The organism is Clostridium magnum DSM 2767, from assembly GCF_001623875.1.
In the GTDB taxonomy this organism is placed as follows: domain Bacteria; phylum Bacillota; class Clostridia; order Clostridiales; family Clostridiaceae; genus Clostridium_AM; species Clostridium_AM magnum.
The window spans coordinates 57,672-115,342 of the sequence record NZ_LWAE01000006.1 but is presented as its reverse complement, the minus strand read 5'-3'; the positions used below and the strand labels follow the sequence as shown (position 1 = coordinate 115,342).

General features: G+C 31.3%; 47 protein-coding genes, 1 tRNA gene and 2 other annotated features (1 of these 50 only partly in view). Of the genes, 10 read left to right on the top strand and 38 right to left on the bottom strand.

Annotated features, from left to right (window positions below; all coding sequences use genetic code 11):
- Positions 1 to 34 precede the first annotated feature (34 nt).
- Positions 35 to 1,309, top strand: coding sequence for an IS110 family RNA-guided transposase (locus CLMAG_RS21490; RefSeq protein ID WP_066616512.1), 1,275 nt, complete (start codon positions 35 to 37; stop codon positions 1,307 to 1,309).
- A gap of 357 nt (positions 1,310 to 1,666) precedes the next feature.
- Here CLMAG_RS21490 and CLMAG_RS21485 read toward each other — a convergent pair whose 3' ends face one another.
- The 19 genes from CLMAG_RS21485 to CLMAG_RS21395 all read right to left on the bottom strand — a co-directional run bounded on the left by CLMAG_RS21485 (position 1,667) and on the right by CLMAG_RS21395 (position 30,552).
- Positions 1,667 to 2,548 (bottom strand): sulfite exporter TauE/SafE family protein, encoded by an 882-nt coding sequence (locus tag CLMAG_RS21485; RefSeq protein ID WP_066627323.1) that lies wholly within the window; start codon positions 2,546 to 2,548, stop codon positions 1,667 to 1,669.
- Between the two features lie 117 nt (positions 2,549 to 2,665).
- On the bottom strand, positions 2,666 to 3,673 hold the full coding sequence (locus CLMAG_RS21480; protein ID WP_066627320.1) for a proline racemase: 1,008 nt from the start codon (positions 3,671 to 3,673) through the stop codon (positions 2,666 to 2,668).
- Positions 3,673 to 4,146, bottom strand: a complete 474-nt coding sequence (locus tag CLMAG_RS21475; protein WP_066627317.1) for a glycine/sarcosine/betaine reductase component B subunit — start codon at positions 4,144 to 4,146, stop codon at positions 3,673 to 3,675. Before CLMAG_RS21475 ends, CLMAG_RS21480 begins: the two co-directional genes overlap by 1 nt.
- Before the next feature lie 11 nt (positions 4,147 to 4,157).
- Positions 4,158 to 4,919, bottom strand: coding sequence for a proline reductase cluster protein PrdD (gene prdD, locus CLMAG_RS21470; protein WP_066627314.1), 762 nt, complete (start codon positions 4,917 to 4,919; stop codon positions 4,158 to 4,160).
- A 152-nt stretch (positions 4,920 to 5,071) separates the two neighbouring features.
- Positions 5,072 to 5,797: a D-proline reductase (dithiol) protein PrdB gene (gene prdB, locus CLMAG_RS31075; RefSeq protein WP_082832038.1), complete on the bottom strand. Its 726-nt coding sequence runs from the start codon at positions 5,795 to 5,797 to the stop codon at positions 5,072 to 5,074.
- Entirely contained in the window at positions 5,797 to 6,057 is a 261-nt protein-coding gene (locus CLMAG_RS21455; protein ID WP_066627309.1) for a CBO2463/CBO2479 domain-containing protein, read from the bottom strand. Before CLMAG_RS21455 ends, prdB begins: the two co-directional genes overlap by 1 nt.
- Before the next feature lie 10 nt (positions 6,058 to 6,067).
- Positions 6,068 to 8,179: a D-proline reductase (dithiol) proprotein PrdA gene (gene prdA, locus CLMAG_RS21450; RefSeq protein WP_066627307.1), complete on the bottom strand. Its 2,112-nt coding sequence runs from the start codon at positions 8,177 to 8,179 to the stop codon at positions 6,068 to 6,070.
- A gap of 14 nt (positions 8,180 to 8,193) precedes the next feature.
- Positions 8,194 to 9,489 (bottom strand): proline reductase-associated electron transfer protein PrdC, encoded by a 1,296-nt coding sequence (gene prdC, locus CLMAG_RS21445; protein WP_066627304.1) that lies wholly within the window; start codon positions 9,487 to 9,489, stop codon positions 8,194 to 8,196.
- 454 nt (positions 9,490 to 9,943) lie between these two features.
- A tRNA-Sec gene (locus tag CLMAG_RS31940) sits at positions 9,944 to 10,040 on the bottom strand.
- A gap of 132 nt (positions 10,041 to 10,172) precedes the next feature.
- Entirely contained in the window at positions 10,173 to 12,080 is a 1,908-nt protein-coding gene (gene selB / locus CLMAG_RS21440) for a selenocysteine-specific translation elongation factor (RefSeq protein ID WP_066627301.1), read from the bottom strand.
- A gap of 45 nt (positions 12,081 to 12,125) precedes the next feature.
- Complete coding sequence (selA, locus tag CLMAG_RS21435; RefSeq protein WP_066627298.1) at positions 12,126 to 13,517, bottom strand: L-seryl-tRNA(Sec) selenium transferase; 1,392 nt, start codon at positions 13,515 to 13,517, stop codon at positions 12,126 to 12,128.
- A gap of 79 nt (positions 13,518 to 13,596) precedes the next feature.
- Positions 13,597 to 14,631: a selenide, water dikinase SelD gene (gene selD / locus CLMAG_RS21430; RefSeq protein ID WP_082832037.1), complete on the bottom strand. Its 1,035-nt coding sequence runs from the start codon at positions 14,629 to 14,631 to the stop codon at positions 13,597 to 13,599.
- A 168-nt stretch (positions 14,632 to 14,799) separates the two neighbouring features.
- On the bottom strand, positions 14,800 to 16,548 hold the full coding sequence (gene prdR / locus CLMAG_RS21425) for a sigma-54 dependent transcriptional regulator PrdR (RefSeq protein ID WP_066627293.1): 1,749 nt from the start codon (positions 16,546 to 16,548) through the stop codon (positions 14,800 to 14,802).
- A 28-nt stretch (positions 16,549 to 16,576) separates the two neighbouring features.
- On the bottom strand, positions 16,577 to 18,760 hold the full coding sequence (locus CLMAG_RS21420) for a DUF1156 domain-containing protein (RefSeq protein WP_066627290.1): 2,184 nt from the start codon (positions 18,758 to 18,760) through the stop codon (positions 16,577 to 16,579).
- Positions 18,761 to 18,831: 71 nt separating this feature from the next.
- The gene (locus CLMAG_RS21415; protein ID WP_066627287.1) at positions 18,832 to 22,908 is read right to left on the bottom strand and encodes an AAA domain-containing protein; all 4,077 of its coding nucleotides are present in this window, start codon (positions 22,906 to 22,908) and stop codon (positions 18,832 to 18,834) included.
- A 316-nt stretch (positions 22,909 to 23,224) separates the two neighbouring features.
- The gene (locus CLMAG_RS21410; protein WP_066627285.1) at positions 23,225 to 23,833 is read right to left on the bottom strand and encodes a DedA family protein; all 609 of its coding nucleotides are present in this window, start codon (positions 23,831 to 23,833) and stop codon (positions 23,225 to 23,227) included.
- Between the two features lie 116 nt (positions 23,834 to 23,949).
- Positions 23,950 to 24,948: a LacI family DNA-binding transcriptional regulator gene (locus CLMAG_RS21405; protein ID WP_066627281.1), complete on the bottom strand. Its 999-nt coding sequence runs from the start codon at positions 24,946 to 24,948 to the stop codon at positions 23,950 to 23,952.
- A gap of 250 nt (positions 24,949 to 25,198) precedes the next feature.
- On the bottom strand, positions 25,199 to 28,309 hold the full coding sequence (gene ileS, locus CLMAG_RS21400) for an isoleucine--tRNA ligase (protein ID WP_066627278.1): 3,111 nt from the start codon (positions 28,307 to 28,309) through the stop codon (positions 25,199 to 25,201).
- Positions 28,310 to 28,415: 106 nt separating this feature from the next.
- Positions 28,416 to 28,643 (bottom strand) — a binding site (T-box leader).
- A gap of 118 nt (positions 28,644 to 28,761) precedes the next feature.
- Complete coding sequence (locus tag CLMAG_RS21395) at positions 28,762 to 30,552, bottom strand: N-acetylmuramoyl-L-alanine amidase (RefSeq protein ID WP_242873107.1); 1,791 nt, start codon at positions 30,550 to 30,552, stop codon at positions 28,762 to 28,764.
- Between the two features lie 153 nt (positions 30,553 to 30,705).
- On the opposite strand from CLMAG_RS21395, the gene CLMAG_RS21390 reads away from it, so the two are divergent.
- Positions 30,706 to 31,338 carry an MBL fold metallo-hydrolase gene (locus CLMAG_RS21390; protein ID WP_066627275.1) on the top strand — a complete coding sequence of 211 codons (633 nt, stop codon included), beginning with the start codon at positions 30,706 to 30,708 and terminating at the stop codon, positions 31,336 to 31,338.
- Positions 31,339 to 31,622: 284 nt separating this feature from the next.
- Here CLMAG_RS21390 and nrdG read toward each other — a convergent pair whose 3' ends face one another.
- Positions 31,623 to 32,132: an anaerobic ribonucleoside-triphosphate reductase activating protein gene (gene nrdG, locus CLMAG_RS21385; protein WP_066627270.1), complete on the bottom strand. Its 510-nt coding sequence runs from the start codon at positions 32,130 to 32,132 to the stop codon at positions 31,623 to 31,625.
- Between the two features lie 68 nt (positions 32,133 to 32,200).
- Positions 32,201 to 34,312, bottom strand: coding sequence for an anaerobic ribonucleoside-triphosphate reductase (gene nrdD / locus CLMAG_RS21380; protein ID WP_066627268.1), 2,112 nt, complete (start codon positions 34,310 to 34,312; stop codon positions 32,201 to 32,203).
- Between the two features lie 268 nt (positions 34,313 to 34,580).
- On the opposite strand from nrdD, the gene CLMAG_RS33065 reads away from it, so the two are divergent.
- Entirely contained in the window at positions 34,581 to 34,757 is a 177-nt protein-coding gene (locus CLMAG_RS33065) for a hypothetical protein (protein ID WP_169809811.1), read from the top strand.
- A 91-nt stretch (positions 34,758 to 34,848) separates the two neighbouring features.
- On the opposite strand, the gene CLMAG_RS21375 is transcribed toward CLMAG_RS33065, so the two are convergent.
- The 12 genes from CLMAG_RS21375 to CLMAG_RS21320 form a co-directional block, all read right to left on the bottom strand.
- Positions 34,849 to 35,037: a ferredoxin gene (locus CLMAG_RS21375; RefSeq protein ID WP_066627265.1), complete on the bottom strand. Its 189-nt coding sequence runs from the start codon at positions 35,035 to 35,037 to the stop codon at positions 34,849 to 34,851.
- A 112-nt stretch (positions 35,038 to 35,149) separates the two neighbouring features.
- Positions 35,150 to 35,983, bottom strand: a complete 834-nt coding sequence (locus tag CLMAG_RS21370; protein ID WP_082832036.1) for a YhfM domain-containing protein — start codon at positions 35,981 to 35,983, stop codon at positions 35,150 to 35,152.
- 232 nt (positions 35,984 to 36,215) lie between these two features.
- A complete protein-coding gene (locus CLMAG_RS21365) occupies positions 36,216 to 36,803 on the bottom strand; it encodes a hypothetical protein (protein ID WP_066627257.1) in 588 nt (195 codons plus the stop codon).
- 136 nt (positions 36,804 to 36,939) lie between these two features.
- Positions 36,940 to 38,190 carry a DUF7922 domain-containing protein gene (locus tag CLMAG_RS21360; RefSeq protein WP_066627254.1) on the bottom strand — a complete coding sequence of 417 codons (1,251 nt, stop codon included), beginning with the start codon at positions 38,188 to 38,190 and terminating at the stop codon, positions 36,940 to 36,942.
- A gap of 89 nt (positions 38,191 to 38,279) precedes the next feature.
- Entirely contained in the window at positions 38,280 to 39,116 is an 837-nt protein-coding gene (rsmA, locus tag CLMAG_RS21355; RefSeq protein ID WP_066627251.1) for a 16S rRNA (adenine(1518)-N(6)/adenine(1519)-N(6))-dimethyltransferase RsmA, read from the bottom strand.
- 2 nt (positions 39,117 to 39,118) lie between these two features.
- Positions 39,119 to 39,661 (bottom strand): ribonuclease M5, encoded by a 543-nt coding sequence (gene rnmV / locus CLMAG_RS21350; protein WP_066627244.1) that lies wholly within the window; start codon positions 39,659 to 39,661, stop codon positions 39,119 to 39,121.
- 136 nt (positions 39,662 to 39,797) lie between these two features.
- Positions 39,798 to 40,841, bottom strand: a complete 1,044-nt coding sequence (locus tag CLMAG_RS21345) for a 3D domain-containing protein (RefSeq protein ID WP_066627242.1) — start codon at positions 40,839 to 40,841, stop codon at positions 39,798 to 39,800.
- Positions 40,842 to 41,135: 294 nt separating this feature from the next.
- The gene (locus CLMAG_RS21340; protein ID WP_242873106.1) at positions 41,136 to 41,936 is read right to left on the bottom strand and encodes a TatD family hydrolase; all 801 of its coding nucleotides are present in this window, start codon (positions 41,934 to 41,936) and stop codon (positions 41,136 to 41,138) included.
- 521 nt (positions 41,937 to 42,457) lie between these two features.
- A complete protein-coding gene (metG, locus tag CLMAG_RS21335; protein WP_066627238.1) occupies positions 42,458 to 44,392 on the bottom strand; it encodes a methionine--tRNA ligase in 1,935 nt (644 codons plus the stop codon).
- A 99-nt stretch (positions 44,393 to 44,491) separates the two neighbouring features.
- Positions 44,492 to 44,748 (bottom strand) — a binding site (T-box leader).
- A gap of 259 nt (positions 44,749 to 45,007) precedes the next feature.
- A complete protein-coding gene (locus tag CLMAG_RS21330) occupies positions 45,008 to 45,565 on the bottom strand; it encodes a uracil-DNA glycosylase (RefSeq protein ID WP_066627231.1) in 558 nt (185 codons plus the stop codon).
- 126 nt (positions 45,566 to 45,691) lie between these two features.
- Positions 45,692 to 46,210 carry a spore maturation protein gene (locus tag CLMAG_RS21325; RefSeq protein WP_066627228.1) on the bottom strand — a complete coding sequence of 173 codons (519 nt, stop codon included), beginning with the start codon at positions 46,208 to 46,210 and terminating at the stop codon, positions 45,692 to 45,694.
- 25 nt (positions 46,211 to 46,235) lie between these two features.
- On the bottom strand, positions 46,236 to 46,811 hold the full coding sequence (locus tag CLMAG_RS21320) for a nucleoside recognition domain-containing protein (protein ID WP_066627226.1): 576 nt from the start codon (positions 46,809 to 46,811) through the stop codon (positions 46,236 to 46,238).
- Positions 46,812 to 46,996: 185 nt separating this feature from the next.
- On the opposite strand from CLMAG_RS21320, the gene CLMAG_RS21315 reads away from it, so the two are divergent.
- Together CLMAG_RS21315 and CLMAG_RS21310 are read left to right on the top strand one after the other, a co-directional pair.
- Positions 46,997 to 47,239 (top strand): metal-binding protein, encoded by a 243-nt coding sequence (locus tag CLMAG_RS21315; protein ID WP_066627224.1) that lies wholly within the window; start codon positions 46,997 to 46,999, stop codon positions 47,237 to 47,239.
- A 13-nt stretch (positions 47,240 to 47,252) separates the two neighbouring features.
- A complete protein-coding gene (locus CLMAG_RS21310) occupies positions 47,253 to 47,441 on the top strand; it encodes a hypothetical protein (protein ID WP_066627222.1) in 189 nt (62 codons plus the stop codon).
- Positions 47,442 to 47,622: 181 nt separating this feature from the next.
- Here the strand turns inward: CLMAG_RS21310 and CLMAG_RS21305 are convergent, their stop codons facing one another.
- On the bottom strand, positions 47,623 to 49,116 hold the full coding sequence (locus tag CLMAG_RS21305; RefSeq protein WP_066627215.1) for an N-acetylglucosaminidase: 1,494 nt from the start codon (positions 49,114 to 49,116) through the stop codon (positions 47,623 to 47,625).
- Between the two features lie 267 nt (positions 49,117 to 49,383).
- On the opposite strand from CLMAG_RS21305, the gene rluF reads away from it, so the two are divergent.
- Positions 49,384 to 50,151: a 23S rRNA pseudouridine(2604) synthase RluF gene (gene rluF / locus CLMAG_RS21300; protein ID WP_423231093.1), complete on the top strand. Its 768-nt coding sequence runs from the start codon at positions 49,384 to 49,386 to the stop codon at positions 50,149 to 50,151.
- A gap of 5 nt (positions 50,152 to 50,156) precedes the next feature.
- Here the strand turns inward: rluF and CLMAG_RS21295 are convergent, their stop codons facing one another.
- On the bottom strand, positions 50,157 to 51,074 hold the full coding sequence (locus CLMAG_RS21295; protein ID WP_066627209.1) for a polysaccharide deacetylase family protein: 918 nt from the start codon (positions 51,072 to 51,074) through the stop codon (positions 50,157 to 50,159).
- A gap of 959 nt (positions 51,075 to 52,033) precedes the next feature.
- Between CLMAG_RS21295 and CLMAG_RS32630 the strand changes: the two genes are divergently transcribed.
- On the top strand, positions 52,034 to 52,210 hold the full coding sequence (locus CLMAG_RS32630; RefSeq protein WP_161487017.1) for a hypothetical protein: 177 nt from the start codon (positions 52,034 to 52,036) through the stop codon (positions 52,208 to 52,210).
- Between the two features lie 91 nt (positions 52,211 to 52,301).
- Positions 52,302 to 52,778: a 2-C-methyl-D-erythritol 2,4-cyclodiphosphate synthase gene (ispF, locus tag CLMAG_RS21290; protein WP_066627208.1), complete on the top strand. Its 477-nt coding sequence runs from the start codon at positions 52,302 to 52,304 to the stop codon at positions 52,776 to 52,778.
- An 83-nt stretch (positions 52,779 to 52,861) separates the two neighbouring features.
- Here ispF and CLMAG_RS21285 read toward each other — a convergent pair whose 3' ends face one another.
- A complete protein-coding gene (locus CLMAG_RS21285; RefSeq protein WP_066627789.1) occupies positions 52,862 to 53,437 on the bottom strand; it encodes a DUF1836 domain-containing protein in 576 nt (191 codons plus the stop codon).
- 478 nt (positions 53,438 to 53,915) lie between these two features.
- Here CLMAG_RS21285 and CLMAG_RS21280 point away from each other — a divergent pair, with 478 nt between their 5' ends.
- Positions 53,916 to 54,476, top strand: coding sequence for a hypothetical protein (locus CLMAG_RS21280; RefSeq protein WP_066627206.1), 561 nt, complete (start codon positions 53,916 to 53,918; stop codon positions 54,474 to 54,476).
- 490 nt (positions 54,477 to 54,966) lie between these two features.
- On the opposite strand, the gene fsa is transcribed toward CLMAG_RS21280, so the two are convergent.
- The gene (gene fsa / locus CLMAG_RS21275; RefSeq protein WP_066627204.1) at positions 54,967 to 55,611 is read right to left on the bottom strand and encodes a fructose-6-phosphate aldolase; all 645 of its coding nucleotides are present in this window, start codon (positions 55,609 to 55,611) and stop codon (positions 54,967 to 54,969) included.
- Positions 55,612 to 56,383: 772 nt separating this feature from the next.
- Here fsa and CLMAG_RS21270 point away from each other — a divergent pair.
- A complete protein-coding gene (locus tag CLMAG_RS21270; RefSeq protein ID WP_066627201.1) occupies positions 56,384 to 56,629 on the top strand; it encodes an AbrB/MazE/SpoVT family DNA-binding domain-containing protein in 246 nt (81 codons plus the stop codon).
- 173 nt (positions 56,630 to 56,802) lie between these two features.
- Here CLMAG_RS21270 and CLMAG_RS21265 read toward each other — a convergent pair whose 3' ends face one another.
- A protein-coding gene (locus CLMAG_RS21265) for a C40 family peptidase (protein ID WP_066627194.1) crosses the window boundary here: on the bottom strand, positions 56,803 to 57,671 show its 3' portion. Its footprint extends 199 nt past the window's final position; the window shows 869 of its 1,068 coding nt (coding positions 200-1,068); its start codon lies off the right edge, out of view; the stop codon is at positions 56,803 to 56,805.

The window sequence follows — 57,671 nt, the reverse complement described above, 5'->3', positions numbered from 1 at the left end:
AATTTCCTCATTATTTTTGAAAGGTGGTGATTTCATGAAGAAATTAGATTACTTATCAACTCTATTTGTTGGTATCGATATTGGTGCGAGACAAAATGTTGTCTCTGCTATTAATTTTGAACAGGAATTCTTGATTAAGATGAAACCTGTTCCTAATACGCAATTTGGTGCAGAGCAACTTGAATCCATGCTTGTTAAGGTTTTAGAAAACAATACTTTTAAAGCTGTTATAATCGGCTTAGAATCTACTTCCTTTTATGGAGTACATATAGCCAATTTTTTATCTGCTAGTGAAAAACTTATGACTTACAAACCTTATGTTTACTGCTTGAATCCTAAGGAAGTTGCTAACTACAAAGAATCCTTTAATTCTCTTGATAAAAATGATGGCATTGACTCTTTTGTTATTGCTGACTTTGCAAGAGTTGGCAGAATTCATATTGAACCTTGGCGTGGTTCTCAATATCTTGCTCTGCAAAGACTTACAAGGCACAGACTTCATATTGTTGAATGCTTAACTAGAGAAAAAACTTACATGTTATCCAATGTATTTCTTAAGTTCAGCGAATTTGCATTATTACAGGGAGAAGATCATCCTTTTTCTAATAAATACGGTGCTACCGCATCTTCAATACTTACTGAATTTCTATCTTCCGAAGATATTGCAAATACATCAATTGAAGAACTTGTTGACTTCGTCAATAGAAAAAGTCGGAAAAGGATTTCTAATCCTCAGATGACTGCTGAAATTTTGCAGCAAGCTGCACGTAATTCATACCGTCTTGATAAATGTTTGTATGAGCCATTAACAACCTCTATTGCTTGTTCTTTCAACTGTATTCAGGCTTTTGATAAAGAACTTAAAGGTATTAACAAAGCCATTGAAAAAGCTGTTATGGGAATGAATCCTGTGGAATACAAAATATTAATGTCTATTCCTGGTTTTGGCCCTGTTTACTCCAGTGGCATTCTTGCTGAATTAGGAAGTGTGCATGCATTTCCTAGTAATGATGCTATTGCTAAATACGCTGGCATCGTGTGGAAAGAAAATCAATCTGGAGGTTTTAAAGCTGAAAATACACCTATGAACAAAGCTGGTAACCGTTATTTACGCTATTATCTCATAGAAGCTGCAGGAAGTGTTGTTTGCCATATTCCTGAATATCAAGAGTTCTATCAGAAGAAATTTGCTGAAGTAACTACACATCAGCACAAACGAGCACTCGCGCTAACATCTCGTAAACTTATTCGTATGATTTTTGGATTGCTGGCTAAAAATCAGCTCTACTCTTCAAATAGAGTAGATTAATCTATATAAATTATACGAACATACTTTCTCATTGGACTGTATGTTTATTAAGGTTACCCATTTTTAAAGAAATCATTTGATTTTCTTTTCATTTTGTTCTTGACATATTACCAAATTGCTTTGTTAAAATAAGACTTAATTGTTGTGGAATTTCATAAACTTTATAATATCATATTATAATAAATATAAAAAAGCTTTTTTCTATTTTCCTACCTGTAAAATTACCATCACTTGCTTAGCAAGTGCCTTACTTTGTTACACAAATAAAACCGTCATCACTTTCGTGATAACGGTTCACATTATTAGTTTTTCAATGGTCTCTTTTACAAGTGATGTTTTTAAATTTTTGTTAATATTTTAACTTTGCTGTGCAACCTTTTTTCCTTTAGCAGCTGATTTAAACATCATAACGGACGTGTAAATTATAACTACTATTACTAACCATTTCAAAATATTAAGTGGTAATTCTTTAACTATATATGCTGCTATAAAAACACCTATAGTACCAAATATGGTTATTGCCATAGAAGCTTTTCTATCATATGCGCCTTCTTTAACAAATTTAGCTGCTGCAGCTGGCATCAAGAATGCACATGATCCCATCATTATCGGGAATGCTATTTTAGGGCTAAGTCCAAGTGCAAATACAAGTGCCATACATGGAGCATAAAGTCCTATTCCTAGTGTCATGAGTGCACCTAAGATAAAGTTCGCAACTACTGCTATTATAAGCTTGGCACCTGTAAGTCCAATTGCTTCCCCACCTTGTGGCATTAATTTTAATTGTTGTGCTAACATTATAAGTGCAACTACAACTAATGCTGTTCCCATTGCAACTTGTATCTTCTTCTCATCAAGTTTTGCAACAACTCCAGCTCCTACTATAGCCCCTATTGTTGCTGCTGCAAGCATGGCGAATAATGTTACTGGCTCAACCTTGATAACTGTTATAAAAATAAGTGCTTCAATTGCTACTGGTATTGTACATGAAGCATTAAGTGTTCCTGGTATTGTTCTATCCTCTGAAAGTTTAAAATTTTTTAATAGTGCAGTTGTTGGTGCAAAGCTTCCTATACCTAGCGTATCAAAAAAGTTTGTAACAAAGCCTACCAAACCTAGTGATAAAAAACTAGTTTTTTCTAGTCTACCTTCTTTAGCTGCTTTTACATAATCCACGAAGAATAGAAACGCGAAGTAAGCCACTAAAAGCAAGAGTAATGCGAATACTATTTTTACCATTACATAGCCTCCCTTATTTTTTTACAATTTTATGCACAGTACTGTTTTTTTGTTAATAATATGCTGTATTAGCTTTCTATAGTTTACTGACCTTTTATAGTGAATTGTTAATTCACACTATTTTAATACAAAACCATACTTAACAGGATCTTCAGGATCTATAAAGAACTGGTTGTGACCTGTTATATATGCAGCTCCTGTTATTTGTGGTATTATAGCATCAAATTCTCCAACCTTAGTTTCTCCAATTACTTTTCCTTTAAATTTTGTTTGTAGTATACTTTCATATATGAAATCTTCATTCATTTTTAATTGGCCTTTTGCATAAAGTGTAGCAAGCTTTGCACTTGTTCCAGTTCCACATGGTGATCTATCCAACTGACCTTGACCAAATACTACTGCATTTTGCATTGTTGCGTCTTCACTCTTAGCTGGTCCATAAATTTCGCATAAATCAACAGTCTTTATATGAGGAAGTGTCGGATGTTGGATTTCTATTTGTTCATTTACAGCCTTTAATACATCCATTCCTACTTTTATCAGTTTTTGTGCATTTTCTGACGATATCTCTACTCCTAATTTTTCTGCTTTAACTATTGCAAAGAAACTTCCACCAAAAGATATATCTATTGCTACTACACCAATACCTGGAACATCTACTTCAACATCTCGCTTATATAAAAATGATGGTACGTTAATTATTGAAACTTCTTTCGCTTTCCCATTCTGAACCTTTACTTCAGCCTTAACTAATCCTGCTGGAGCTTCTAAAGTAATACTTGTTATCGGTTCTACTACTTGTACCATTCCTGTCTCTACTGCCGCTGTTGCTGCTCCTATAGACCCATGGCCACACATATTTAAATATCCGCCACCATCCATAAATATTATTCCTAAGTCCGCATCTTCTTTAGTTGGTTGAGTTATTATTGACCCAAACATGTCATTATGACCTCTTGGCTCAAGCATTATTGCTGTTCTTACATAATCAAGGTTTTCTTCAAGATATGCCTTTTTCTCAGGCATTGTTTTTCCTGGAATATTCGGCACTCCTCCTACTACTATTCTTGTTGGTTCTCCCATTGTATGTGAATCCACTGCAAATATTGTTTTTACAACCTTCATTACTTTGCCTCCTTATTTCTCATTTTTAATTTTAGAAAAGCTAGAGCCTTTTTTGCATCAAGTTCTACTACATTGTTCTCTCCTACAACTTCTGTCTCAATTCCTTCTTTAGATTTATTAAAATCTACTATGGTATCCATGTATTCATTAGTAACTACAAATTGTGCCTGCGTACCTACAAAGCTCATCCCAACAACAGGAATTCCTCTTTTTCCAATTTCCTCAATAGCAGTGGCAAAATCAATATTACTATTTCCCCAACCATCAATTGAAACTATTGCTCCATCTGCTCTCATTGCTTCTACCCATGCAGCTACTCTTTGAGCAACAAAAACCTTATCCTGATTTTCTTGTGGGGTTCCTGCGACTATAACTCCTAAGAGATCTACATCTCCATCATTAGATACTACATTTAAAAGAGGATCCCTAAAATGATGCAGTGTTGTTTCTTTTGTAGAAGGTCCAATTCCCACACTAATCACCTCTAATTCATAGCCCTTAATGCACCATCTCTATATTCATTAGGACTTAATATCATAGGGACATTTCCTATATCAATAATGGATCTACATCCAAGAAACCCTCCAGGCTCATGAGCAAGTAGTCCCGTATCATACATAGCTCCTTGTCCTGCAACTTGTTTTACTATAACTACTTTTTTCTTTCCTTCTTTAATTTTATCTAAGAACTCATGTTTTTCATTACACAGTCTTCCATTAATCTTCTTTAAATAATTTCTTATCTGCTGAATTATTTTGTCACAAGCATCGTGTGCTGCCATTGGACCAGGTCTGCTTGTCCCTTTACCTGATAATAATTTAACATCAACATGGACTATTGTATCATTTATTGAAGGAGTCCCAGCTCTATTAAATATAACCTGTTCCTTTAGTATCCCTTCTGACGATCCAAACTCTGCTACCTGAACTCCATCTTCGTCGGCTCCAGTGAGCATAACGTTTACTCCAGTAAGAACATGAGTTATCCCTTCTCCCATTTTCCCTAAAACCTTAGTTGCTATAGGAGAAAAATCCATTATAGAATTTACAAATATGTCATGCTTGTTAGGCGAAATAATGCTTATTTTAATGTCTTTTATAAGCTTCTTATCTATCTCTATAGTATTTTCCACATCTTTTTCTATATATAGTACCCCATTTTCTATATAAGTCTTATCAGCAAACTCTACTTTCTCTATATGAAATACTTTTATAACAAGCCTTCTTATTATGGCCTCACTTTCCATATCAGAACACCACACTTACCATTTTTTATCCTATAGCCAACTGCCACCAATATCATTTTTCTATTAATAGGGAAATAAGTCACTGTTAACTATTGGATTCTTGCTTTATATAATAGCTACAAGTATTACTAAAAACTTGTAGCTATTATGAATTAAACTTTTGCTATATATTCATATGGTAATGGAACTATTGTTCCTGCAGTAGTAATTTTTATAAGTTCATCTAAACTGTCTTTTACTATTGCTGTTTGCATTTCAACATCATGTGGTGCACCTGCATTAGCACCCATTGGAACTCTTGGAGCAACTGCTCTTGGAGTACCAGCTTGTTTAACTACTGGAGGTAACGCTGCTATAACTATAGTAGGTATACCTGCTTCTTCGATTGCTCTCTGCACCAAAACTGCAGAGCGGTGGCAAGTTCCTCATCCAGCAGTCATTAAAACTGCATCTACACCTTCATCTTTTAATATCTTAGCAATAGCTGGACCAGTTTCATTTTTGAACTTTTCTTGGTTTCCGCCGCCACCCATAAATCCTATATGAGTTTCTGCAACTTCTTTTATATATCCTGCTGCTGCAAGCTCCTTTAATCGGTCTATTGGAAACATACAGTTTATATCTTTGTTAACATCTCCATTATCATATCCCCCATGAGATACCATAAGTTCGCTTGATGGAGCGTCTCCGGGCACTGTTCTGAATGTAAAGTCTCCAGCTAAATTAAATCTTTTATCTGACTTCAAGTGCACTCCTGCCGCAGTAGCTAAAGCTACTTTCATATCCTTTATTTCTTTTGTTACAGGAGTCCATACTGGTGGTGGAGTTATAGGAACAAATATCTCTGATTGTAATCCCTTAACAACTGTTAAATCCATTATACTTTTCCTTCCTTTCTGTTTCTTATATCAATATTACTAACATATTTTTCATTGGCTTCTTCTGATAAAACCTCTACAAAGCTCATCTTAAAACCAACTTCCTGACCTACTTTTAAAGGATAGTCTGTTATAAGCATTCTCATAGGTACTTTTAGATATCCCAGTCTTCCTTTAAGATCTACAGCAACACATCCATCGTGAACTTCAACAATTATGCCCTGCATTTCAATAATCTTATCACCATATTTTAAATCCATATTTCATCGCCTACTTTGTTGAGTATTTTTCAAGTCTCTTTTGACTTATTGGAACAGCAGTTTCATTTTCTACTCTTTCTATTGATACTCCAGTAGCTTTCTCAACTGATTCTAGATTATTTTCTTTTACATTTGCATTCCACTTTCTCTCTGATGCTTTAACATCTTCTCCAGCCATAGCTGCTTTAAGCATTGCTATACCTCTTATTGCGTCCTCTTCACATAATGTATTACATGATAGAACTTCATTTTCAATTCCAGCTTCTGACTTGTTGTTATCAACCATATATTTCATATACTTGTTACCAACAACTAATGCTCCCTGTACTGCACAGAATGAGAATCCTACACATGGAATTCCTCTCATACCGATTTGCTCAATATGGCTTGCGAAATCAATGTGGTTATTTCCGAAACCTTCTGTTGTAACAAATGCACCATCAACATCTAAAGCTTCTACTATCATACCCATTCTTTCTGATACATAGAATTTTTCACTGTTGATTTGTGGACTTCCTACAAAAAGCACTCCACAAAGGTCTAATTCTGGATCATTTAAAGCCTGATGAACAAGTGGTTCTCTCCAGTAATGTCTTGAACATTCCTTTGATGCAGGTCCTATACAAGTTAGAGCATGAATTCCCCCATCAGCAACTTCAAGTGGTGATAGCATTACAGGAACATTTCCTAAGTCAACATTTGGTTTTGCACCAAGTATTCCCACTGGCTCAACAGGTAGTATTAGGTTATCATGCATAGCACCTTGACCCATTATTTCTTTAACAATAACAACTTTTTTCTTTCCTGGTCTTCTCTTTTGTTCAAATACTTCTGTACTTGATACAAGAGATTCATCAGCCTTCTTTAAAGCATCTCTGATTTCTTGAGTTATAACATCTGTAGCTGTATGAGCAGCTAAAGGACCTGGTCTTTCCATGTTAGTTCCCGCAGCTATTGTTACCTGAGTCTTTATAAAGATTTCTCCCTTGTCAGGTGCTCCTGGTCTACCAAATTGAATGTTTTCTTCAAGTATACCTTCTGAGGAACCAAATTCTCCTATTTGAACTCCGTCTTCATCTGTTCCAGTAACCATTATTATAACGCCATCAATTACTCTAGTTACTCCTGAGCCTAGTTTATGATCTCCTTCTTTAGTAGCTATTGGTTGAACATCCATTATTGTTTCACTATAAGTGTTGTATTTGTCTGGAGTTATTATATCAACCTTTATTTCTTTAACTAAGTCGCTAATTTTTAAAGCATCTTCACAAACATTTTCTCTTATATATAGGGTTGTTCCTTCGATTTTTGTTTCTGGTCCAAACTTTACCGCTTCAATTTTAAAGTGTTTTCTTGTAAGACTTCTTATAACCTTTTCTTCAGCTTTAACTGTTGGAGCTTCTACTGCAGTTTCAACCTTAGTAGCCTTTTCTGATTTTACTGCTACTGGTACTTGTGGTGTAACTGATGCTGTTGTTTGAATTGCCCCAGTGTTTAGAGGTACTTCTATATCAATACCTTTACCTTCTGCAATCTTAATTCTAAGAACTCCGCCAGTTACACTTGTTATTGCTTTTGGTGCCTCTGTCATTGTTGTTTCCTCCTCGTATCCTTCTAACATATCAGGTGTTACAGGAGTTAATGCTGGTGCATCTACTCTTAATACAGATCCAATTACTTCTTCTCTTGTTAAAACTTTTTCATCCAATTTTATTAATAGAGAATCTTCAAGTTTTGCAAAATGAATTGGGTTTTCTAAATCTGAAACACTAATAGTTTCACCTGATTTTTTATTATACTTCAACACTGCTTTCGTGCTTCCATCTATTAGTTCTTCCTTAACTTCTACTTTTTCTCCAGCAGCCATTGGCTTAATTCCTTCTAGAATTTCTGGAGTTAGAGGTGTAAGTGAATCAACTGTTTTAAGTAATTTTGCACCTATTGCCTCACCTATTTTTACGCTGTTTGCTGGAATAGTTAAAAGACCTGAGTCCACCATATCTGGGAATATACCTGGATCTTCTAAATTATCTGCTGATATTATTGTTCCTTCTTCTGTTCTACAGCATACAACAGCAACTTCATTTTTAAGTTCCTGTGCATGTTCAGCACTCATTGACATATTATTATCCTCCTTTAATCTTCTAATCTTCTAGTTAATGTATGGTCAACTGTTCTAAACACATGATCTGTGTGATGATATACTGGTAGTCCAAGATTTGGCGCACAACACATTACTGTATTGGAGCAGTCACTGCAATTAGATATTAATACTCTTTTTGCTCCTTGTTTCTTTAAATACATAATACCTGCTGCTTGACCTGGACAGTCTCCTGGTGTTTTACACTTATTTGCGCCTTTTATTACTTCTACATTTTTGCATGTTGTAACGCCAACTACTTCTGATTTCATTTTTGCTGCTATATCCCTAAGTCTATTTTCATCAGCTCCACAAGCACAAACAAGAAGTCCTATTGGTTGCTTATATTCTGGTAATGGTATAGTTACAATTGTTCCACCAGAGGTTTTAGTAACTATGGCCTCTTCTAAATCTGCTGACTTTCCTGTATATGGCCCGCCTATTACAATTTCACCATATTCTCCGTCTATACCACCACATTTTTCTATAAGAATTTTTACACTCGTTCCTACTGGAACTTGGAAAAATACGTTTGCCTCTTTTCCACTCTTAAGTTTCCCTACTATAGTTATATCTTTGTCTATAACTGGCTTTCTATCTTCTACTGCTCTGGTTATGTTGGCAAGAGTTTCTCCATTTAGCACAACGCATTTAGCTTCTATTGGTAATTGAGTTGGCGTAAGCCACTTATCGAATATAGCATGGATAAGAGCTCTTTCTTCTCCCATGGGATAGATATCTTTAAGTTTCTTAACTTCAATATCCTCTGATCCTTTTATGCATTTTTCAATAGCCTCTATTGCTTTATCATTTTTAGCTTTAATACCTATATAAGCTTTTTTTGCTCCTGTTGCTTGCATTGCGTATCTCATACCTTTTACAACAAGCTCAGGACTTTTTTCCAGAAATTCTATGTTGTGGCGTAGGACTGGTTCACATTCAACACAGTTTGCAATTATATATCCATCTGAAATTTCTGCTTTAAGTTTTATATGAGTTGGAAATCCAGCCCCACCTGCGCCAACTACACCAGCTTCATATACAGTATCAACTATACTATCACATTCTTTAATTTTTACATATTCTTCTGTTTGAATATCATTTGCTTTAATAATGATTTCTGAATCTGTAACTTTAGAAACCTTCCCTGACACACTAGTATGAATTCTTGCTCCTAGACCATTTGGTTCAGCAATACATTCTCCTCTTTTAACTTCTTGTCCCTCTTTAACTAAAGAAACATTAGGTGCGCCTACATGCATTTTAAGAGGAAACCTATATAACATTTCCATACCACCCCTCCTATTCCTATCTACACATATTTTAATAAGCAAATTCTGTGCCAACACATATATTATTTATTAAACCACTATAAGATATACGAATAGACTGGTCTCTAGTGTATAACATTTTGTTATATGAGAGAGTATTACCATATAAATGTGTAGTTTTTTTTGACATCTACCGTCAAAAATATGACACACTGTTATCATTGTAATTGTATTCATTGATTTTACAAGGCATTCTATTATAGATATAGTCAAAAAACTGACAGTATTACTGAAAATATAGTTAGATATATTAGAATAGATATGTTTTTGAAAAAAATGAGAAAATTGAATTAATTATAAATTTATCAGCGAATCCCACATTATAGTTTTACATAACAATTTTGAAAAAAATAGAACTTACATGAGCTATTAAATTCATGTAAGTTCTCCATATACCAATATTTTTCAATCATTTTGGCGGGAATATGTGGGAATCGAACCCACCCGTCGTGGTCTTAGCACGGCAGAACGGTTTTGAAGACCGGCAGGCACACCAGCACCTATCTACTCCCAAATCTTAATTACATACTGTATTATAATCTATGGTACATAACATAGTCAACATTTTTAAACAATATTACTTATAATATTTATTATTTTTCCATATTACGAGTTGCAAAAATATATTTTCTAATTTTTAATCTTTAATAAAGAATTCTTTTATCTTCTGACCTCTTAGTTAACTTTATGCCATCGAAATTTTCCATTAATGCCATTGCATATTTTCTACTTGTATTTAATTCATCTCTAAATTGTGCCAGCGTCATACTTCCATTTTGTTTTATAAAACTTACTACCAAACTTTTAGCGTTCTCATAATCCTCTGATAAAAAATAGCAATCTTCAGATACTTTAACTAAAACGTCCTCATCTACAATAGAATCAAAGACCATTTTAAAGCTTTTTTTGTCATGACAAGAAGCTTCTAATTCAACATATCTGGGAGGTGTAAACTTGGCATTCTTAAAGGATCCGATAATACTTTTTCTTATATCCTTCTGTTCTTCAGTATACTTTATAGTAAAGCCTGATAATGATATAAAATGTCCATGTATATCTATTTTTTTATCATCTACAAAATATTTTAATAACTCATCATATATTTTTTGCTTTATATTTCTACCAAAAACCTTATTCCTTATCTCTGCTATAGACATCCCCCACTTCAAAGGGTTATGCCCATGAAAATTCTCTAATATATTTACCATTTGATCAATCTTTTCATCTAGAAAATCCTTATGTAAATATGCTGCTTTATCACCACTATCTAATTGTATTATTCTACCTCCCTGAACTAAAGTGGCAAGTTTATCTGCAATATCTTCTTCATTCTTCCCTAAAGACTTAAGAATATCTAAAACTTTAGGATAAGTATCACTTAAATTTTTAACAGCATTCTCTATTATATTTTCAGTCTTTCCACTTTCTTTTACTCTTAATTCTTCTATATATTCTTCATTAAATCTTTTAGCCTTTTGGCTAAGCGGCTCTATTATTGTTCCTCCACCGATAGTGTACATTGGAGAATAACTTCTTACTACAAATCTATCGTTTCTTTGTGCTGTTAGAGGCTTCTCTAATCTTAATTGAACATATGCTTCTTCCCCTTGCTTAACCTCATCTTTGTCCAGTATTGCTACTCTACATATTATTTCACTGGTTCCATGATAAAGTCTCACCCTCTGTCTATTCTCTAAAGGTCTAGCTGCGCTTTTTAAATAATAAAGCTTACAATCAACCATTAATGAGGGTTCCATTAAGTTTTCAACAGAAATTACATCTCCTCTTTTTACATCGCTAGTTTTTATATTAGATATATTAATAGCACACCTCTGACCAGCTTCTGCGGCTTTTACCGATTGGTCATGTACCTGTATGCCTCTTACCTTGGCTGTAACTTTTGAAGGGTAAATAGCTACTGTTTCTCCTTCACTAACTGATCCACTTATTACTGTTCCTGTTACCACAGTTCCAAAACCACTAACAGAAAAAACTCTGTCCACTGGAAGCCTAAAGTGTCCTTGAGTATCCTTAGCCTCTACCTCCTCTGTAAACTTATCTATCTCATTTACTAGTTCATCTAAACCTTCTTTAGTCCTAGATGAAACAGCATGGATGGGAGCATCTCTTAAAAAAGTATCTTTAAATTCCTTTCGGATATCATCTTTTATCATATCCATCCAATCTTCATCCACTAAATCGGCTTTTGTAAGGACAATTATCCCTTTTTTTACATTGAGTAGTTGAAGTATTTCAAAATGCTCTCTTGTTTGAGGCATTATTCCTTCATCTGCAGCAATTACTAGAAGGACTATATCTACGCCACTTACACCAGCTAGCATATTTTTTATGAACTTTTCATGCCCTGGTACATCTATGATTCCTGCTCTTCTACCTGATGGAAGGTCGAAAAATGTGAAACCAAGATTTATAGATATTCCTCTATCCTTTTCCTCTTTTAAGGTATCTGTTTCTCTACCAGTTAAAGCTTTTACAAGTGTAGTTTTTCCATGATCTATATGCCCCGCAGTTCCAATTACAATATGCTTCATTGTTATCACCTATTCCCTTTATATCTTGATATGTTCAGATAATGCTTATCTCTCACTTAATATTATAAAAGCATCAACTACATCGTCAAAATCTTTATCAAACATAGTTCTCAAATCCATAATAACTTCATCATTAGCTACTCTTATAATTATAGGAATTTTATTTTCTCTAAGTTCCTTCTCTAACTCCTTCGGTGAGAATTTATCATTCTTAACCCTTATCACATATGTTTCAATCTTTTCTACAGGCATTGAGCCTCCACCAACCATAGAATAGTCTTCTGCAATAATAAATTGAAATCCCTTAACTTTGCTTTGAAGCTTTCTCTTCAGCCTTTGAGCTCTCTTCTTATGTTCACTTTTATCACTTAATATTGCATAAAGAGTAGGGATGTTTTCCACTGCTTCTTTTTCATCTAGATAATATTTAAGGGTACCTTCTAAAGCTGCAAGTGTCATTTTATCTATTCTTAAAGCTCTTGTAAGTTGGTTTTTTTTCATCTTATTTATATATTCCTTTTTTCCCGCAATTATACCAGCCTGAGGTCCTCCAAGCATTTTATCTCCGCTGAAGGTTACTACATCTACACCTTTTTTAATGCTTTCCTGTACTGTAGGTTCATAGGTAAACCCATACTTTGAGAAATCCACCAAAGTTCCACTTCCTATATCCTCGACTACTGGTATATTACTCTTAGCTCCAAGTTCCACTAACTCCTCTAAAGATACATCTTCCGTAAATCCAAGAATCTTAAAATTAGAGGTATGTACTTTTAACAAAACGCCAGTGAATTCATTTATGTTGTTCTCATAATCATAAAGATGGGTTCTATTAGTTGTCCCTACTTCTACAAGTTTAGCTCCACTAAAGGTCATAACGTCTGGTACCCTAAAAGATCCTCCTATTTCAACTAGTTGACCTCGAGATACTACAGCTTCTTTATCCTTACACAGTGTGTTTAGAACTAACATAACTGCTGCAGCATTATTATTTACAACTACCGCTGCTTCAGCACCAGTTACTTTTCTGATAAGCTCCTCTACATGGCTATACCTTGAACCTCTTTGGCCCTTCTTTAAATCGTATTCAAGATTGTTATAGTTATCAGAAACATTTATAACATTCTCTAAAGCCTTTTTAGCTAACAGTGATCTTCCTAAGTTAGTATGTATAACTACACCTGCTGCATTTATAACCTTTTTAAAGTTAGAACCTTTGTTTTCTTCTATTATGTTCTTGAAGTCTTTTAGGATATCTTCCTTTTTAAAATTCTCTATACTGTCATTTAGTATAAGTACTCTATAGTTATCTATAGAGGTCCTTAAGGCATCTATTACTAAGGCCCTCGCAGTATTTTCCAGTTCACTTTTTATTTCTTCTTCTTTTAAAAGCTCATCTATCTTGGGAAGCTTTCTTAGTAATTTCTTTTTTTCCATGCTCAATTACACCTCTTTTGTATTAAAAATTATTACTATTTTCGCTATCTATCAATATTTAATATATTGTTCTTGCTAATTATTCCACTATTATGTACTTTTCTCCATATTGCTGTATTGCTTCACCAATCACTGCTGAAGGTAGTTCTAATTTAGAAAGTTCCAATATAATTTTTTCACTTTCTTCTTTAGAACATGTAACCATAAGCCCTCCAGAGGTCTGCGGATCAAATAAAATATCCTTCATCCACTCTGGTGTGTCAGTAAACCCATACTTCCCTTCTATGTAGTTTCTATTATTGTAAGACCCTGCAGGTACAAGTCCCATTTGTGCATATTCTTTAGCACTATGTATATAAGGTATTTTATCTTTAAATAACTTTAAAGTAACATGAGACGCAGCTGCCATTTCATATGCATGCCCCATAAGTCCGAAACCTGTTATATCAGTACATGCAGTAACTTCATAATTCACTATAATTTCACCAGCATATTTATTTAAAGTAGACATTACTTTAACAGCTTCATTATAAGCCTCTTTTGAAGCAATTTCCCCTTTTATAGCAGCATTTATTATTCCTGTCCCTAAGGGTTTAGTTATTATAACAACATCTCCAACCCTAGCGCCAAAATTCTTAAGAACCTTATCTGGATGCACAACCCCCATGACAGATAAACCATACTTAGGCTCATTATCATCAACGGTGTGTCCACCTATAACTACGGCTCCAGCTTCAATTACTTTATCAGCTCCACCCTTTAGTATTTCTCCAAGCACTTCTATAGACAAACATGACGGGAAACACACTATATTTAAAGCTACTGTAGGCTTTCCCCCCATGGCATATACATCACTCAAGGAGTTAGCTGCTGCAATCTGACCAAAAGTGTAAGGATCATCTACTACAGGTGTAAAAAAGTCTAAAGTTTGTATAATTGCTGTTTCATCATTTAATTTATAAACAGCTGCATCATCAGAGGTCTCTATTCCAACTATTAAGTTTTTATCCTCCATTTTAGGTAACTTACCTAATATTTTCGAAAGGGTCTCCGGCCCTATTTTAGCCGCTCATCCAGAAGTTCTTGATAACTCAGTTAGTCTTTTCTCTGCCATAACGACACCTCCAGTCAAAATTTTTCAATTTCATTATATAATACTTTGTTAGGTTTTAAAATAAATATGTAATTAGTGTATTTTAACATAATATCGCACTAGCTAACAACTTTTTACATAAAAAAACAACTGCAATAAATATTATCTGCAGTTGTTAGTGCATTATAACTATATCTCATATTTACTTAGCTTATAATATAACGTAGTTCTTTTAATATTTAATATCTTTGCTGCTTGTTGTTTGTTTCCGTTAACCATATTCATTACTTCTTTAATAGTCCTTCTTTCTATATCCTCTACCACTTTTTCTAAATCAAATTCATCAATCTTTTCATTTTCATCTAATTGTATGCCTTCTAAAATATATTCAGGAATAGCATCTATGGTTATCTTCCCGTCATTAGATAAGACAACCATCCTTTGTATAACATTCTTAAGTTCTCTTATATTACCATCCCACTTATAATTTGTTAGTATTTTATATACGCTTTGATCAATAGAACTTATTTTTATTCCTTCTTGTTTTGATACCTGCTCGAAAAACAAATTAGATAGATCCTTAATATCTTCTTTTCTCTCCTTAAGGGGTGGAAGTTCAATCTGAACTACTGCTAACCTATAGAATAAATCCTCTCTAAACTTATTCTCCTGTATAAGCTTTTTAAGATCCTTATTAGTAGCAGCAACTATCCTAGTATCTGTAGTTATAGCTTTTTCACTACCTAATCTATATATAATTCTATCTTGAAGTACTCTTAAAATTTTAACTTGCATCTCTAATGGCATGTCTCCTATTTCATCTAGAAATAATGTTCCCCCACTAGCAAATTCAAACTTACCGATTTTCCCTTTCTTTACAGCCCCGGTAAAAGCACCTTCTACATATCCGAATAATTCACTTTCAAATAGGTTTTCTGGTATAGCACTGCAATTAATTGCTACAAAGTTTCCGCTTCTTCCACTAGCCTCATGTATAGCTTTCGCAAAAACTTCCTTACCAGTACCACTCTTTCCGGTAATAAGAACACTTGCAGAAGTAGGTGCTACTTTTTGCACAACAGAAATTGCTTCAATTATTTTCTTATTTTTCCCTATTATCGAAGAAAAACTATAGTTGGCTGCAATCTCGTTTTTATAAGCACGCTCTAAGAATTCAACCTTTTTCTTTTCATACTCCAATTGATTTGTTAAATTTACCGCTTCTGTAATATCCCTATCAGTTGAAACTACTGCAGTTAACTCACCTCTAGAATTATATAAGGGTACAGCACTTAATGCGACAAGTTTTCCTTTTACTGGTTCATGACAAACATTATTAATTCTTTTTTTATTTTTTAAGACCTGCAAGTTTGCAGCATTAGGAAAAAATTTTCCTATATACTGGTCAACTATTGCTTCCCTTTTTACATTATATAAACTTTCAGCTCTTTTATTCCAGTACCTAACTATTCCTTCTTTATCACATATACAAACCGCCTCATGCAAATTATCAAAAACATTATTATAAAGATTAAAAAGTTCATCTATTTTTACATAAAATGTATCCCTTATATTGTTACCGGTCACTATACCTATAACTTTATCTTGTTGTACAACTGGAATCCTTCCTATATTTTTGCTAATCATAATATCTCTTGCTTCTCGTGCAGATGCATCAGAACTTATTGTAATTATATTTCTATTTAAAAATTGCCCTATAAATGATTTAAAGGATATGCCCTTATTTCTAATTTTAGTTACATCGCTTCTAGTAAATATTCCTCTTATTTTGTCATTTGCATCCATGATTAAAACTTCATCTCTGTAAGATTCTATCATCTTGTTAAATACATCTTCTATATTGTCATTTTCATAAACTTTTATAAAATCAGTAGTCATAATATCCTTAACTTTATATGTAAGTTCAGGTATATCCATTTGTTTCACCTACTTTAGCATTTTTTATCTAAAAAAATTTTATATTATTCACATTACAATTATAATCTTTATTATAAATACATTTCAATAATTCTTTCACAATATCTTTTCTTCTACCTTCATGTATACCATTACAATGATGAGAATAAACCTCAAGAACCTTTCCAACTTTAATTAGAAGTATATCTAAATTAGATAAATTTTTATCATTTAACTCACAATAAGTCTTTCCAAATTCAAGGTCTACCTTTCTAAGAAACTCATCTATATCTATTTCAGTGCTAGCAAAATTACTTTTTAGCCTTGCAACTATAACAAGATCGTAATTCATTTTTTCTCTTCTATTATCTATAAGTCCTGCTCTCAACTCTGTATGGATAGGATATGTTTTTTCAACATAAAATCCTGCATTAATTAAAGATTCAGCAAGAACAAACCAACCTTCTGCTGAACTATTGTTATAAGTAAGTATTAATGGTGAGTCATCCTTTAATACTCTTCCAATTTCCTTAAAGCATGTAGATAATTTATTTACAAACTCCTCCTTACTTATACCTTTAATGTCATTGACAGTTACCTCGTCGTCACATAAGATATGTTCAGATTGAAAATATGAATACTTGTCTCTAAGAATTTCTTTCGTCCACACATAAAAGAACTCACTTATCTCTCCATAGTTTATAGCATAATAATAAGGTGGATCAGTAACTACTGCATCTACTGATTTTGATGGCAAAAATGATAAGTTCTCTGCTGTATCACATTTCAAAATTGTATTTTTATCACTATTGACCATTTCTTCAAAATTTTCAGCAAATTCCGAATAAAATTTTTCATCCTTTAAAATGATGTTTTTATTCTTTCCATTAAAAGTTACTCTCTCATAAGGGCTCAGATTAAATCTTTTACTTTGTATAAAGCCTCTAAAATATTTAGTAAAGCTACCTCTTCCCCATTTTGTTCCCCATATATTATTTTCCACGGGATTTATTACAGGAGCCATATGATGATCTCCAAATAATGGTTCTATCTTTGCACACTGTGAATTATAAATACAAAACATGTTGTTGGCATTAACTGTATTAGAAAATATACATAAAAATAATTCTTTTATTTTTTCATTCGATATTTTACTTATTTCTTCTAATAATCTAGATAAGTAATAAAGTTGTCTATCATTGAACATTTGTCTCCAATATTTATAGTTATGATTCTGTATTTGTTTTGTATTATACCCCCCCGGTATCTTAGTTTTTGGAATGAACATGCTCATTGATCCACTTAAGCTTTTTATTCTTTTCTTAATATCATTATACTTATCTAAATCTTCCTTATCAGGAACCTTAAATCCTTTCTTTCCGGTTTTGCTATCATAATATTGAATTGCATACATCTCCACTGAAAGAGGATTGTTCTTCCTCTTCATTACCTGTTTTATTAAATTTATCTTTTCATTGCAGTTAGTGCATAGGACATTTCTCCCTTTATAAATGCCCTCATCTCTATCAAAGCTAGTATGACACTTATTACAAGATAAATTTCTTTCATTGCCTTTTACAATATCTCCGCATTTTGGACATATATTATAATTTTCAAATCCCTCCTTCTTTAATTTTGTAATTTGATAGGAAGAAAATAATTTAATATTTTTTCCGCACTTTGGACATCTAACTTTCTTAACCCATAGTACATACATTATATCTACTTTTCTTTTTATATTTTCATTACAATCGTATATACTTGTTGTATAAGCTTCTTTTATTTCCTTTGCCACATTTTTTTCTAGTTTATCAAACTCACTGGTTAATATATTTATTATTTCTTCTTCATCTTCAATATCTTTATTGGTATTTACCTCAGGAAGTTGTAATTCGTTTTTTGTGATAAACCATGCTACAGGATTAACATCTATTCCTACAGCCTTTCCGCCTAATCTAAGAGTATTTATTAAAGTCACTCCTCCTCCCATAAAAGGATCTAATATTATTTTTCCTTGTAAAAGTTTACTATTCTCTTTATAGTATATTTCTTTAAATTTAACAGACTCTTCTCCTTCTAATTCTAATGCTAAAAGTATGCTCCTAAATATAGCATCAGTTTTTCTTCCAAACCACTTATGAATTTGGTATATTGGTTTTCTACTATTTGCTTCTTTTTTAGATATTTGTGATATAAATTCTATAGGAATACCTTCATATATCATTTTTGCCATCAAAATCACCCTTGCTTAAAAATAACACTTAATTACAATTATAAATGTATTTAGTATTATTTTAAACATCTTTACACTACTTTAAGGTTGTTCATTATTGATTTTTCATTTTTATATACCTCATCACCGATCTCCCCAAGGTTATCCCATAACTTTTCCATAGCTTTTTCTTTATTATAATAAAATTCACTTCCTCTTATCCTGCAAAATATCCATCCTAACTGCTCTAGTTCTAATTTTCTTTCTATACCTTCTTTCCAATTATGTTCATCAATATTAGTATCTGTGTCACATATTACTGCAACTCTGTTTTTTATTCCATCTATTACAAAGTCTATTTTGTATTGTCCTAGCTTTATATCCGCCTCAACGGAATATCCCTTACTTTTTATTAATTCATAAACATCTCTTTGGAATTTTGTCATAAATGAAAGTTCAACTTTTTTATGCCTACTATTTCTCTTTTTATAATTCAAACAGTATTTAAGTAATGAATATCTTATGCATTCCGGACTTATATCATTAGTATCTATGGAATAAAATACCCACATCTGATTTCTTGCTCTGCTAGTTGCTACATTAAATCTTCTTACATCACAGTCCCTGGTAATTGGCGCAAACTGTACATTTTTTGAAACAACCATAGATAAAAACATTATATCCCTTTCGTCCCCCTGAAAAGCGTAAACATCACCACAGACAATTTTTCTCTTTACTAGTTCCTCTTCTGCTAATCTTTCTCTTATCATACTTTTTATTAACTGGCTTTGCTGCTCACCTAAAAGTGATATAACTCCCATAGTCATTCCTAAATACCTTTTATCTTTGCAGCAATCTACTATTTTATTTACTAAAAACTCAGCTTCAGGAATATTTATCCCCTTATGCTCTTCTGTATATACCCCAGTTACTCTTACTGGTACTATTGTCGGATAAAAATCTTCATAAGAATTAGGGTACCTTAATTGCTTAATTTCATTACAATAAAATCTTTCATTACCAAATCCGATTATCTCAGGTAAACATCTAAAGTGTTCTTTAAAAATCAACCTATTCGGGAACACCCTAAGAGCAGTATCATAAAGACTTATTTGAAGATCAAACCATTCTCGTTGAGGTACATTTTTTAAATACTTATTAATTAGACTATGAATAAACTCTTGGTCTATATCTACCGGATCAAAACTTATTTGTTTATCATCTCCTACTATTACAGCCTTCTTAGCCCTCATTAATGCACATATTGAAAATATATCACTTTGATTACTCTCATCAAAAATAACTACATCAAATAAATTTTCCGATATTGTTACATTTTCAATAACTCTATTTAATGGCATAATCCAAACAGGAATAGCTTCTCTACACTTTTCCATTTCATTTTGAGCTATCTTTCTATATTCTGATAGCATTTTACCACTACTTTCCCCTATCCTTTTTACAGCTTGCATCCAAGAAAAAAGGCTTCTCTTCTCACTTTCTGACGTTTTTATAATCTGGCTATACCATGCTTTCTTAGATATAATTTTCTCTATAAGTATTTTCTCCCTTCTTTTTTCTTCTTCCATTGAACCCTCTATTAAATCAGGATTTAAATCACAAATATACTTTAACAAACTATTACACTTAGCCCATTTCCATGCCTTTTTCCAGTCGCTAGAATTATACTTACACCCTTCCCATTCATTAGTTATTTTTTCTGCAGTAGCCGGACATACTGTTTTTAATTTATTTATAAGCTTGTCTAGCTCTAAAGCCTTATTTTTTATTCTATTAAAGCTTTCTATTTTATTTAAAGCTATTTTTATTTTATTAATATCAAGTTCTTCTACAGCTTCCTTTAGTTCTATGGCCTTATCTGTGGTGAAGAGCACCTTTTTCAAAATCTCAATATAGGCCTTTAGATTGTTGTATTCCTCCAATTTTTTTATACATAGTATAGATTTTATTAAATAGTCATAAGTATCCTTCCTATACCAATCTATACCTTCTGGAACTGAAATTTTACCCAACATTAATGTTATTTGACTCTTATAGTTGTTGTCCCAATTAACTACGGTGTTTAATTTTTTCACATATTCCTCAATAACTATTAGTCCCAATTCCTTTCCTTCAGACAATATTAAATTACCACCATATTCTTTCATTATGTTGTTCCATAGATTTTTTAGCTCTTTAAAAATAGACTTTTTTTGTAAATACAGCTTGACAATTGAAGCTTGCTGTAGATTTTCCAATGGATTCCCATCAACCTTGCACTCATTTGTAATATACGTATATTCCCGGTGAATAAATTTGAACAGCCACCCTATTCTTCCTCTTAAACTTAAACGCTCATACAAATAACCAAAATCCTTGTTAAATTTAATATTATTTGGAATTTCTACTTTGTGATTTCTTAATTCTATTTTTATCTTTTCCAACATTAGCATGTAATCATTGCACTTACGCTCCACATCATTAAGTGATTCTCGTATTATTTTGCTGCTATAATATTTTTCTAATATATTTAAAAACGAATCCTTATCCAACTCCTCCATCTTAAACTTACATTCCTCTAATAAGTTTAGTAGCTCATCATAATTACATCTATTATTATCAGGAATGCGCCACCCATCTAACGCCTCTATATAGTTTTCTTGATTTTCCTCTAGCTCTTTAAATCTATATACAGAATTGCATATTTCATTACTAGAAGGTAACTTTTGAAGCATTATATTTATAGCTCTGAAATTTTCTTTATAATCTCTGCTTACTTCTTTTAACAAACCTATTAATCTATCAAACTCACTTTCAGTTAAAGGCATATCTTCTTCCAATGAGATTTGATCTTGAATCCATGAACATTTATATTCATTTTCTTTAACCCACTTTGCTATGTCAATAATCTTGCATTCCCCGTTACCAAATTTTACATTTTGATTTTCTATCCTTTGAACTTCTTTAAACTTCATACATAATAAATTTTGGTTTCTTCTACAGAGCTGTAGTTCCCTTTTTAGATTTTCAACCTCATCATACAATCTATTTGGATCTGCAGACATGTTATCTATTATTTTCTTTACTGATTCATTAAGATCTTCTAAAGAGTTAGCATCATTTCCCAAAACACTTAGACAAAGTGGCTTTATTTGCTCTGGTATTTTATCAGTTAAAACTTTCAAGGTATTCTCACTTTGACTAGTTACAAGCACTCGCTTACCATGTGCAAGAAGATGACACATCAAATTCACTATTGTATGGCTTTTACCTGTTCCAGCCGCTCCCTGCACTACAACCCCATAATTGTCTGATATTCTTTTAATAAGTTCCTTCTGCTCATAGTTTGCAGACAGAGGAAAAAATACATCTCTTCTAACATCCTTCCACTCCTCTAAATCCTTTTCATTTTTTTCTATTTTCGTATCTTCTACTAAGGCTCTAATTGTTTCAGGTATTCGGCAGCCTTTATCTATTTCGCTAATGATATTGCTTATTTCTCCTTGCCATAATCTCATATTATTTTTTCTTATCAAAATTACAGGGGTGTCATAAATTATAGGACTCTCTAATAGACTCAATACTTTATCTGTATTAATACTTTCTTTTTCAACTCTTCCGTCAGCACTTAAGTATGCTGCAACTTCCCTTAGGATTCTTTCAGTATAAGCTATATTTCTTGGATCTAATGTAAGATCTTTTAATCTATTTTCTACTTGAAGTATTCCAGTTAAGTTTGGTATATCCAAGCCTTCAAAAATACCTGTTTCCATTATAGTTTTACTATTTGGAACTAGGGTAAATGCTTCATTTTTATCATCGAAATTCAGCTTCATTTTTGTTGTAAGAATTGGATGCACTATTTTATGTCCATGAAACTTCCAAACAATAAGCCCATGTCCCCAAACAATTTCTAGATTTTTTTCTGTTTTTTTTAACTCTAAATACAACTTTAAAAACTGATCATATAATCTTCTACATTTCTTATTTACTTTTAGCCACCATTCCTTACTGCTATTTTTATTTACACTACATCCAATTGCTTTTAAAAGTTCATTTTCCCAATATAAGTTCTCATAATCCCATACATTTCTTATTATCTTCTCATTTAAGTTTTTTACATTTAACAAATAAAAAAATAGTTGTTTTACTTTATCTCTATAATTCATGTTTTCCCCTCCACAATATCAAATTATAAGTATATTTACTTTTATGTTAAATTATACCATTAGCATTGATATTATTCAAAAATTTCGTTAAACATAATTCAAATTTAAATGACAGAGTTTTTCGATAAAATTTTTTATACAGGTGAAGCGGAAACTTGAATCAATTGGAGTTTCAAACTCCAATTGATTCTTAGTTGAACGAATCCAGGGACGTACCCGCTATTTCCTCCCGCTTTGATAAGTGGGAGGATTAGAGCGGGTATTCATCGGATAAAATAAAACCTCAATGAATTAAAAATTCATTGAGGTTTTTATATTAAGCATTAACATTTTCATTTTTTTTTCTCACAAACTTATATATTATAAATCCAACTACAAATACAACAAATAGTATATCTGCTACATGGAACCAAGGACGCATTGCTGTCCAATTTTCTCCCATTTTATACCCAGCATATCCTAACAATACACTCCATATTAAAGATCCTAAGAATGTGTATATAGTGAATTTTTTAAAATCCATCTTACTTATACCTGCTGGTAATGATATAAATGTTCTTATTATTGGTAACAACCTTGAATAGAAAACTATTTTTTCTCCATATTTATTAAAATACTCATCACTTTTCTCTAAATGTGACTTAGAGAGTCTAAGTTTATCCGCATATTTTTCAACTAACGGTCTTCCTCCAACCTTACCTAAATAATATGCTCCTATTGATCCTACAGTTCCACCTAATGTACCCATCATTATCATCCAAAATAAATTTAATCTTCCAGTGTAGGCTAAGTAACCTCCAAAGGGAAGTATAGCCTCGCTAGGAATAGGAATACATGCACTTTCAAGAGCCATCCCCATAAAGGTTCCAAAATAACCTAGTTTATCTAAGACAAAAATTACTCCATCTATTAAATGTTCTATCATTTTACTTTCCTCTCTCTAATACATATCAATAGGTATATTATATACTACCTTACCAGAGTTTTGTGTTAAATTTATATTAAAAAGATGCACATAAAAGATGCACACCTTTTTAATAATTATTTTTTACAAGAATCTCTCTCTATAAGTTCATGGTCAAGTATGTAATTTTTACTTTCTACTTCTTGCTTATTAATAATTTTTATAAGCATTCTCATACCTACTGATCCCATATCATACATTGGCTGAGCAATAGTGGTAATCTTTGGATAGAAAATAGAAGCTGAATATATATTATCAAATCCTATAATATCTATATCTTCAGGCACTCTGAATCCATTGTCTCTTAATGCATTTATTGCTCCCATAGCTATTTCATCACTGGCACAAAATACTGCATCAATTTTTCCATGTTTCAAAATTTCAACAATACCTTCATATCCATCCTGTGCCTTAAGTCCTCCAAAATAAGTAATGTTCTCATTTAATTTCAATCCATTTTCCTCAAGGGTATGCTTATAGCCCTTATATCTTAAGGCGCTAGCATTCACTTCATCTTCATGTGTTCCTACATATGCTATGTTCTTATTTCCCCTTTTAATTAGATAGTTAACTGCGTCAAAAGCTGCTTTTTCATTGTCTATAGTTACGCTTGGAATATTGCCTTCTCTATTTGTTGTCTCTACTAAAACCATAGGAAGTTGAAGTTTATCTATAAGATCTACTATATTAGGTTCTAGGGAAGTACTCATATAAAGAACTCCATCAACCATTTTTTCCTTCAACACTCTCAAATATTCCATTTCCTTTTCTGGATCTAAATCAGTATTGCATAGCATTATATTATAATCATATATGTTTGCTACATCTTCAGCTCCCCTTACAATCTCAGGGTAAAATTGACTTGATATATCTGGTATTATTATACCTATAGTCTTTGTTCTTTGTGTTTTTAAACTTCTTGCAACTATATTAGGTCTGTAACCTAATTTATTTATAGCCTCTACAACCTTTTTTTTAGTTTCCTCATTAACAACGTCTACGTCATTTAAAACTCTTGAAACAGTTGCAATTGATACTCCTGCTTCTTTTGCTACATCCTTGATTGATGCTGGCATATTATCAACTCCCGATCATGTTCTTTTAAATTATTATACTTATAAAAGTATATTATTACAAGTAAGTATGTTTATTCACCTATTAAAATTATAACATAAAACTTATAATTTAATATTTTAATAGCATTCTTACTTAATTAGTATATGCTTATTTTACATTATATACTTAACTTGCAGATATAATCAACTAATTATATGAATTAAAAATGTGTATAGGATGTTAAATATTATCCTATACACATTTTTTTCATTATTTGACTACTTCTACTGCTATATTAAAATCTTCTCCATTAATTTTTGAACTGTTATATTCTCTCTCAGCATTATATATAATATCTACAGTAAGAGTTTCTTTCTTTACTATATCTTCAAACTTTTTAATTACACTTTCAAGCATTTCGTTTCCTGAAACATAAAGTTTGATCTTATCAGCAACTTGGAAACCACTTTCTTTTCTCATATTCTGAACTTTACTTAGTATTTCTCTAAGGTGTCCCTCTTCTCTCAATTCTTCAGTAATATGAGTATCTAAAACTACACCAACTGATCCTTCCCCAGCAAATGCAAAACCTTCTAATCCCTGCATTGTCACTAGTAAACTTTCACTTGTTAGTGCTATATCTTCCTCATTTATTGTTATATAAACAATTTCTCCAGCCATTATTCTTTGAGCTAAATCCATTTGATTCATTGCTGAGATTTCTTTTCTTATAACTGGTATTAACTTACCATAGGTTTTTCCTATTACAGGTAAATTGGGTTTTATATCAAAGTTAACATATTTTGAGAGGTCTGCTCCAAACTGAACCTCTTTTATGTTAAGCTCTTCCCTTATTATATCACCATAATATTCAGGAAGTGACTTAGTACTTACAAGCATTTCTGAAAGCGGCTGTCTATTTTTTATATTAGCTGAATTTCTTGCACTTCTTCCTAGTTTTACTATTCTGTAAGCATCATCCATATGCTCTTCTAGTTCTTCGTTAACTAAAGCTTCATTGTATTGTGGCCATTTGCATAAATGGATACTTTCTGGCGCTGATGAATCAAGTCCTACAACTAAATTTTGATAAATCTCCTCTGTCATAAATGGTACAAATGGAGCTGATATTAGGCATAGAGTATTTAATACTCTGTATAAAGTTACATATGCACCTATCTTATCATCTGTTAACTGCTCACTCCAGAATCTAGCTCTATTTCTTCTTACATACCAGTTAGATAATTCATCTACAAATTCTGCAATATTCTTAGAAGCTTCTGTTATCTTATAGCTATCTAGATAATTTTCTGTTTCCTTTACTAATGAGTTTAATCTAGACATAATCCACTTATCCATAACATGTTCGCTTTGGAATTCTTTATACTCTAATGGATTAAAATTATCTATATCTGCATATAATATGTAGAATGAATATACATTCCATAACGTTCCTAAGAACTTTCTTTGAGTTTCTCCAACATCATCAACTGAGAATCTTGTTGGTAACCAAGGTGCACTTGCAGTATAGAAATGCCATCTCGTTGCATCTGCTCCTTCACTTGCTAAAACTTCAAATGGATCAACAACATTTCCTTTTGATTTTGACATCTTTAATCCATGTTTATCTAAAACGTGTCCTAATACAATACAGTTTTCAAATGGGTTTGTATCAAATATAGCTGTTGATATAGCAAGTAATGTATAGAACCAACCTCTTGTTTGGTCAACTGCTTCTGATATAAACTGACCAGGGAAGTTGTTTTCAAATAAATCCTTATTTTCAAATGGATAGTGATGTTGAGCAAAAGGCATTGATCCTGAGTCAAACCAGCAGTCTATAACTTCTGCAGTTCTAGTCATTTCTTTTCCGCAATGTGGACATGCTAATTTAACATTATCTATAAACGGCTTATGAAGTTCTACATTTTCAACATTACCAATAGATTTTTGTTTTAATTCTTCTTTGCTACCTATACATTCTCTGTGACCACATTCACATTCCCAAATCGGAAGCGGTGTACCCCAATATCTATCTCTTGAAATACCCCAATCAATAACATTTTCAAGGAATTTGCCGAATCTTCCTGTTCTTATATTATCTGGATACCAATTAATTTTATTATTATTTTCAAGAAGCTTATCTCTTAATGATGTCATTCTTACAAACCAGCTATCCTTTGGATAGTATAGAAGAGGTGTATTACATCTCCAACAATGTGGGTATGAGTGAGTAACCTTCTCTGACTTGTAAAGCATGTTGTGCTCTTTCATATACTCTAAAATTTTAGGATCAGCTTTTTTAACAAACATTCCAGCCCATGGCTCTACTGAATCGACAAATTTACCTTCTGCATCAACAAGATTTACTAATGGTATGTTATGTTTTTTACATACTAGGTTATCATCTTCACCATAAGCTGGTGCAGTGTGAACTATTCCTGTACCATCTGATAAAGTTACAAAATCACCATGAATCACAAAGAAAGCTTTTTCTTTTGGAGTTTCGAACTTGAATAATTGCTCGTATTCCATTCCTAGCAATTCTTCGCCTTTAAATTCTTTTACAATTTCGTAATCCCCTTCTATAACCTTTGAGGCTAAATCTTTCGCAACAATGTAAATTTCTCCATTATTTAAAACTTCAGCATAAGTATAAGCCTTATTTATAGTTAAAGCCATGTTTGAAGGTAATGTCCAAGGTGTTGTCGTCCACGCTAGTATGTACTTATTTTCTTCACCTTTAACCTTAAATTTAACAAATGCTGTAGCTTCTTTAACATCCTTATATCCTTGAGCAACCTCGTGTGATGATAAAGCAGTTCCACATCTTGAGCAGTAAGGAATTACCTTATGTCCTTTGTAAAGTAAGTCTTTATCCCACATTTGTTTTAATGCCCACCATACTGACTCAATATAGTTATCATGGTATGTTACATATGGTTTTTCCATATCAACCCAATACCCTATCTGCTTTGTCATTTCCTCCCACATACTTACATAAGTAAATACACTCTCTTTACATTCTTTAACGAATTTTTCAACACCATGTTCTTCTATTTGTGGTTTTCCTGAAATACCAAGTTTCTTTTCTATTTCTAACTCAACTGGTAAACCATGAGTATCCCATCCAGCTTTTCTTAAAACATTATATCCCTTCATAACCTTATATCTAGGGATTATATCTTTCATAACTCTTGTAAGAATATGCCCTACGTGTGGTTTTCCATTTGCTGTTGGAGGTCCATCATAAAATGTAAAATACTCTTTGCCCTCATTTAAATCAAAGCTCTTTTTAATTACATCTCTTTCATTCCATAGGTTCATTACGTCTTTTTCCATCTGAACAAAACTTCTAGAATTATCAATTTTTTTATACATAACTTAGCCCCTTTCTCTATAATGCAAAGTTTTAACTATTTTTGTAATTTTATACTTACATACAACTATTTACGTGTAACTATTTTAAAGTAAAAAAACTTCATCCTAATAGGACGAAGTTAAATTCGCTATACCACCTACGGGTAAAATTACTTTAAGCACAAGCATACTCCATTCTTTAACGCAGAACCACGTAGAAACTTACTAAATAAATAATATATTCAGTCTCTCAACTCCCAGGTGATTTTCCTTAAACCTTTCCTGTGGACTTCCACCTATCTCCACTCTCTGTAAGTAACACGGTTTATGTACTTTTCCTGTTCAAAGTTTTTAATTATAATCATCTTACATTTTCATGCAATTGCCTTTTATTATAGTATAATGCTTTTTTTTTGTCAATTTATTTAATAAACTTTTTAGCAAAAATTTGGTTTTTTAATAACTAAATGGAACTACTTACCAAGGGTTTGTAATATTCCATTAGCTATAGCTTGTGCATATTTTTGTTGATATGAAGTATCCCTTAATTTTTCTGCATCACCAGTATTTGTTAAAAATCCTAATTCAGTTAAAACTGTTGGTGAATTTGCATGATTTACAAGATAAAGCCAATTACCATCTTTTAATCCTCTGTCATAAGTCCCTACTTCTTTTATAATACTATTTTGTATGGCTGTAGCCAGCCTCTTGCTTTCTTCATTCTCAGTATCATATAAAGTCTCTGTACCTAATGCAGATGAACTATCGAAGGAATTAGCATGAATAGATACAAAATATTTAGCATTAGCATTATTTGATATGTCACAACGTCTTTGAAGGCTATCTACAACACTCATTGATGTAGAACGCATATCTTCTGTTCTTGTATACACTACCTTTATATCATGTTCCTCAAGTATTCTACCTACCTCTAATCCTACTGCTAAAGTGACATCATCCTCTTGAAGTCCATCTATTCCAGCAGCCCCAGTATCACCGCCTACTCCATGTCCAGGATCTATACATATTACATCTCTAGTATCTTTCTCTCCTACTGTTAACAAAAGACTTATAGGCGTACTATAACCAGCCACTGTTCCTTTATAGGAGTAGCTTCCTATTTCAGATGTATTTACAGTATTATACTCCCATATAACATTTACTTTTTTACTACTTCCATCACTCATAGTAGCTGTAACATTTAGAGGCAAACTATAGCTATCTCCTTGAGCTACATTAACAGATAAATTTGATATAGAACTTATGGTTGTTATCTCTTTACTTTTATCAATAAGACTTAAAGACTTAAGTATTCCATTAGCTATATCAGCAGCACTGTTATTTTGGAATTGCTCACTATCAATAGTGGTACTTTCCTGCTCATTAGTTAAAAAGCCCAATTGAACCATTATAGGACTAGCGATAGTCCCCCTTAATATTTCATGTTGTGAAAGACCTACTTTTATTCCTCTGTCTGATAATCCAGTATTACTAACCAACTCAGATTGAACTGATTGTGCTAATGCTTTACTTATTTCATCAGAACCCGAATAATATGTTTCTATACCATTGGCAGTAGGTTTTTCTGGATATGCATTGCAGTGTATACTTATAAAAAAGTCTGATTTAGCATTATTCGCTATATCAAAACGGGACTGTAAATCATTATTTTTATCCCACGATACAGTATCACTTTTTCTTGTATAAACTACATTTACTCCATTGTCTTGTAGTATTTTCCCTAATTTTAATGCTACAGATAAGTTTATATCCTTTTCTTTCACAGCATTTTGTCCAATATTTCCTGTATCACTGCCGCCATGACCTGCATCAATAGTTACTGTATAAGCCTTATTGAAATCATTAGCCTTATTACTTTTTACTGTAAACTGCATTTTCGTAGTTTTTACTAAGCTATTTTTACTTGTTGATTTTATGCCATCTTTTACAAACAAGTTATAGGTTTTTCCATAGCCATACTCACTTTTAGGTGATACAACAACAGACTTTCCGTCTGATCCAAGTACGACTCCTACTGGAACCTGCTGTCCACTTTCATCAGTTACTACAAATCTAGACTCATCTATTGTACTACCATCTAATTCCTTATTAAATTTTATAATCCAAGACTTATTATTATCAACATCTAATTTTATTCCTTTATCATCATAGGCATCAGCTTGTACAATATTAAATCTGCCAGATAAAACAACTGTCAACAAAAAACATAGAACAAAATAGATACATCTCATTTTATTACCCAAATAACCACCTCCAACCTTACATTTTATTTACTTAATAAATATATTATAATATAAAAAAACAAAATTTTACACTGATGTATAAATATATTTCAATTTAATATTATATATTAAGGTTATAATATAATTGAATAACGAAATGAAAGAGGTGTTTTTATGCAAATAACTTGGCTTGGTCATTCCTCTTTTCTTATAGAAGATTCAAAAGGCCGAAAAGTTTTAACTGATCCTTTTGATGAGACTGTAGGATATAATACATTTAAAGGAGAAGTAGATGTAGTTACAATAAGCCACCATCATTTTGACCATAATTATGTTGAAAATATAAAATATAAAGAATCTATCGACAAAGTTGGTTTCTTTTATCTTTGTGACATCCCGATAGCAGGTATACCATCCTATCATGATAAGATGCTAGGAGCAAAACGAGGAGAGAATACAATTTTCGTCATTGATATAGATGGCTATAAAATATGTCATTTAGGTGACTTAGGTCATAGTTTATCAAGTGAAGATATAAAGCAAATTGGAAACACAGACATATTGTTTATACCTATAGGCGGAAACTATACAATAGACGGAAAAGAAGCTGCAGAAATCGCTAAATCTATAAATAGTCATATAGTTATACCTATGCATTATAAAACTCCAACACTGTCTTTTGAATTAGAGGGCTTAGATGACTTTCTAACTTATATGAAAAACGGTGAAAGAGTTAACGGAAATAAGTTATCTATTGACGGATCTTTAGAAGGCTTTAATAAAGTTACAATATTAAATTATAAATAATATATATCAGGAATGAAGAATATTTTTATCGATGAGTATAAATATTCCTTTCATTCCTGATTTTTTATTATCATTATATTAGAGCCAATGTAAACTTGCTTATATATGAAAAAAGACAAACAAAAACAAAGTAATTTAATTAAGTTAATACAAAGCAATATAGATGAAGATAATAAGCTAGAAAAGTTTAAAATTTAATAATATAGAGAAAATGGTAACATACATGGAGAGTACCCCGTCCACCCATGTACGTTACCATTTTCCACCTGGAACTACTATGCCTTTTAATATTCAATGATTACTATCCTGTCATTTTTCAAACTTTCTTTGACATCAATAATTCTTTGATTACTGGAGCCTTTATATCTTAGTGATATATCCCGCTTATTTTCTTCAAACCTACCATCTATAAGTACATCAATATTATCTAACAATTCACTCCATCCAATTCTTTTATCCTCATTTTCCAATATATACTCATAAGTATACCCTGTATAACACCAAATATTTAATCCTAACTCCTTAAACTTCTTAGCCATATATGCAAATTTATCTGCTTGTTCTAAACAATCTCCCCCTGAAAATGTAATACCCCGTATCATTGGATTACTTTTCACATCATCGATTATTTTATCCATATCCATCATTTGTCCGCCCTGCATATCATGTGTATCAGGATTAAAGCAACCCTTACAGTTATGAATACATCCTTGTGCAAAAATTACTCGTCGAAGTCCTGGTCCATTTACTAAACTCTCAAAGGCTATACCTGACAATCTAACCTGCTTATTCATAAGTAACCTCCTGATAGTAGTTTTCACTTAATAATTTAAAAGACAGAGAACTGAGCTCTGTCTTTTAATTATACAATTTCATAAACATGTTTGTTATTACCATGAGCTATTCTGTCCGCTCTCTCTGCGAATTTACCTGCTCCAAATCTTTCGTCTAATGAAAGATATCCTGTTACTCTAGATACTCCTTGTATATCAGTGCTACCACACTTCGTACAGTTTTGTTCTCCATGAAGGTAGGTGCCACATTTTCTACAATATCTTATATGAAAATTAATACCTATATAACTTATATTAGTATTATTGTAAGCATAGTTTAATATATCCATAATAGTTTCCGCTGAAGGATAATCATCTATCTCTATATAGCTTATATGACCTGCATTACACATCTTGTGATATGGTGCCTCTATATCAATTTTATCCTTTATTGATATAGGGTATCCTACAGGTATATGATATGAATTTGTATAATAATCCTTGTCTGTCACTCCTGATATTTCTCCAAATATTTTTTTATCCTGAGAAATAAACTTTCCACTTAGACCTTCTGCTGGTGTTGCATAACAACTCCAATTCAAATGAGTTTCTTCAGTTACTCTATCAGTATACTCTCTTATGTGAGAAATTATTCTCTCTCCTAATTTTCTAGCTTCTTCATCTTCCCCGTGATGTTTACCATGTAAAGCTATTAAAGTTTCAGCAAGGCCAATAAATCCAATTGACCATGTGCCTTGTTTTAATATTGGTTCTATAGAATCATCTGGCAATAAATTTTCTGAACCCTTCATAAGTCCTTGTCCCGCAACAAAAGGTAAATCCTTAACTCTCAATCTCTTAAGAACATCATATCTATGCATTAATGAGTCTTTGGCTAATTGAAGTTTACTATCTAAAAGTTTAAAGAATTTATTTATATCCTTTTTAGCTACAAGTCCTAATCTAGGTAAATTTATAGTAACTGGAGCTATATTTCCTCTGCCTTTTGTACCAGGATCTCCATTTATATTTGAACAAACATAAGTTCTACACCCCATAGTAGCAGGTATTACCCCTTGATCATAATAGAATTTATTAAAATCTGCATCTATGTTCATAAATGTTGGATTCATTCTTTTAGCTGCAACCCTACAAGCTAATTGAAATAAATAATAATAAGGATCTCCCTGCTCTGCATTTACGCCTTTTTTTACTCTAAATATTATGTTAGGGAATATCGGTTGCTCCTCATTACCTAACCCTTTTTCATATTCAAGCAAGAAAACTTCACATATTAGCGCTGCATCCTTTGAATCCGGTATACCAATATTTATTGATGAAAATGGAACCTGACTTCCTGCTCTACTATGCATCGTATTTAAGTTATACACTATTCCTTGCATAGACTGCTCTATACATCTTCTAAGCCTTTTTTCTGCAACCCTATTTATTTTTTCTGGTTCTAATTCCAGCTCTTTTAACTCATTAACTATCTCTTGTCTTGTAGGCTCTATAAATACTCCCATATCATTATCAAAGTCTGGGTGAGACTGTCCACCAAACATGTCATTTTGAGTTGACTGCAAGAGTATACAAGAAAGCTCAGCAGCCGATTCTATTCTTTTAGGGGGTCTTATGGTTCCATAACCTGTATTAAATCCTCTTGTTAAGATCTCTTTTGTAGGTATATGTAAACAATTTGTAGTCAAATTGTAACTATCTAAGTCATGATAATATACATCTCCATTTTCATGGGCCTTTGCTAAATACTTAGGCATAACTGATAAATTGTGCCATTTATTAGATTCACTAGCTATTCTAAGTAACTTAGAACTAAAGTTATTTCCAACATTGGCGTTATCTCTATCTGTTTCAATTCCTATTTTTTCAATAGCCTTCATTAGATCTGATTTTATTTCTCTTATCTTATTTCTTTCTTTTCTATAATTAAAGTAGGCATTACCTATCTCCCTATAACTATTTTCTAGAAGAGTTTCTTCAACTATATTTTGGATTTCCTCTACATTTAACTCCTTTACATCAATATCTTCTATTTGTCTTATAACCTTTTGAGTTAAATCTATAAACTCACTTTCCTTCAATTCATAACCGATTTCCTCTGATGCACCCTTTATAGCATTCGTTATTTTAATAGAATCAAATTCTACTTTTCTACCATCTCTCTTTACAACATGTAGCATATTGTATACCTCCAGACCACCATATATTGTGTAAGCACTTTGATATTATACTATGCAAAAATTTTTTAAGCAATTTTTAAATTAATCTTAAGGATATATTAACGGTGATTAGTTTTATTTACCTCTTAATTCTTTTGTTTTTTATTACTGTATAGTATTTGATATTTATAATTTCAACCCATTAGTATATTTATCCACATATACCCTTAATATATTTTATTGAATAATTAGCAGATAATAAAACACAATATTACTGAGGTGATATGAAATGCTTGCAAAAATAGTAGATATAAATTTTACAGATGCTTTTGTAAGTTTATTAGACGGAACTATAATTGATATTGGAATCCCCCACATACCTCCTGGAGCTAAAATAGGAGATACCATAAATGTAGAACTTGGATCAACTAGAATGATAAACCATAGACTTGTTGATTTCTTCTAGCAAAACTTTAATATACTTAATGTGCTTTTAAAGATAATAAAATCTTTAAAAGCAAAAAACTAAGAAAGCTAGTTTAGCTTTCTTAGTTTTTTTATTCTACTGAAATAGCATTTACGGGGCAACTATCTGCAGCTTCTTTTGCTGAGTCTACTAGTTCTCCTGAAACCTCATCTACTACTTCTTCTGCCTTTCCATCATCATTCATTTGGAATACCTCTGGACAAATTGAAGGGCATAAGCCACATCCTATACATGTTTCTTGATCAACTACTGCTTTCATTCTTAATCCTCCTGTAATCTTTCATTTTTTAATAAATATTTATATGTTTATTGTTATCAAAAAAAAATTATTTATTACAAAATGAAAAAGATTAATAAATGAATTTAATTTGCTAAAAAGCATCTGGTTTTTCTTCTGAGACTTTTATATTCCATCTTCCATTCTCATACTTATCAAAAATATAGTATCTTTTTTCACTTCTTTCATTCTTATCCCAAAACACTACAATTGCTTTGTATAAAGTAGATTTATATCCTTGAGTTTTAATAGTTACCCATATGTCGTAATTTTCCTTATCTTTATCTGCAAGAGATACATTCTTAAATTCACTTTTTAAATTTCCCTTAAAATCTTCTAAATCTGTAGACAATATAAATTTACCTGATTCAACATCATCCTTTAGACTTACACCAACAGCTTTATTTTTATCCTTATCCTTTAAGTATTGATTTAAAGCTTCAATCATAGAACCGTAATAAACTTCTTGAAAGTCTTTTGGTTTTCTTATCGTCCAAAAACTTTTTATTATATCATTATCTATTCTTTTAGATACAACGTATATTTTATCGTTACTATATAAATTACCTGAATCCTTTTTTTCTAAGCCTGCTATATAATTGAACTTATGAACTTTATTGTTTCCTTCATCCATCTCAAAAACATAGTCTGGTTCCAATGATGATTTCTCATTTGATGTTTTTGCAGTAGATAAAATATCATATAATTCTCTAATAGCATTTTGATCCGTAACTATAAATCTAAAACCCTGATCCCTCGTACTCTGTATTACTATTTTTTGTATTTTACCCTGTTTTATATATTCAAAATCAGTATTTTTAAGACCAGCTTTTACTTTTAATTCATCAATCTTGTTGCATCCTGATGAAAAAAAACAAAATACTAATAATATAGCTAAAAACAAGTGCCTTTTACTCTTTATTTTCAATTAGTATTCCCTCCTGTATTCCTTATATGCCCATAATGATTATTAATCATTATGTCTCCTGTATTCCTTATATGTCCATAATGATTATTAATCATTATGTCTCTTGTATTCCTTAAATTCAGTAATATTATAGCACATTTAAAATAAAAAAAGACCCCCTTGTAAGATATATACAAGAAGGAAAAATAAGTTACTTAATTATATGTTCTGTGTACAGTTAGACTGATCTAGATTATTCTTTATAATTTAATGTTTGAACTATAGTTTTAAAAACCGTTGGCATGTTTTCTTTAAAATTACTTGCCTTCATGAAAAATGAAAACCTAAAAAATTTATTACTATCTTTTATAAAATATTCATACCCTTTATAATCTATATCAGAAGAAGTAATCATTGTATAAGATACCAAGTACCCATCTCTATCATTTATTTTAATTGGACTTATATTATATTGCTTATATAAATTTTGTTCACTTGATATTTTTTTACTTTCTTCTAGGAAGTTTTTCAAATCTTTATTTAAACTCCACACCTCTACAAATCCATAAATTTTAGAGTCATTTGTTTTAAAATCATTGTGATAGAGTATCTCTTGTCCAGAAAACTTTTGCTCTTTTGTAATCCATTCTGCTGGAAGCTTATAGCTTAGTTTGTTATCCAATGCTTTATACTGTACTAATGAGTTTATGTTATTCTGCATAAGAGCAGTAAATTTAAGCCCCGCATCAAAATACTTTTCAAAACCTAACAAAATTAACATAAGTCCAATTATAATTGTAGTAACACCCAGTCTTTTTCTATTTATTATTATAAGTTTCATAAAATTGCTGCCTTATATGGTAAATATAAGTTTAGCTTTCACCCCCTACACATAAAATACCTAGTTATTAGATTATATGAAAATAGCACCAAAAATATTAAATATTTTTGGTACTTCTTCTACTATACTCATTAAACTATTTTTTTTCAGGTATTATAATAGTAGCAGTTTTAAAATCATAGAACATAAGCCAATATCCAGAGTTTGTCTCATCATCCCTTGGTATCCATGTTACAAAACCTGATTTACCACCATAAGGTTGTTCAACTGCATCTTTTTTTCCTGGTATTCCGTACACTAAATACTTGACCTCTCCATCTTTATCGCATTTGTACCCTATTAAGTAGTGACTATACTTCTTAATATATGGATAGTAACTTATCATAGGGTAATAAATTGTTGTATATTTATTGTAATCTGATACATCATACATATTGTGTATAGTTTTCACATTAACTTTATACCACTTACATCTCTTTATATCTTTACATAGATCATCAATCTCCTCAAATCCGTTTGCTAGGGACTTAAAGAATTTTGCCTTTGATCCTCTTGGATAGTCAAGCAAGTCATTTTTATCATTTCTTGTTTGTTTAACATAATCCTTATCAGGTTGGGAAAAATCATCTGATATTTCTTCAGTTTCAACTGGTTTTTCCTGTCTATCTTCAATTACTATTGTTTCTTCAATTTTATCCTGTTCTAAAGATTCTACTGATTCTATATCTTCATTTCTTAAAGATTCTGTCTCTTCTTCAATCTGATCTTTCTCTAAGTTATCTACTTCTTCTCTCACATCTTCTATAAGCTCTTGGTCTTTTTCATCATCTACATCTTCGTTTCTTTCCGTTTCCTTTGTTAATTCTATACTTTCCTCATACTTATCAAATATACTTTTTTCTTCTACTGAGCTTTTTTCTTCTACCTTTGGTTCCCCTTCATCACTATTCCTGTTTTTATTTTCAACTAGAACAAAATTTTTCCATTCTGGTATTTCAGTAGTGGCAAATCCACTCATAACAGATATTATTCTACCTTCTATTAATTTTACTATAGCTGCTCCTGAAACCTTATCCATAGATATATTACTACCTGCAACGTTATCTACAGGATATTCATAACATATATCTGCTCTGCCATAATCATCTATGTTCATCTCACTAATCTTGATTATCTTTTTTACGTCTTTCTTATTACATACTAGCACCATGTAATAAGGGGTCATCTCTTTTTTTAAGTTTTGCACATAATAAGATATTTTACACTTATCATTCTTTAACTCTAATTTAGCATAGCCTGACGCTGTTTTGTCAGATGATAAAGAATATCCCTTTTCATCTTCCTGTAATATTATAAAATACCTACTATAACTCTTTTTTTGTGCCAACTTCATATACCTCCATATATTATATTCATTATAATATATGAAGAAACATTCAAAAAGTGAACAAATAGTACTAAAGTAGTAAAAAAAGATTATAATAACTCATGCACACAATCTGCAAGCTTTCCAAATTCCTCTATAGATAAAGTCTCCCCTCTTCTTTTAGGGTCAATAGAAGCCTTCATAAAAGCTACCTCCATATTTTCCTTTGACAAATTTAAACTTTTAAGTGCGTTCCATAACGTCTTTCTTCTCATATTAAACGAGTTTCTTATAATCTTAAAAAATAGGTTTTCATCCTTAACTTTTACCTTAGGTTCAGAAAGCTTATCTAGTCTAATAACTATAGATTCTACCTTAGGTCTAGGTAAGAATGCAGTAGCACTTACTTTTCTTACGACTTGAACATCACAATAATATTGAACAAGAAGAGAAATAGATCCATATTCCTTGCAATTAGGAGCTGATGAAATTCTTTCCCCAACTTCTTTTTGTATCATTATAGTTAAAGATTTAAAATTATATTTTTCAGTTAAAAGCTTTGCAATTATAGGAGTGGTTACGTAATATGGAAGATTAGCAACAACCTTGACACTTTTTTCTTCCCCTATAATCTCATTAAAGTCAACCTTTAACGCATCTTTATGTATAAGTTCAAAGTTATTAAATTCTTTAAGCTCTTCAGTTAAAATAGGTAATAAATCAGAATCTAATTCAATAGCATATACCTTTTTAGCCTTCTTCAATAACTCTCTAGTTAAAGTTCCAACACCAGGACCAATTTCGATAACCACATCATTTTCTCCAACATCAGCACTCTCCACTATGTCTTGTAAAACAGAATTATCAATCAAAAAATTTTGTCCTAGACTCTTAGTAAACTTAAAACCATACTTTTCAACTATATCTTTAGTAGATAAATTCTCCATAATTATTTCTCCTTACTAATCTTATTTATTGCATTAACAAATTCCTCACGACTTATACCATAATTATTAAGTCTGGTTAAAAACTGAGACGAGTTGCAATACCCTATACCTAGTTCTTTTCCGAGCAGATCTCTTCTTTCTTTTGATTTAGTATTTCCTGTGAGACCAAAAAAAATCATATCATTAATATTAAAATCATCTCTTTTTTCTTTCACTTCACATTTGGCAGCCTCTAATGCTCTTATTATGATCTCTGGCTCCGCGTTCTCTACGCCAATATCTCCATCTTTAGTACCATCCTTTTGGGATATGTACGCATGTTTAATTCCCTCTACTCTTTTAGAAATTATTCTTCTTATTTTCTCTCCAGCAAAATCTGGATCTGTTAGCACAATTACTCCTTGTCTTTTTTGCGCTTCTTTTATTCTGTCTATAACTCTTTTATTTATACCAAAGCCCCCAACAGCTATAACCTCTGCATCCACAGCTCTTTTTACCGCAGTAATGTCATCTCTTCCTTCAACTACAATAACTTCTTTGATCATACTATTCCTCCGTATTAAATTAATATAACCTCATAATATCACAAACTTCATAGTTATGTGAAATTAAACTATATTATAAAATAATTAATTCTCTTATATGTTGTTTTTTAAACAGAAAAAATAGGAGCACCTGCTCCTATTTTACCACATATACATTAACCCATCTTACTCCCCAGTTGTCCACTTCTGAACTAGAATTAAAAAATAAATCTATCTTATTTCCTTTTATAGCACCACCAGTATCTTCTGCAACCCCATATCCATATCCTTCGATATAAAGCTTTGTCCCTAGTGGTATCACCCTTGGATCAACTGCTACTGAACTATAGCTATCCCTATTCCTTTTTGCTACAGCTCCAGTTGCAGTAATTCCAAATCCTGAATCTCCAGGACTCTTACCTGTGCTATCATAATCTGCTGTATAAGCTGTGGCTCTCATTCTTAATGAATCTGAATAAATTATTTTACCTCCACGGGATGGAGTATACACTTTTAATGCACCCATTGCCACAATTTTTTCCACAGGCTGCTTCTTAATTATCTCACTAATAACTTTTTTTGAAACTTCTTTTCCATTTTCATATATAATTCTAGTTACAGTTTCCTTTTCTCCAGGTTGTCCTTCTTGTACAACCTTCTTATTGCCTTCTTCCATTTCTTCATCATTTTTTATAGTTGTTGTATAATCTATTGGTTTAACTTCTTTTACATCCTTAGTTTGCACTCTTGTTACTACTACCTTCAAGCCATCTTTAAGAGCCATATCCTTTGATGGACTTACCTTATCAAACTCTTGAAGCCCTAGTCCTTCTGCTTGCAACATTTTTTCAACATTATCTTCTGAAGATTGAATACTTATCTGTTTTCCATCTACATCTACTGCAATTTTTACTGCTCTCTTTATTAATATTTTTCCTTGATTCTCAATTATACTGTCCAGACTAGGTGTGGTTTTGTCCTTTGGTCCCACAATTACTCCATTATTTTCTAGAGCTGTTCTGCAGCTACTACTAAAAGTAGTAATTGTCTTTTCAGAGCCATCCACAGAAACTATTATAGTTTTTCTCATATTAAAAATCACTGTTGTCAAAATAACTACCATTATTAATACTGTAGCTATAGCTGTTCTAGGACCATTGGAAAAGTATTTTTTTAAGTACTTTTTTAAATTCTCCACCATAACAATACCTCCTCCGGCAAAAGCGACATTTCCCATTATAAATGGAATTACTATGTTATGTCAAATATCACTAATGCTTATTAGACTGTTCAAATGCATTTTATGCATAAAACTAAAAAATAAAAAATTATGATAGCAGTTTAATATAAAACAGTCTATTGCTATTTTAGGTGGGGTTTAGTTCAATTTTTATAAGTATATTCCTTGGAAGGAATTTTAATTACACATGCCGGAATAATAGTTTGAAAATTAGAAATTTTCACATCATATTGAAAGTATCTCTTTTATTTTACACTATTTTGTTATATTAAGCAACCTTTCCATATTGCAAATAGTTAGGCGGCTTACTTCTTCGGGCTCTATGTCTTTAATCTCTGATATTTTATTTATAATGTATTCTACATATTCTGACCTATTTCTTTTTCCTCTAAAAGGTGTAGGCGCCATATAAGGACAATCTGTCTCCACTAATATCTTATCTAATGGAACCTCCCTTACTACTTCAATTACCTTTTTAGCATTTTTAAAAGTTACAACACCAGTAAACCCTATATAATATCCTAGTTTTAAACACTCTCTAGCAAATTCTACACTTCCTGAGAAGCAATGTATTTCGCCTATAACCCCCTTAAATTGTTTTATTATATTCAAAGTATCCTCATGTGCATCTCTATCATGTATAATTACAGGTAATTTAAGCTCTTTAGCAAGTTCCATCTGCCTCATAAATACTTTTTTTTGTATTTCTCTTGGTGGATTTTCGTCATAATAATAATCTAGCCCTATTTCTCCTATTGCCTTCACCTTTCCATTCTCGGCTAAACTTTTTAATTGATCTAATGTTTGTTCGTCAAACTTATCTGCATATTCTGGATGTATACCTACTGCTGCATAAAATATATCATGTTTGTTAGCAAGATTGACTGAATCTATACATCCTCTTAAAGAAGCTCCACAGTTTAAAACTCCAATAATATTATTTCTTTTAAGTTCTTCTATTATAGAATCCCTATCCTCATTAAATTGCTCATCATCATAATGTGCATGTGCATCAAATATAGCTAACCCTTTTCTTAATATTTCACTTTTTTTCACTTGATATCTCTCCATTCAAAGCCGTTAAGCTTGAGAATATCTATTGTTCTTTTAGTTAAATTATTTAAAATCTATAATAAAGCTTGTAATTACTAGCGCATTTCCATTTTATTACATTTTCGAATATAGTCAAATGATATTTTGTAAAATTTTCCTTATTTTTTAACTAAAAGCTAAGTTTTTCTCTATTATATAAACTTTTTCGGCTATAGTTATTTATATACAATAAATCTTTTAAAATTAGTATCAGTATATAATCAATTATTATTTGTAAGTACCCTCTATATTACTACCATAGAGGGTACTTTTAAATCCAAACTATCTTTTAAAAAATAACAAGTTAGTATAATATCTATCTTTCATTTGTTATTTCTTTTCATATGGATGAAGTGAAAACTTGAATCAGATGGAATTTCAAACTCCACCTGATTCTTAGTTGAACGAATCCAGGGACGTAGCCGCTCTTTACTCCCACTTTGAAGAAGATGGGAGTATTAGAGAGGGTAGTCATCGGATAAATATTATCTCACTATGCTTCCAGTAGGAAGTTCTTCAGGAATAGTAACTGTGCATAACTTACTATCATCATCAGTTGATGCTGCAAGTATCATTCCTTGTGAAAGCTCTCCCCTAAGTTTTGCTGGCTTCAAATTAGCTACTAAAACTACATATTTCCCCACTAAATCTGAAGGCTCATAATATTTCGCTATACCTGAAATCACCTGTCTTTCTTCCCCACCTATATCAACTTTTAGTTTGAGAAGTTTTTTTGCTCCTTTTACAGGCTCACAAGCTAAAACTTTAACTACTCTTAAATCTATTTTTTCAAAATCTTCTATTGTTATTTCTTCTTTTAGTGGCTGCATTTTAGGTTTATTTTCAGCTAACTGTTGCTCTTTTAGCATATTTAACTCTTCTATCTTCTTTTCTACATCTATTCTTGGGAATAAAAGCTCTCCTTTACTAACCTTTGTTCCTGCACTAGTTCCATCAAAGGATGCCACGCTATCCCATGTTGTAAGTTCTACATTTAATTGTTTATTAATATTTTCACTGGTTTCAGGTAAAAACGATGAAACACACACTGAAACTATTCTTAAAGCCTCTGATAGATTATAAAGAACTGTTCCAAGCCTCTCTTTTTTTGCTTCATCCTTAGCAAGTATCCATGGAGTAGTTTCGTCTATATACTTATTTGATCTTCCTATAAGCTCCCATATACTATCTAAAGCTTCTGGAATTTTCAAATCATCTATGCTCTTTTCTACTTTTTTAGGCGTAGCTAATGCAAGGTTTATAAGTTCATCATCAATAGCTTCTTTTGCTTTTGGTGCTGGAATCACCCCATCAAAATACTTTTCTACCATTGCACAAGTTCTTGATAGTAGATTTCCTAGGTCATTAGCTAAATCTGAATTTATTTTCTTTATGAATATTTCATTGTTAAATAGCCCATCTGACCCAAATGGTATCTCTCTTAATAAATAATATCTTACTGGATCTGTTCCAAAATGATTTACTAAAACTACAGGATCTACAACATTACCCTTTGATTTCGACATTTTTCCACCATCAACTAAAAGCCATCCATGACCAAATACCTGCTTTGGTAGAGGAATACCCAGTGCCATCAACATAATTGGCCAATAAATTGTGTGGAATCTTAATATATCTTTACCAACTAAATGAACATCTGCTGGCCAATACTTTTTATACAAATCATCATTTTCGCTTCCATATCCTAATGCAGTTATATAATTTGCTAAAGCATCTATCCAAACATATACAACATGTTTTTCATCAAAAGTTACTGGAATACCCCAATCAAAAGATGTTCTTGATACGCAGAGGTCTTGTAACCCAGGCTTTAAGAAATTATTTATCATTTCATTCTTTCTTGATTCCGGCTGAATAAATTCAGGATGACTCTCTATGTACGTAATAAGCTTTGGTGCATATTTTGACATTCTGAAGAAGTAAGCTTCTTCCTTTGCTTTTTCTACAGGTCTTCCACAGTCAGGACAATTTCCATTTACAAGCTGAGTTTCTGTCCAAAATGACTCACATGGTGTACAATACCATCCTTCATAAGAATCTTTATATATATCACCTTGATCATATAATTTCTTAAAAATATCTTGAACTGCTTTTATATGATAATTATCTGTAGTTCTTATAAACTTATCATAGCTTACATTCATCATTTTCCATAAATCTTTTATTCCTGCAACTATTTCGTCTACGTATTCTATTGGTGTGACACCTTTAGTTTCTGCTAATCTTTGAATCTTCTGCCCATGTTCATCTGTACCTGTTAAAAACATTACATCATAGCCCGTAAGCCTCTTAAATCTTGCTAAAGCATCAGATGCTACAGTAGTATACGTATTACCTATATGAAGCTTTGCTGACGGGTAATAAATAGGTGTTGTAATATAATATGTCTTTTTATTCATTTTGTTTCTCCTCCCTTGTATCTCGCTTTAATATTAATCTAAATAAATTGTATCTAGAATTTTTTAATATAAAAAACCTCTATATGAAGTAACACTTCATATAGAGGCGAAATTGCGCTTTACCACTCTATTTCATCCTTATTTCACAATAAAGATCTCAATAAGTAACTCAAATTTAAAAGCAAATTAAAATTTTTATTACTATGCAGTATAACGGCTGCTGCCGTGTTATCCTACTCTATTTTCAGATAACCTGCTCTGGAGCCATGTTCGTAAACTATCCTGCCATCGGCTTTCACCTACTCCGACTCTCTATAGGCACTTTTATTTACTACTCTTTCCTTCACAGCATTTTAACAATAATATAATATGTTAAATATTTTATACTGTCAATATATTTGTTTCACTTTTTGAATATTACTCACTTCTATTTAGTAATATCCAAAAATATGTTTATCCGATGACTACCCGCTCTAATACTCCCATCTTCTTCAAAGCGGGAGTAAAGACCGGCTACGTCCCTGGATTCGTTCAACTAAGAATCAGATGGAGTTTGAAACTCCATCTGATTCAAGTTTTCACTTCATTATTCTGTCAACTATTAGACTATAATATTCAACAAATTTCATTATATTTTCTCTGTACACTTTTTAAATCCTCCCAGAATAATCTTTTCTTACTGTCATCTCTAAGTATTGCTGATGGATGAAAGGTTAAAGTTATATAAAAACCCTTCCGTTCAATCCACTTTCCCCTATCTCTAGTTATTTTCCACTGATCACCTAAAATATATTTCATTGCAGTAGCACCTAAACATACTATAATTCTAGGCTTAACTAAAGCTACTTGGTTTCTTAAATAAGGCAAGCAATTTTTAGCTTCCTCTTCGCAGGGAGTTCTATTGTTGTCCGGTCTACACTTACATATGTTACATATATAGTAATCCTTCTCTCTATTTAGATTTAAAGCTATTAGAGCCTTGGTTAATAACTGCCCTGCTTTGCCAACAAACGGCACCCCAATCCTATCCTCATCAGCTCCTGGTGCTTCACCGATAAACATAAGCTTAGCCTTAGGATTTCCATCGCCAAAAACCATATTATTTCTCTTATTTCCAATATCACACTTATAACAGCTTAAACAATCGTCATATAAATCCTTCCACTGTAACAACTAATTCACCTCTAGCCTAATATTCATTATGAATATATTAACATAAAACTATGCGTATTTGTGACAATATTCTGGTATTTCAAAAAATCAATTATTATATATTCAACAAAGCTATAAAACAATATTTTAGAACATAAATCTTGCAAGTGTTACAGCCATTATCATACATACCAAGTCTCCAAAAATTGCTACCCATAAGGTATGCCTTATCTTTCTTACTCCTACAGCCCCAAAATACACAGTAAGTGTATAGAATATCGTTTCCGTGGATCCCATAATTATAGAGGATACTCTTCCTATATAGCTGTCGGCACCATAACTGTTTAATGTCTCTGCAAATATTCCAAGGGCCCCAGTTCCTGATAAAGGTTTAATAAGTACAAGTGGTACAACTTCCGGTGGAAGACCTATAAACTTAACTATCGGTTTTACCAAATATATAAAGGAATCTAACGCTCCTGACTCCCTAAAGACTGATACAGCTATCATCATTGCTAATAAATAGGGAAAAATTCTAAGGCATATTGAAAGTCCATCCTTAGCACCTTCTACAAAGCATTCATATACTTTGACTCCCTTCAATATTCCATAGGTAACAATTGATACTATTATAATTGGAATTATTGCTCTTATTATGTAGTTCACATTTTATCCTCCTTCTGTAAATAATTTAGAAATATCTTTGTAGTATTTTACAAAGTATTACTCCAAGTATTGCTGCAGTACCAGTAGTAATAATTCCTGGTATAATAGTTGCTGCTGGATTGCTAGAGCCAACTACAGCCCGCATTGAAATTATTGTAGTTGGCACTAATTGTATGCATGCAGCATTTAAAATTAAGAACAATGCCATGTCATCACTAGCTTCTCCATCCTTTTTGTTAAGCCTTTTTAACTCTTCCATAGCTTTTATCCCAAATGGTGTTGCTGCATTAGAAAGGCCCATCATGTTAGCCGTTAGATTCATAACTATAGCCCCCATAGCCTTATTATCCCTAGCTGCATCTTTGAAAATTAATTTCAATATAGGCTTTAATACTTTAGCTAGCTTTCCTGTGAGTCCACTTTTTTCTGCAATTTTCATAATTCCACACCATAAACACATAACTCCAACAAGTCCTATGGCAAGCTTTACTGTAGACTCTGTGGAATTTATTATAGCTTTGGATATTTCATCTCCTCTTCCTGTAAAAATCCCTAAAATTATGCCAAAAGCTAGAATAAAAAACCATATAATATTAATCACTAAGTTTCCCCCTTTTTTAGATAAACAGACTTGATTATTAATATATATGCTCATAAGACACTAGTATTGCATATTAAAACTTATAAAACTTTAATTTAGAATAAATTCTTTCTTAACTACTATTGAAAATAAATTTTAGGAGTGTTAACATTTATCATAGACGTATTTTTTGGGGGAGGTTTCAAATGACCATTAGAGACATAATGAAGTATATTGAAAGTGAATTTTATGTTATAAATGATACTCCTTGTGAAGTATGTGGTGGTGAATACGCAGCTGAGGATGTAAATATAGACATAATTGATGGTGTTCCCTACGACGTGTGTGATTGCATATGTTCAAGTTGTGGTCATGAAAAAACTTTTGAATTTTGTGCACCGTTTATAGCTGAAGATGGATTAAAAAAAGTAAAAAATATATTGAATTAAGGGAGAATTAAATATGAAAGAAACTAATTTAAAGTTAGCTCAAAAGGACATCGATGAAGCCCTATCTGTTATTGAATCTATGGAAGAAAGTCTTACAACACAAAGTCTTTCCAAAGATACATTAAAAGAAAAGTTTGTCTTTCTTGCAGAGAAGGTACAACAACTTGAGTCAATTTTAAAAGAAGAAGGTATACTTGAATAAGTGTTAAAAAATAATGCTCAGATTTCCTAGGAAATCTGAGCATTATTTTTATCCGATGACTACCCGCTCTAATACTCCTATCTTCTCCAAAGTATACGTCACGAGCGACTACGTCCCTGGATTCGTTCAACTAAGAATCAGATGGGGTTTGAACCCCCATCTGATTCAAGTTTATACTTCATCACTTAAATTGAGGTATTTCAAAATTCAATGCTGGATTCTTAATCTTAGACATAATATCCTTAATTCTCTGGATTTGTTTATACGCCCAGGAAACATCTGTAGCATATTGATGTTGTCCTGGTTGTGCTAGGTTCCATCTCATCTTGTATAAAGTATCCTGTTTAGTATCAACATTATTTATATATCTTGGTGAAATCCATTTAGCGCCCCCTTCTATAGCTTCTTCTGGGCTAAGCCACTTGTTATCATAAGCGGTTTTTGTGCCATAGTAATTTGCATCTGCATCAACAGCTCCTATTCCAAAAAAATTATATACAGGTGCACCGTACAAATAGTTTTCACTGCTATCTTTAAGTCCTCCATTTGCTAATATAGACTGGCCATTTCCTGTCTCTAAAAGCGCATGTGATACTAAATAGGCTGCGTTTATATTATTATTTTTAGCTGCATCGAGGAATGCTTGTCCTTTTCCTTCTAATATTCCTTTCCCTTGTAAAATACTATTTAAATCATCCGCTGTAATTCCCTCTGTGTAAGTTAACTTTAAAAATTGATATTTACCGTAATCGTCCATAAAATTATTAGGATCCATATAGTATTTTATTTGATTTTTACTTGCTGCATTAGTCATATCACTAGCCTCAACAAAAACTGGCGTACTTGTTACATTACCTTGAATATTTACCAATTCATCTAGAGTGCTATTGTATTTAGCACTTATATTATTATTTTCACTTACAGCATCGATACACCTAAAATAATCTACATAATAGTTATCATAGTCTGTATTTACATCCTTATGTGCACCTGTTGTATTAGCTCTTTTAACGTATACTATAATTTTATATTTTTGCCCATTAAGTCCTGCTGTAAGCGTCTTTAGTGATGTTATCTTTCCATTTGATGCATCGGTATAACCATTCGTCAACTCACTATACACCTCTTTACCATCAGCATAACTATGAACAAAGATTTTATATTGAGCATTATCTGCGTTTTTAGTACTAAGAGTAAAACTCTGCTTTTGATTTGATAAAAGCGGAGCGTAATCATATTTTATCGATGTTACTTTAGGTAAGCTTTCATAGCTTGTACTATCACTATATTTGTTAACAGTAGTAAATTTCATCTTTAAAGGATTACTTAACTTCTTTCCTGAGGTTGATTCAAGCCTCTCACTTATTACTAAATTATAATTTTGATTTGGTTCATAACCTGATACTTTAGGACTTATTACAATTGTAGTTGAGTTACTTCCGAGCGATACAGTAGCCGGAACTACCTTATCATTTTGATCTGTAACCTGTATGTTTTCACTATTTACTGTCTCAGCCTTTAAAGGACTATTAAATTTTACAGTCCATTCCTTATTTGTATCAATATTTACCTTAGTTGTAGTATCTAATGAACTAGCTTCTGCCAGCACTTTATATTGAAATGTTACCAAAGAAAATATAAAAGCAAAAGCAAAAATTTTAAGTTTTTTATTCAAGTTTATCCCCCCCGATTTACATCCTTATAATAATATTATAAGAAACTTTAAAGTTTTTTCCAATAGGTTTTTAGTTAACTTAATATAGCAATCATTTAACAGCAACCTATCTAGTTATATTTAAGAGGTAAATGTCTTATGTCGTAGACAAAACTCATCTTATCCAAGTTTCATTTCATACTTATATAAGTATTATCTTACTTTGTAGATAATACTTTAGAATTTAGATATAATAAACTTACTATATAAATAAAGAAGGGAGATTTTATCCAGTTGAACAAAAACATAATAAGCCATAAAGAAAAACCTGCCTCTATAAGAATAAATAAGTTTATTAGTGAAAAGGGAATTTGTTCAAGAAGAGAAGCAGATAAATTAATAGAACAAAAAAGAGTTACAATAAACGGCACAATAGCTGAAACAGGTTTTAAGGTTACAGGAAATGATGAGGTTAAGCTCGATGGAAAGATATTAAACCAAAAAGAGGAATGTGTTTATATTGCATTAAATAAGCCTACTGGTATAACTTGTACAACTGAGAAAAAAATAAGTGGTAATATAGTAGACTTTATAAATCATCCAAAAAGAATATTTCCAATCGGTAGATTAGATAAGGAATCAGAAGGCCTGATATTTCTAACTAATGATGGAGATATTGTGAATAAAATTTTAAGGGCAGGTAACAACCACGAAAAAGAATATATTGTTACAGTAGATAAACCTATAACATCAAAATTTATAAATGGAATGTCCTCTGGGGTGCCAATATTAAATACAGTGACTAATCCATGTAAAGTAACAAAAGAAAGCACTCGTGTCTTTAGGATCATTTTAACTCAAGGATTAAACAGACAAATACGAAGAATGTGTGAGGCTTTTGGTTATAACGTGTTAAAACTAAAAAGAGTAAGAATAATGAATGTTACCTTAGATAATCTTCCTACTGGAAAATGGAGATATCTAACCTTCAATGAACTTAAAACCATTAACTCACTAATATCTTATTCTTCAAAAACAGAAGAGGCTTCATTATAAAGCCTCTAGTTGCTTTTATTATAACTTGCATCTGTTATACGTCTTTCAAATTCTTTTAAGTTACAGTTAGCACTTACATATACTCGATGTAATTCATATATACCTTGACTTTTATTTCCCCAACCACTTTCAGTTGTAAAAACCATACTGTATCCTGCTTCTTTCACGGCCTTTATTGTGTCATCATTCCATTTTCCAAAAGGATAAGCTGTATATTTTTTTTGCTTACCTAATAGTTTTTCTATATACTCTCTAGAGTTTTTAAGTGTAGTTAGTTGTTCTGCATATGTAAGCTTATCTAGTTGTTCATGTTTTACAGTATGACTTTCTATATCTATTCCGTTTTCCTCTAACTCCTTTATTTGTGGAGACGTTAAGTAATTCTTATTAGCATCTACTGTACTGGTAATAATAAATATAGTAGCGTTAAATCCAAATTCTTTTAATACTGGGTAGGCATTTTCAAAGTTATCCTTATATCCGTCATCGAAAGTTATAACTATAGATTTATTAGGTACTGGTTTATTATTAATAAAAAAATCATAAAGTTCATCTAAAGTTAATGTAGTATATCCATTTTGCTTCAAATAACTCATTTGCTCTCTAAAAGCCCCTTTTGGAACTCTTAATTCGTTTCCCTTCTCATAATCTATGGAATGATACATAAGTACTGGAACAGACTTATCATTATACTTGAGGTTCTCTCCTTTAAACTCTCTTTCCTTAATAGTATTATTATACTTCACATTATTTAAATATACCTCTTTAACACTTTTATCTTTTTGGATGTCATTTAAACTTTCACTTACTAGCCTTTGATTTTTAGATTCAGCCTTAAATGAATTAACTAAATCAAATGTAATTAAGCCTAATATAAAAAGAATACTAACAATAACTGCTAACTTTCTATGTTTATTTTGCATATTCTTCACTTCTTTCGTAATATATTTGGAAACAAGTATATTTGTAATAATTATAATATAATAATAGTCCTACTTATACTAAATAATAAATTAACCTTATCCACATTACATACAAAATACGTGTTAATAACTTGTTAACTTTTCCTTAATAACTATTATAGGTTTTGTATCTACCCTACTAATATTTATCCTATCACCAAACAACACTATTCAATTTATATCGCATTTTACTACAAATTACTCCTAGAATCTTTCGATATTTATATAATTTACCTAATTAAATCTAATGACGTTATTTATACAAGTTATCAACACTATCCACAGATAGCTTGTTTATAACTTGTTAAATCAGTGTTAATTTCCTCTATATTTAAAAAAATTCTTAATAATTAGTATAATCACTCAATTTTTTATTAACATTTATACACATTATCCACAGTTTTGTGGACAACTTGTGGATAATGTGTACTTTTTCTAGTTTCCCCAAAAATTTATTGATAAAACCTCCAATAAATTATTTTGATATTTAATGTCGCAATTTTATTTATCCGATGGCCACCCCATCTGATTCAAGTTTTCATTTCTTTTAATTAACTTTAACCTATCTTAAGAGTTCAGCATATACTATTAGTACATATAAGGATTGTAACGCTTATTTAGGTAAATTCATCATTTCTTTATGTACTAAAATATTATTTCTTTTTTTCTCTTTTAAATGATTCAAGGGGACTCCTGTCCCCAAATATTTTCTTATCTTTAATCGTTAAAAATAACTCCTTTAATTTCCATACATATTATTCCTCAATTATGTTAATCCTATTCTATAGATTCCTAGTTATATCTCTAGCTTATAATTCTATATATTGAAGTTTTGTATTTAGATAATTTTATTAACTTTTCCATTATTTTGTGTTATCATTTTGATAATAGGAATTTTATTATGAAAGGTAGGGCTATTTATGAGTAATAAAATTATTAATGTGGATTTTAGTAAAAACAAAAGAAGACATAAAAAAAACTCTCTTTTTAGTTCATTAAAAAATATACTTAAAACAATATTTAGCTCTGCAAAAGGACCTGATGATCCTGAAAACGATAAGAAAAAAATAATTTACTACAAAAAAGGAATATCCTAAGGTGCTGCTATTGCATGCACCTTTTTTATTTTATAATGCAATAATTTTACTTTGTGATAGAATATAAATAAAAACTTAGGAGGATTTTATCATGCGAATAGGTATGGGATATGATGTACATAAGCTTGTTGAAGGTAGAAATCTAATTTTAGGAGGTGTGAATATACCTCATCCGAAAGGGCTACTTGGCCACTCTGATGCCGATGTACTATTACATGCTATAATGGATAGTTTACTCGGTGCTTTAGCCTTGGGAGATATAGGATATCACTTCCCTGATACAGATATTAAATATAAAAATATTTCTAGTTTGAAGTTATTGAATGCCGTTGGAAAATTAATTTATGAAAAAGGATATAGAATAGAAAATATAGACTCTACTATAATTGCTCAAAAACCGAAACTTTCACCTCATATAAAAGATATGCGAATAAACATCTCTCAGGCATTAAATATCGATATAGATAGAATAAGTGTAAAAGCTACAACAGAGGAAGGGCTTGGATTTACAGGAACCGAAGAAGGAATCGCATCTCAAAGCATATGTTTACTTAATAAGTGTTCCTAAATATAAAAATTTTAATTTTCTACAATGTATTTTTAGCATTAGGACTAAGCCTAATGCTAAATTCTAATATCAATTACCTACAACTAATCTTCTGTTTGATACCTGTTAACTATATTTTGTACTAGTTTCTTCATCGCACTTGCCTGACATATCAAAGTCATAACTGATAGAAAAACCATTATTCTCTCTTCATCCTTATGTTCTAGTTTCATATCTTTTACTATACTTTCTAGCCTTTCTTCATTAAAATGCTTCTTTTCTAGAAAATCTTCGAAACTATCTTTTTGAATGTCAGAGAAAATTTTATATGCCTTCTCCCAGGATATTATATCATCATCACCATTATTAATATCATTAAATGCTAATCCAAATACTTTCTTTATCTCTTCCGTAGTTAATATTGGTCTCATATAACTTAAAAGAACAAGCTGAGCTAGGTGAACTTTAGTATATCCTCTCTTTTTTCCATCCTCTGGCTTAGATATAACTTCATTTTTAATATAATTTTGTACTATATTATTAGTATACTTTTCACCTTCAAACTTATCATTTAAGTAGTCTATAACCTGTGATAAAAAAAAGTCATATCTCGGTAAATCCTCATAAGGAATTATAGTGTTTTTTGATATCTCTTTAGCAGTTTCGTTTATATAATTCATTCCAAATTTTTCATTTGACACTTTATTATCCCTCCAGTATTACTTATTAATTGCACAACAACCATTAACTGCTTCGCACTACACACTCACTGTTAATCCAACGCAATTTCAAATTACTACGTTATCTCATTTTTTATTACTATACAACAAGCATTAACTATTATATCTATAAATCTACTACTATTAATATTATAAGGTATATATAAACTCTTTACAAGTTAAATAATCTAAAGCAACTTAATACAACTTTATAGGATTTAAAGCTATAATGAGATATATGATGATTCTCGTTTCTATTCAAAGTAATTAGTTTTTTATAACCTTAAATGCGTTTTTTATACTATTGTTATAAGTTATAATTTACTATATAATAACATTATACTTTCCTATACAAAAATTTATTATTATTTTTAACCAATGATTAAAGATAATATGCTAACATATAATAAAAGGAATCAGTATTTATTTTCTTGAGGGGGTGCCTAAAATAAACAAAAAACGTTTTTTTATATGTATATTACTTGCTTTTCTATTTATATCTACCGATGTTTTTAGTACTGATTTAGCTAGTGTCTTAGGTACTAATTCTAATTATACCATTGTATATGCTAAAAGCAGCGGTGGTGGCCGTAGTTCTGGCGGAAGCTTTAAATCAGGAAGTTTTTCTACACCGAAATCATCTAGTAGTACTACTAAATCTAGTAGTTCACCTAGTTCTTCTAGTTCTTCAACTACTAACAAGTCATCTACTGGAGATTTTAAATCAGGTGGTTTTTCAAATACCCCTAAATCATCTACCGTTAACAATAATTCTCAGACAAATAGCACCACATCATCTAAGAGTTATGATGGTGGAACTAAGAGATCTTTCTTACCGATACCTATACCATGGGGGCACAACAGTTATTATGGCCCTAGCTTTGGATATGGCAATAATAGTTTTATAGGTAGCTCTATTTTATGGTTATTTAAACTAATAATTATTGTAATCATAGTTATTATTATTATAAAACTAATAAAAAAGTATAGAAGAAGATAATTATTATTATAAATTGGAAAGTATTTAAATACTTTCCAACTCATATTTACACTTCATAAAGTCATTAGGAAATTCAAAAGAACCTTGTGTACAAGGTTCTTTTTCGACAATATAAATCATTCAAAAAAATGACTTATCATATGAAATTTTCTTCAAACTATATATTTAATAACACCTATTTCAACTTATACACAGTTTTTTAAAGTTTGTCCACAAAATCTGTGGATAACATAAAAGCTTTGATATCATTATGATTATACTTATTTACGGAAAATTTATTCACACTGTGGATAAACTGATTTGTTGATAACTTTATATTTTTTTGTTGAAATATACTTTTGAAACTTTCAATTTTCATGTTAATTCAACTTTTTTAATGGCATTCCTACTACTTTATGTATATTAACTATCTAATTAAAATTCGAAAATTATAAATATTAGTCATAATATAGCCCTAATGACCAGAATCAATAGAGCTATATATTTTTAACTATTTTTGTGTTTTATTGTAGTCTTCTAAAAATTTTTCTATTCCTGCTTCAGTCAATGGATGCTTCAGCATCTGCATAAATACCTTATATGGCACAGTTGAAATATGTGCACCAGCCTTAGCACAATCTAACACATGCATTGGAGTTCTTATACTCGCAGCTATTATTTCTGTATCAAAGCCATAAGAGTCAAATATTTGCGATATATCTCCAATGACTTCAATTCCCCCATTTCCTATGTCATCTAATCTTCCCATAAACGGACTTACAAAACTAGCTCCAGCCTTTGCTGCAAGTAATGCCTGCTGTGCAGAAAATATTAAGGTAACATTGGTTTTTATACCTTCTCTACATAGAACAGAAACAGCCTTTAATCCTTCTTCACACATAGGTATCTTTACCACTATATTTTTATGTATTTTTACTAATTCCTTAGCCTCTTCTACCATCTTATCTGCTTCTAAGCTTATAACTTCTGCACTTATTGGACCATCAACAATTGAACAAATTTCTTGAACAACGGTCTTTACATCTCTTCCTTCTTTAGCTATAAGCGATGGATTAGTAGTTACACCATCTAATATTCCCCATTTTGCTACTCTTTTTATTTCGTCGATATTAGCAGTATCAATAAATAATTTCATAACATATCCCCCCAATATTTTTATCCAATGGCTACCCGCTCTAATACTATCATCTGATCCAAGTTTCCATTTCATTTACATTATAACATATGAAATTATAACTTTAAATCAATCCTTATATACAAATTACATATTTGTAATAATTCTCAACAAGCCTTTGTAATATAGATATTTTTATTATGAGCAAATAATATCTTATATTTTAATGTTTTTCATATAAAGTAATTGTATAATATTTATATGGTTACATTAATTTTACAACAAATAAAATTTCCTTATTTTAGATAAACATAATTATACAATTGTATTTATAGAATTCTATAATTATAATGTCACTTTTATCAGTGTTGTATATTTAATATCTTTTCACATATATATATTTATTTTTAAATAATATACCTCTCTTATTTATTTGCTTGATCATCTGACTATTTATTTTTATGCCTTTCGACATTTAACCTTTGATTATCCATATAATTACTATTTTATTTCCCCGCCAAATGATTCCTTTATATGTAAAAACCTTGAGGTCTATGCATCCCACTTCATGCGCTAATTATTGATTTATCTAGTTTTTGCCCTATAGTAAAAAATTGTATTTTACACTAAAAACATATTGACATTTGTATATTTTGGTAGTATATTAACTATAGATGGAATTTAGTAAGAAATTTGTAAAATTATTTTTAAAGATATGTTGACTTTTAATGTCATATTTGCTATTATTTAATTACAATCTTGTCGAATTATGGAGTTAGAGGAGGAATTTAAAATGAAATCAACTGGTGTTGTAAGAAGAGTAGACGAACTAGGAAGAATTGTTATTCCTATAGAACTAAGAAGAACTTTAGATATTGCAGAAAAAGATGCTTTAGAAATATATGTAGATGGGGAACAAATTATACTAAAAAAATATGAACCAGCATGTATATTCTGTGGTGATGCAAGAGATGTTGTAAACTACAAAGGTAAAAATATCTGCAAAAACTGCTTAAAAGAATTAAAAGATGATAAATAACCCATATAATTTTATTTAAAGTCTGTTTCCCCACATGAAGTCATGTGGGTTTTTTATTTAACTGCCTATATATAATATCAAAAAAGGATTATAAGCTACATACTAGCTTATAATCCTTTTTATTAAGTAAACCTTATTTAAACTATTAGTAAGTATTAAATCGCTTTAAAACCCTATTTAACTCTTGTTGCTCCGCTATAATCATCTCTATCTAATGATGATATCTTAACTACATCACCAGTTCTAGGAGCATGAATGTAGAATCCATCCCCTACATATATGCCGACATGATGTGCTGGAGAACCAAAAAAAACTAAGTCTCCTGGTTGAAGCTGATCTCTTGATACACTAGTTCCTGCATTTTGTTGATCTGCTGCAATTCTTGGTAGCTGAACACCAAAGTGAGCATAGACATAGGAAGTAAATCCTGAACAATCAAAAGTACTTGGCCCATTTCCTCCCCATTGATAAGGTGTCCCTAAAAAGTTAGAAGCATATGCAACTACTGAATCTGATGAGGCTGCCGTTGTTGTTACTGCAGTCGTTCCCCTAGAAATCCTAGGTGCAGCAGCTCTAATTTGTTGAACCTTATTCTCTGCAGATGTTATCAACTTTGTAGCTGCTGTATCTGCTACAACTAATAACCTTTCTTTATCCTTTAAACTTGCTATTAGTTTACTCTGCTCTTCTTTGTCACTATTAAGCTTGGACAATTTTTTTTCATTATCAGCTTTTAGCACTAAAAGCTGATTATTTTTATTGTCTAAGTCCTGTTTTTTCTCAGAAATAGCATTCTTATTATCCTTTAAGTCACTTATTACTTTTTTATCAAAGCCTACTATTTTTTTTACAGTATCAACTCTTGAAATTAAATTGTTTAAACCATCAGACTGAAATAATACATCTAAATAACTGTCAGCTCCATTTATATACATGGCTCTCATTCTTTTATTAAATAAATCTTGCTGAATTGCTATCTCTTTTTCAGCCTTTTCCAATTCAACTTGAGTTTGTTTTATATCTTTACTTGTTTGTTCTATAT

What these genes read in the sequence shown, in the direction of transcription:
- prdD (WP_066627314.1), bottom strand. Translation starts at nt 4,919, where the DNA reads ATGGAAAGTGAGGCCATAATAAGAAGGCTTGTTATAAAAGTATTTCAT.
- CLMAG_RS21375 (WP_066627265.1), bottom strand. Translation starts at nt 35,037, where the DNA reads ATGAAAGCAGTAGTTGATCAAGAAACATGTATAGGATGTGGCTTATGC.
- CLMAG_RS21480 (WP_066627320.1), bottom strand. Translation starts at nt 3,673, where the DNA reads ATGAAGGTTGTAAAAACAATATTTGCAGTGGATTCACATACAATGGGA.
- prdR (WP_066627293.1), bottom strand. Translation starts at nt 16,548, where the DNA reads ATGGATATACCTGAACTTACATATAAAGTTAAGGATATTATGACTACT.
- CLMAG_RS33065 (WP_169809811.1), top strand. Translation starts at nt 34,581, where the DNA reads ATGCTTGCAAAAATAGTAGATATAAATTTTACAGATGCTTTTGTAAGT.
- CLMAG_RS21310 (WP_066627222.1), top strand. Translation starts at nt 47,253, where the DNA reads ATGAAAGAAACTAATTTAAAGTTAGCTCAAAAGGACATCGATGAAGCC.
- nrdD (WP_066627268.1), bottom strand. Translation starts at nt 34,312, where the DNA reads ATGCTACATGTTGTAAAGAGAGATGGTAGAAAAGTAGAATTTGATTCT.
- rsmA (WP_066627251.1), bottom strand. Translation starts at nt 39,116, where the DNA reads ATGGAGAATTTATCTACTAAAGATATAGTTGAAAAGTATGGTTTTAAG.
- selB (WP_066627301.1), bottom strand. Translation starts at nt 12,080, where the DNA reads ATGAAGCATATTGTAATTGGAACTGCGGGGCATATAGATCATGGAAAA.
- ispF (WP_066627208.1), top strand. Translation starts at nt 52,302, where the DNA reads ATGCGAATAGGTATGGGATATGATGTACATAAGCTTGTTGAAGGTAGA.
- nrdG (WP_066627270.1), bottom strand. Translation starts at nt 32,132, where the DNA reads ATGAATAAGCAGGTTAGATTGTCAGGTATAGCCTTTGAGAGTTTAGTA.
- CLMAG_RS21485 (WP_066627323.1), bottom strand. Translation starts at nt 2,548, where the DNA reads ATGGTAAAAATAGTATTCGCATTACTCTTGCTTTTAGTGGCTTACTTC.
- CLMAG_RS21315 (WP_066627224.1), top strand. Translation starts at nt 46,997, where the DNA reads ATGACCATTAGAGACATAATGAAGTATATTGAAAGTGAATTTTATGTT.
- prdC (WP_066627304.1), bottom strand. Translation starts at nt 9,489, where the DNA reads ATGGAAATGTTATATAGGTTTCCTCTTAAAATGCATGTAGGCGCACCT.
- rnmV (WP_066627244.1), bottom strand. Translation starts at nt 39,661, where the DNA reads ATGATCAAAGAAGTTATTGTAGTTGAAGGAAGAGATGACATTACTGCG.
- CLMAG_RS21420 (WP_066627290.1), bottom strand. Translation starts at nt 18,760, where the DNA reads ATGGCAAAAATGATATATGAAGGTATTCCTATAGAATTTATATCACAA.
- CLMAG_RS21295 (WP_066627209.1), bottom strand. Translation starts at nt 51,074, where the DNA reads ATGCAAAATAAACATAGAAAGTTAGCAGTTATTGTTAGTATTCTTTTT.
- CLMAG_RS21390 (WP_066627275.1), top strand. Translation starts at nt 30,706, where the DNA reads ATGCAAATAACTTGGCTTGGTCATTCCTCTTTTCTTATAGAAGATTCA.
- prdA (WP_066627307.1), bottom strand. Translation starts at nt 8,179, where the DNA reads ATGTCAATGAGTGCTGAACATGCACAGGAACTTAAAAATGAAGTTGCT.
- CLMAG_RS21490 (WP_066616512.1), top strand. Translation starts at nt 35, where the DNA reads ATGAAGAAATTAGATTACTTATCAACTCTATTTGTTGGTATCGATATT.
- CLMAG_RS21410 (WP_066627285.1), bottom strand. Translation starts at nt 23,833, where the DNA reads ATGATAGAACATTTAATAGATGGAGTAATTTTTGTCTTAGATAAACTA.
- CLMAG_RS21365 (WP_066627257.1), bottom strand. Translation starts at nt 36,803, where the DNA reads ATGAAACTTATAATAATAAATAGAAAAAGACTGGGTGTTACTACAATT.
- CLMAG_RS21345 (WP_066627242.1), bottom strand. Translation starts at nt 40,841, where the DNA reads ATGGTGGAGAATTTAAAAAAGTACTTAAAAAAATACTTTTCCAATGGT.
- metG (WP_066627238.1), bottom strand. Translation starts at nt 44,392, where the DNA reads ATGAATAAAAAGACATATTATATTACAACACCTATTTATTACCCGTCA.
- ileS (WP_066627278.1), bottom strand. Translation starts at nt 28,309, where the DNA reads ATGTATAAAAAAATTGATAATTCTAGAAGTTTTGTTCAGATGGAAAAA.
- CLMAG_RS21415 (WP_066627287.1), bottom strand. Translation starts at nt 22,908, where the DNA reads ATGAATTATAGAGATAAAGTAAAACAACTATTTTTTTATTTGTTAAAT.
- selA (WP_066627298.1), bottom strand. Translation starts at nt 13,517, where the DNA reads ATGGAAAAAAAGAAATTACTAAGAAAGCTTCCCAAGATAGATGAGCTT.
- CLMAG_RS21455 (WP_066627309.1), bottom strand. Translation starts at nt 6,057, where the DNA reads ATGGATTTAAAATATGGTGATAAGATTATTGAAATGCAGGGCATAATT.
- fsa (WP_066627204.1), bottom strand. Translation starts at nt 55,611, where the DNA reads ATGAAATTATTTATTGATACTGCTAATATCGACGAAATAAAAAGAGTA.
- CLMAG_RS32630 (WP_161487017.1), top strand. Translation starts at nt 52,034, where the DNA reads ATGAGTAATAAAATTATTAATGTGGATTTTAGTAAAAACAAAAGAAGA.
- CLMAG_RS21285 (WP_066627789.1), bottom strand. Translation starts at nt 53,437, where the DNA reads ATGAATTATATAAACGAAACTGCTAAAGAGATATCAAAAAACACTATA.
- CLMAG_RS21270 (WP_066627201.1), top strand. Translation starts at nt 56,384, where the DNA reads ATGAAATCAACTGGTGTTGTAAGAAGAGTAGACGAACTAGGAAGAATT.
- CLMAG_RS21405 (WP_066627281.1), bottom strand. Translation starts at nt 24,948, where the DNA reads ATGCCAGCATCAATCAAGGATGTAGCAAAAGAAGCAGGAGTATCAATT.